Source organism: Marixanthomonas spongiae, from assembly GCF_003095375.1.
Classification (GTDB): domain Bacteria; phylum Bacteroidota; class Bacteroidia; order Flavobacteriales; family Flavobacteriaceae; genus Marixanthomonas; species Marixanthomonas spongiae.
In genome coordinates, this window is the sequence record NZ_QEHR01000001.1 from 461,374 (window position 1) to 519,044 (window position 57,671).

The 57,671-nt window shown below is 39.7% G+C and carries 54 protein-coding genes and 1 tRNA gene (2 of these 55 only partly in view); 24 read left to right on the forward strand and 31 right to left on the reverse strand.

The genetic code is table 11. The annotated features are described in order from the left end of the window. Position 1: a 1-nt sliver of a BlaI/MecI/CopY family transcriptional regulator gene (locus tag DDV96_RS02195; RefSeq protein WP_116693087.1), read on the reverse strand. Its footprint begins 365 nt before the window's first position; a 1-nt sliver of its 366-nt coding sequence is all that appears in the window; only part of the start codon is in view: it crosses the left edge, with 1 base visible at position 1; its stop codon lies beyond the left edge, outside the window. Positions 2-141: 140 nt separating this feature from the next. On the opposite strand from DDV96_RS02195, the gene DDV96_RS02200 reads away from it, so the two are divergent. Continuing rightward, the gene (locus tag DDV96_RS02200; protein ID WP_116693203.1) at positions 142-717 is read left to right on the forward strand and encodes a PhnA domain-containing protein; all 576 of its coding nucleotides are present in this window, start codon (positions 142-144) and stop codon (positions 715-717) included. 141 nt (positions 718-858) lie between these two features. Continuing rightward, positions 859-1,932, forward strand: a complete 1,074-nt coding sequence (locus DDV96_RS02205; RefSeq protein WP_116693088.1) for a DNA topoisomerase IB — start codon at positions 859-861, stop codon at positions 1,930-1,932. 105 nt (positions 1,933-2,037) lie between these two features. Here DDV96_RS02205 and DDV96_RS02210 read toward each other — a convergent pair whose 3' ends face one another. Then, complete coding sequence (locus DDV96_RS02210; RefSeq protein ID WP_116693089.1) at positions 2,038-3,426, reverse strand: dipeptidase; 1,389 nt, start codon at positions 3,424-3,426, stop codon at positions 2,038-2,040. 134 nt (positions 3,427-3,560) lie between these two features. Between DDV96_RS02210 and DDV96_RS02215 the strand changes: the two genes are divergently transcribed. Further along, positions 3,561-3,642, forward strand: a tRNA-Leu gene (locus tag DDV96_RS02215). 237 nt (positions 3,643-3,879) lie between these two features. Continuing rightward, positions 3,880-5,610, forward strand: a complete 1,731-nt coding sequence (locus DDV96_RS02220; protein WP_116693090.1) for an APC family permease — start codon at positions 3,880-3,882, stop codon at positions 5,608-5,610. Positions 5,611-5,632: 22 nt separating this feature from the next. Here DDV96_RS02220 and DDV96_RS02225 read toward each other — a convergent pair whose 3' ends face one another. Further along, positions 5,633-6,664, reverse strand: a complete 1,032-nt coding sequence (locus DDV96_RS02225; RefSeq protein ID WP_116693091.1) for an endonuclease/exonuclease/phosphatase family protein — start codon at positions 6,662-6,664, stop codon at positions 5,633-5,635. Between the two features lie 130 nt (positions 6,665-6,794). Between DDV96_RS02225 and DDV96_RS02230 the strand changes: the two genes are divergently transcribed. From DDV96_RS02230 to DDV96_RS02255, 6 genes are all read left to right on the forward strand, one after another. After that, entirely contained in the window at positions 6,795-8,270 is a 1,476-nt protein-coding gene (locus tag DDV96_RS02230; RefSeq protein WP_116693092.1) for a T9SS type A sorting domain-containing protein, read from the forward strand. Positions 8,271-8,403: 133 nt separating this feature from the next. Then, complete coding sequence (locus DDV96_RS02235; RefSeq protein WP_240607658.1) at positions 8,404-9,837, forward strand: pyridoxal phosphate-dependent decarboxylase family protein; 1,434 nt, start codon at positions 8,404-8,406, stop codon at positions 9,835-9,837. Beyond that, the gene (locus DDV96_RS02240) at positions 9,834-11,057 is read left to right on the forward strand and encodes a BaiN/RdsA family NAD(P)/FAD-dependent oxidoreductase (RefSeq protein WP_116693093.1); all 1,224 of its coding nucleotides are present in this window, start codon (positions 9,834-9,836) and stop codon (positions 11,055-11,057) included. Before DDV96_RS02235 ends, DDV96_RS02240 begins: the two co-directional genes overlap by 4 nt. A gap of 38 nt (positions 11,058-11,095) precedes the next feature. Beyond that, the gene (locus DDV96_RS02245) at positions 11,096-11,359 is read left to right on the forward strand and encodes a hypothetical protein (RefSeq protein ID WP_116693094.1); all 264 of its coding nucleotides are present in this window, start codon (positions 11,096-11,098) and stop codon (positions 11,357-11,359) included. After that, positions 11,331-11,600 (forward strand): hypothetical protein, encoded by a 270-nt coding sequence (locus DDV96_RS02250; protein WP_116693095.1) that lies wholly within the window; start codon positions 11,331-11,333, stop codon positions 11,598-11,600. Before DDV96_RS02245 ends, DDV96_RS02250 begins: the two co-directional genes overlap by 29 nt. A gap of 2 nt (positions 11,601-11,602) precedes the next feature. Next, positions 11,603-12,124: a DUF1697 domain-containing protein gene (locus tag DDV96_RS02255; RefSeq protein WP_116693096.1), complete on the forward strand. Its 522-nt coding sequence runs from the start codon at positions 11,603-11,605 to the stop codon at positions 12,122-12,124. Between the two features lie 15 nt (positions 12,125-12,139). On the opposite strand, the gene DDV96_RS02260 is transcribed toward DDV96_RS02255, so the two are convergent. The 11 genes from DDV96_RS02260 to DDV96_RS02310 form a co-directional block, all read right to left on the reverse strand. After that, a complete protein-coding gene (locus DDV96_RS02260; RefSeq protein WP_116693097.1) occupies positions 12,140-12,649 on the reverse strand; it encodes an O-acetyl-ADP-ribose deacetylase in 510 nt (169 codons plus the stop codon). Positions 12,650-12,656: 7 nt separating this feature from the next. Further along, positions 12,657-12,863 (reverse strand): hypervirulence associated TUDOR domain-containing protein, encoded by a 207-nt coding sequence (locus tag DDV96_RS02265; protein ID WP_116693098.1) that lies wholly within the window; start codon positions 12,861-12,863, stop codon positions 12,657-12,659. Between the two features lie 113 nt (positions 12,864-12,976). Then, positions 12,977-13,756 carry a heme ABC transporter ATP-binding protein gene (locus tag DDV96_RS02270; RefSeq protein ID WP_116693099.1) on the reverse strand — a complete coding sequence of 260 codons (780 nt, stop codon included), beginning with the start codon at positions 13,754-13,756 and terminating at the stop codon, positions 12,977-12,979. A gap of 2 nt (positions 13,757-13,758) precedes the next feature. Beyond that, positions 13,759-14,793, reverse strand: coding sequence for a FecCD family ABC transporter permease (locus tag DDV96_RS02275; RefSeq protein ID WP_116693100.1), 1,035 nt, complete (start codon positions 14,791-14,793; stop codon positions 13,759-13,761). Then, a complete protein-coding gene (locus DDV96_RS02280; RefSeq protein WP_116693101.1) occupies positions 14,777-15,655 on the reverse strand; it encodes a heme/hemin ABC transporter substrate-binding protein in 879 nt (292 codons plus the stop codon). The genes DDV96_RS02275 and DDV96_RS02280 overlap by 17 nt, the downstream gene beginning before the upstream one ends. Before the next feature lie 292 nt (positions 15,656-15,947). Then, a complete protein-coding gene (locus DDV96_RS02285) occupies positions 15,948-18,317 on the reverse strand; it encodes a TonB-dependent receptor (RefSeq protein ID WP_240607656.1) in 2,370 nt (789 codons plus the stop codon). Between the two features lie 204 nt (positions 18,318-18,521). Beyond that, positions 18,522-18,947, reverse strand: coding sequence for a hypothetical protein (locus DDV96_RS02290; protein ID WP_116693103.1), 426 nt, complete (start codon positions 18,945-18,947; stop codon positions 18,522-18,524). A 419-nt stretch (positions 18,948-19,366) separates the two neighbouring features. Further along, on the reverse strand, positions 19,367-22,579 hold the full coding sequence (locus DDV96_RS02295; RefSeq protein WP_116693104.1) for a CHAT domain-containing protein: 3,213 nt from the start codon (positions 22,577-22,579) through the stop codon (positions 19,367-19,369). Position 22,580: 1 nt separating this feature from the next. Next, on the reverse strand, positions 22,581-23,333 hold the full coding sequence (locus DDV96_RS02300; RefSeq protein ID WP_116693105.1) for a tetratricopeptide repeat protein: 753 nt from the start codon (positions 23,331-23,333) through the stop codon (positions 22,581-22,583). Then, the gene (locus DDV96_RS02305; RefSeq protein ID WP_116693106.1) at positions 23,330-23,905 is read right to left on the reverse strand and encodes an RNA polymerase sigma factor; all 576 of its coding nucleotides are present in this window, start codon (positions 23,903-23,905) and stop codon (positions 23,330-23,332) included. The genes DDV96_RS02300 and DDV96_RS02305 overlap by 4 nt, the downstream gene beginning before the upstream one ends. Before the next feature lie 38 nt (positions 23,906-23,943). After that, positions 23,944-25,086 carry a hypothetical protein gene (locus DDV96_RS02310; protein ID WP_133240799.1) on the reverse strand — a complete coding sequence of 381 codons (1,143 nt, stop codon included), beginning with the start codon at positions 25,084-25,086 and terminating at the stop codon, positions 23,944-23,946. Positions 25,087-25,346: 260 nt separating this feature from the next. On the opposite strand from DDV96_RS02310, the gene DDV96_RS02315 reads away from it, so the two are divergent. From DDV96_RS02315 to DDV96_RS02355, 9 genes are all read left to right on the forward strand, one after another. Beyond that, entirely contained in the window at positions 25,347-26,444 is a 1,098-nt protein-coding gene (locus DDV96_RS02315; RefSeq protein WP_116693108.1) for a diphosphomevalonate/mevalonate 3,5-bisphosphate decarboxylase family protein, read from the forward strand. A gap of 121 nt (positions 26,445-26,565) precedes the next feature. Beyond that, on the forward strand, positions 26,566-27,504 hold the full coding sequence (locus DDV96_RS02320) for a mevalonate kinase family protein (RefSeq protein ID WP_116693109.1): 939 nt from the start codon (positions 26,566-26,568) through the stop codon (positions 27,502-27,504). Positions 27,505-27,526: 22 nt separating this feature from the next. Next, positions 27,527-28,441, forward strand: a complete 915-nt coding sequence (locus DDV96_RS02325; RefSeq protein WP_116693110.1) for a geranylgeranylglycerol-phosphate geranylgeranyltransferase — start codon at positions 27,527-27,529, stop codon at positions 28,439-28,441. A 123-nt stretch (positions 28,442-28,564) separates the two neighbouring features. Next, positions 28,565-29,446 (forward strand): pseudouridine synthase, encoded by an 882-nt coding sequence (locus tag DDV96_RS02330; protein WP_116693205.1) that lies wholly within the window; start codon positions 28,565-28,567, stop codon positions 29,444-29,446. Between the two features lie 384 nt (positions 29,447-29,830). After that, entirely contained in the window at positions 29,831-31,231 is a 1,401-nt protein-coding gene (locus tag DDV96_RS02335) for an arginine decarboxylase (RefSeq protein WP_116693111.1), read from the forward strand. Then, on the forward strand, positions 31,221-32,156 hold the full coding sequence (gene speB / locus DDV96_RS02340; protein ID WP_116693112.1) for an agmatinase: 936 nt from the start codon (positions 31,221-31,223) through the stop codon (positions 32,154-32,156). The genes DDV96_RS02335 and speB overlap by 11 nt, the downstream gene beginning before the upstream one ends. Beyond that, complete coding sequence (locus DDV96_RS02345; protein WP_116693113.1) at positions 32,146-33,123, forward strand: deoxyhypusine synthase family protein; 978 nt, start codon at positions 32,146-32,148, stop codon at positions 33,121-33,123. Before speB ends, DDV96_RS02345 begins: the two co-directional genes overlap by 11 nt. A gap of 3 nt (positions 33,124-33,126) precedes the next feature. Beyond that, the gene (locus DDV96_RS02350; RefSeq protein WP_116693114.1) at positions 33,127-34,656 is read left to right on the forward strand and encodes a bifunctional GNAT family N-acetyltransferase/carbon-nitrogen hydrolase family protein; all 1,530 of its coding nucleotides are present in this window, start codon (positions 33,127-33,129) and stop codon (positions 34,654-34,656) included. A 300-nt stretch (positions 34,657-34,956) separates the two neighbouring features. Then, positions 34,957-36,519 (forward strand): YncE family protein, encoded by a 1,563-nt coding sequence (locus DDV96_RS02355; protein ID WP_116693115.1) that lies wholly within the window; start codon positions 34,957-34,959, stop codon positions 36,517-36,519. Between the two features lie 71 nt (positions 36,520-36,590). On the opposite strand, the gene DDV96_RS02360 is transcribed toward DDV96_RS02355, so the two are convergent. After that, entirely contained in the window at positions 36,591-37,979 is a 1,389-nt protein-coding gene (locus DDV96_RS02360) for a glycosyltransferase 87 family protein (protein WP_240607657.1), read from the reverse strand. 111 nt (positions 37,980-38,090) lie between these two features. Next, positions 38,091-39,215: a TolB family protein gene (locus tag DDV96_RS02365; RefSeq protein WP_116693117.1), complete on the reverse strand. Its 1,125-nt coding sequence runs from the start codon at positions 39,213-39,215 to the stop codon at positions 38,091-38,093. 32 nt (positions 39,216-39,247) lie between these two features. Between DDV96_RS02365 and DDV96_RS02370 the strand changes: the two genes are divergently transcribed. Further along, positions 39,248-40,486 (forward strand): M20/M25/M40 family metallo-hydrolase, encoded by a 1,239-nt coding sequence (locus tag DDV96_RS02370; RefSeq protein ID WP_116693118.1) that lies wholly within the window; start codon positions 39,248-39,250, stop codon positions 40,484-40,486. On the opposite strand, the gene DDV96_RS02375 is transcribed toward DDV96_RS02370, so the two are convergent. The 4 genes from DDV96_RS02375 to DDV96_RS02390 form a co-directional block, all read right to left on the reverse strand. Continuing rightward, positions 40,483-41,973, reverse strand: coding sequence for a cellulose synthase family protein (locus DDV96_RS02375; RefSeq protein WP_116693119.1), 1,491 nt, complete (start codon positions 41,971-41,973; stop codon positions 40,483-40,485). The two genes, DDV96_RS02370 and DDV96_RS02375, sit on opposite strands and share 4 nt — an antisense overlap. Beyond that, on the reverse strand, positions 41,970-42,665 hold the full coding sequence (locus tag DDV96_RS02380; protein ID WP_116693120.1) for a glycosyltransferase family 2 protein: 696 nt from the start codon (positions 42,663-42,665) through the stop codon (positions 41,970-41,972). Before DDV96_RS02380 ends, DDV96_RS02375 begins: the two co-directional genes overlap by 4 nt. 88 nt (positions 42,666-42,753) lie before the next feature. Then, on the reverse strand, positions 42,754-44,655 hold the full coding sequence (locus DDV96_RS02385; RefSeq protein WP_116693121.1) for a 4Fe-4S binding protein: 1,902 nt from the start codon (positions 44,653-44,655) through the stop codon (positions 42,754-42,756). A gap of 4 nt (positions 44,656-44,659) precedes the next feature. Continuing rightward, positions 44,660-45,967 (reverse strand): NAD(P)/FAD-dependent oxidoreductase, encoded by a 1,308-nt coding sequence (locus DDV96_RS02390; RefSeq protein WP_116693122.1) that lies wholly within the window; start codon positions 45,965-45,967, stop codon positions 44,660-44,662. Positions 45,968-46,112: 145 nt separating this feature from the next. Here DDV96_RS02390 and DDV96_RS02395 point away from each other — a divergent pair, with 145 nt between their 5' ends. After that, positions 46,113-47,114: a glycoside hydrolase family 113 gene (locus DDV96_RS02395; RefSeq protein WP_116693123.1), complete on the forward strand. Its 1,002-nt coding sequence runs from the start codon at positions 46,113-46,115 to the stop codon at positions 47,112-47,114. 1 nt (position 47,115) lies between these two features. Here DDV96_RS02395 and DDV96_RS02400 read toward each other — a convergent pair whose 3' ends face one another. From DDV96_RS02400 to DDV96_RS02415, 4 genes are all read right to left on the reverse strand, one after another. After that, positions 47,116-47,550 carry a hemerythrin domain-containing protein gene (locus DDV96_RS02400; RefSeq protein WP_116693124.1) on the reverse strand — a complete coding sequence of 145 codons (435 nt, stop codon included), beginning with the start codon at positions 47,548-47,550 and terminating at the stop codon, positions 47,116-47,118. A 123-nt stretch (positions 47,551-47,673) separates the two neighbouring features. Beyond that, a complete protein-coding gene (locus DDV96_RS02405; RefSeq protein ID WP_116693125.1) occupies positions 47,674-48,438 on the reverse strand; it encodes a TIGR04283 family arsenosugar biosynthesis glycosyltransferase in 765 nt (254 codons plus the stop codon). 62 nt (positions 48,439-48,500) lie between these two features. After that, positions 48,501-49,304, reverse strand: a complete 804-nt coding sequence (locus DDV96_RS02410; RefSeq protein ID WP_116693126.1) for a DUF547 domain-containing protein — start codon at positions 49,302-49,304, stop codon at positions 48,501-48,503. Beyond that, positions 49,301-50,224: a sterol desaturase family protein gene (locus DDV96_RS02415; protein ID WP_116693127.1), complete on the reverse strand. Its 924-nt coding sequence runs from the start codon at positions 50,222-50,224 to the stop codon at positions 49,301-49,303. Before DDV96_RS02415 ends, DDV96_RS02410 begins: the two co-directional genes overlap by 4 nt. A 192-nt stretch (positions 50,225-50,416) precedes the next feature. On the opposite strand from DDV96_RS02415, the gene DDV96_RS02420 reads away from it, so the two are divergent. The 3 genes from DDV96_RS02420 to DDV96_RS02430 all read left to right on the forward strand — a co-directional run bounded on the left by DDV96_RS02420 (position 50,417) and on the right by DDV96_RS02430 (position 52,152). Next, positions 50,417-50,980: a hypothetical protein gene (locus DDV96_RS02420; protein ID WP_133240800.1), complete on the forward strand. Its 564-nt coding sequence runs from the start codon at positions 50,417-50,419 to the stop codon at positions 50,978-50,980. 111 nt (positions 50,981-51,091) lie between these two features. Continuing rightward, positions 51,092-51,520 carry a YybH family protein gene (locus tag DDV96_RS02425; RefSeq protein ID WP_116693129.1) on the forward strand — a complete coding sequence of 143 codons (429 nt, stop codon included), beginning with the start codon at positions 51,092-51,094 and terminating at the stop codon, positions 51,518-51,520. 47 nt (positions 51,521-51,567) lie between these two features. Beyond that, entirely contained in the window at positions 51,568-52,152 is a 585-nt protein-coding gene (locus tag DDV96_RS02430) for an FEKKY domain-containing protein (protein WP_116693130.1), read from the forward strand. A gap of 28 nt (positions 52,153-52,180) precedes the next feature. Here the strand turns inward: DDV96_RS02430 and DDV96_RS02435 are convergent, their stop codons facing one another. The 7 genes from DDV96_RS02435 to DDV96_RS02465 all read right to left on the reverse strand — a co-directional run. After that, entirely contained in the window at positions 52,181-53,176 is a 996-nt protein-coding gene (locus tag DDV96_RS02435; RefSeq protein ID WP_116693131.1) for a metal-dependent hydrolase, read from the reverse strand. A 170-nt stretch (positions 53,177-53,346) separates the two neighbouring features. Beyond that, on the reverse strand, positions 53,347-55,119 hold the full coding sequence (locus DDV96_RS02440) for a MutS-related protein (protein WP_116693132.1): 1,773 nt from the start codon (positions 55,117-55,119) through the stop codon (positions 53,347-53,349). An 8-nt stretch (positions 55,120-55,127) separates the two neighbouring features. Then, on the reverse strand, positions 55,128-55,487 hold the full coding sequence (locus DDV96_RS02445; protein ID WP_116693133.1) for an MmcQ/YjbR family DNA-binding protein: 360 nt from the start codon (positions 55,485-55,487) through the stop codon (positions 55,128-55,130). Position 55,488: 1 nt separating this feature from the next. Continuing rightward, positions 55,489-56,418, reverse strand: coding sequence for a transglutaminase domain-containing protein (locus tag DDV96_RS02450; RefSeq protein ID WP_165805943.1), 930 nt, complete (start codon positions 56,416-56,418; stop codon positions 55,489-55,491). Positions 56,419-56,437: 19 nt separating this feature from the next. After that, positions 56,438-57,064 carry a DUF4230 domain-containing protein gene (locus DDV96_RS02455; protein ID WP_116693135.1) on the reverse strand — a complete coding sequence of 209 codons (627 nt, stop codon included), beginning with the start codon at positions 57,062-57,064 and terminating at the stop codon, positions 56,438-56,440. A gap of 1 nt (position 57,065) precedes the next feature. Further along, complete coding sequence (locus DDV96_RS02460) at positions 57,066-57,419, reverse strand: DUF4260 domain-containing protein (protein WP_116693136.1); 354 nt, start codon at positions 57,417-57,419, stop codon at positions 57,066-57,068. Continuing rightward, positions 57,420-57,671, reverse strand: partial view of a cyclase family protein gene (locus DDV96_RS02465; RefSeq protein WP_116693137.1) — the 3' portion only. The gene runs 495 nt beyond the window's last position; the window shows 252 of its 747 coding nt (coding positions 496-747); its start codon lies off the right edge, out of view — the gene reads right to left on this strand; it ends in the stop codon at positions 57,420-57,422.

The window sequence follows — 57,671 nt, forward strand, 5'->3', positions numbered from 1 at the left end:
TGTTTCTACAAAATTAGAATTAACTCTACAAATATAGAATAATATTTTGTATTCTACAAACATAGAATAGACTTTTTTTCAGAAAAAATTAAAATTTCAATGGAGATTGAATTAAAGTATCTTTACCGAAAATTAAAAATTATGAGCCTGGAACGCGACCTATACAAACGAGCTGAAAACAAATGTGAATTGTGTACTTCTACAGAAAATCTATCTGTTTTTGCAGTTCCTGATTCCCCTAAAGAAGGTGTGGAAGCCAGCATCTTACTTTGCTCAACGTGTAAAGAACAAATTGAAGATGAGTCCAAGCGCGACCCCAACCATTGGCGTTGCCTCAACGACAGTATGTGGAGCACCGTCCCAGCAGTGCAGGTTATGGCTTGGCGTATGTTGCAACGCTTGAAAAATGAGGGTTGGCCACAAGATTTGTTGGATATGATGTATATGGAAGACGACATCAAGGAATGGGCCAAGGCAGGGCTCGCAGAAAACAAGGAAAAAGCAATTGTGCATCGCGACAGCAACGGCAATGTTCTGGAAGCGGGCGATTCGGTAGTTCTAATCAAAGATTTAAAAGTAAAGGGAAGCAGCATGGTTGCTAAACAGGGTACAGCCGTTCGCCGTATTTCTTTGGATCACGACAACGAAAAGTATATTGAAGGCAAGGTTGACGGGCAACAAATTGTAATCATTACCGATTTTGTAAAGAAGATGTAACTTACCTAAACGCAAAGTGCACCAAGTTTGCAGCCTTTTTAAAATTTCAAACTAACTCTTTGAATAGGTTACCGGTTTTTTTTCTGAAATTTTTGTAAATCCGTTAAGATAAATTAATACTTTTTACCGCTATTTTTAAAGATGGCAAAAAAAATACCCGATCTTAAAAAAATACTGAAAAAACCTGAAAAGGCCGCCGCATTGGCAGATTTGGTGTATGTTACCGAAAAAAAACTCACCATACAAAGGCACCGCCACGGCCGTGGTTTCTATTACACCGAAGCAGGTAAAAAGATTAAAAGCAAATCGGCCATTAAGCGTTTTAAAAGTTTGGTCATCCCTCCCGCTTGGACCGATGTCTTTATCACCCCCTTAAAAAACGGTCATTTGCAAGTAGTAGGACGGGACGAAAAAAACCGCAAACAATACCGCTACCATCCACATTGGTCAAAAATACGCAACAGGACCAAGTTTTTTAAGATGGCTGCTTTTGGCAAAATACTCCCTAAGATAAGAAAGCAAATTGAAGAAGACCTGAAACGCCCAAAAATGGACCAGCGAAAATGTTTGGCGGTCGTCTTGCATTTAATGGAAGAAACCCACATCAGGATAGGGAATTCCTATTACGCCAAGAACAACAAATCGTACGGGCTTTCCACGTTGCGAACCAAGCACGTAGCGGTCATGGACAACAAATTGTTGTTTGAGTTTACAGGGAAAAAAGGCAAAAAACACCGCATCCCCTTAAAGGACAAACGCTTGCAGAAATTGGTGTTACAGTGCGAAGAAATTCCCGGTTGGGAACTGTTTCAGTACTACGACGAAGATGGCGATCACCACAGCATTGACAGTGGTATGGTAAACGAGTACATCAAGGATATTTCGGGAGATATTTTTTCGGCTAAGGATTTTAGAACGTGGGCAGCCAGCAAGATCGTTTTTGAGACCCTTTATCAATTAGGCATCGAAGAAAACAAGAAACAGAACAAAAAGAACATCCTCACGGCCATAGATGCCGCTGCCGAAGGTTTAGGCAACACCCGTTCCGTTTGTCGAAATTATTACGTGCACCCTGTTATAGTTGAAAAATACGAGGACAGTTCTATCCAGACCTATTTCGAAGAACTGGATACCATGAAAAATACGACTAAATTTTTATCGACTACTGAAACCGTACTTTTAAAATTGCTCCATGAATTTGAAGTTACTATTTAATAGTTGAAAAAAATGAATTTCTTCGCCATAAAAAGGTTGAAGGCTACAAGTCTATAGAAAAAGACCTGCACATTAGGCTAACTTGCAGGTCTTTTTTATGAACTGTTATTTACTCATCTCAGTAAAATAATGATAAAACTGCGGGATGGTTTCAATTCCTTTTAGATAATTCCATATCCCGAAATGTTCATTAGGGGAATGGATGGCATCGGTATCCAACCCAAAGCCCATTAAAATGGTCTTGCTTTTCAGTTCGTTTTCAAACAAGGCCACAATCGGGATGCTGCCACCGCTACGTTGCGGGATTGGAGTTTTCCCAAAGGTTTCTTCGTACGCTTTACTGGCGGCTTTATATCCCGTATTATCGATTGGCGTTACATACGCTTGGCCGCCGTGATGTGGCTTCACTTCTACGGTAACGGCTTTGGGTGCTATGCTTTCAAAATGATCTTTGAACAATTGGCTTATTTTCTTCCAGTCTTGGTTAGGCACCAATCGCATGCTTATTTTAGCGTAGGCCTTGCTGGGAATTACCGTTTTGGCCCCTTCGCCAGTGTAACCACCCCAAATACCGTTGACATCCAAGGTTGGGCGTATGGAATTGCGTTCATTAGTGGTATATCCCGCTTCGCCATACACATCACCAATACCGATTGCTTTTTTGTAGGCTTCTTTGTCAAAAGGAGCTTCGGCCATTTTAGCACGCTCCTCTTCTGAAAGATTCTCAACATCGTCATAAAACCCGGGAATGGTAATATGGTTGTTTTCATCTTGAAGCGAGGCGATCATTTTTGCCAAAATATTTATGGGGTTGGCCACTGCTCCACCGTACAAGCCACTGTGCAAATCGCGATTGGGACCGGTCACTTCAACCTCAACGTAACTAAGGCCACGCAAGCCGGTGGTGATAGATGGCGTGCCTTTAGCGATCATCCCAGTATCGCTGATTAAAATAACATCGTTGGCCAGTTTTTCCCTGTTGCGGGTAACAAACCATTCCAGACTGGCGCTGCCCACTTCCTCTTCACCCTCGATCATAAATTTTACGTTACAGGGCAGTTGGTTGGTTTCGGTCATATATTCCAAGGCCTTTACGTGCATGTACATCTGTCCTTTATCGTCGCAGCTGCCACGGGCAAAGATGGCTCCGTTGGGATGAATTTCGGTTTTTTCAATAACCGGATCAAATGGCGGACTGTTCCAAAGATCCATCGGGTCTGGTGGTTGCACATCGTAATGGCCATACACGAGAACCGTTGGCAAGTTTTTATCGATTGTTTTTTCGCCATAGACAATGGGATAGCCGGGCGTTTCGCAAATTTCAACGGTGTCGCAACCTGCTTTTTTAAGGCTGTCTTTTACGGCTTCGGCTGTGTTGAACACATCGTCTTTATATGCTGGGTCGGCACTAATGCTCGGAATTTTAAGCAGTTCGATCAACTCGTCAATAAATCGTTGTTTGTGTTCTTCAATATATGGTTTTGCACTTTTCATAGGAATGTATCGTATTTTTTTACTGAAAAGCTAAAGGTACCAAAAACAAAATTTTATCTAAAAAATTTGTTTGCCAATTATCAAGTTTATGTATATTTGCACTCCTTTTGAAACAAAAAGGAATGTATTGAAATGCGGGCGTGGTGGAATTGGTAGACACGCTAGACTTAGGATCTAGTGCCGCAAGGTGTGAGAGTTCGAGTCTCTCCGCCCGCACTTAATAAGAAAGCTAACTTTAACGAGTTGGCTTTTTTTGTTTTTAAACATAACGAAACTTTAATGGAGACGAGAAGTTTATCCTGAGCGAGGAACGAGCCGAAGGGAGTCTCTCCGCCCGCACATTATAAAGCTTCTCTTTTACAGAGGAGCTTTTTTTATTTAGCCCATTCTTTAACACAACCTTTAAATCTTTCCCCCCGATCTTTTTTACCTTTATGGTAAATAATCTCCAAGATGTCAAAAAAACTAAACCAATTGGAGGCTACTGCAATTTCGGGCAACGATATCAGCTCTTCTTGTTTATATGTTTCAGCCCTGGCCATATTCTACGCAGGGCAATACGCTTGGGTTTCCCTTTTAATAGTTGCCGTTGTTCTTTTTTTATTCCGAAAAATATATGGGGAAGTCGTTGGCGCCCTGCCATTGAACGGCGGAGCCTACAATGCATTGCTCAATACCACCAAAAAATCGACCGCCTCGCTCGCTGCAGCCTTGACGGTGTTATCGTATATGGCAACCGCCGTGCTTTCGGGTAGTGAGGCCGTAAAATACGCCGCCAGCATATGGGATGGCATCCCGGTGTTTCCGGTAACCATTGGGGTGCTTTTTGTTTTCATGTGTTTGGTTATTTTAGGTATCGGGGAATCTTCAAAAGTGGCCATTGCCATATTTTTGTTTCATTTAACTTCTTTGACCTTGCTTTGCGGTTTCTGTATCTACCATTTTTTTACCAGCGGGTTCGACATATTGACGGCAAATTTTAACACCCCTATTCAAGGAAGCATCGTAACGGCCTTGTTTTTCGGCTTTTCTGCGGCTATGCTTGGTATTAGCGGGTTTGAAAGCTCTGCCAATTTTGTAGAAGAACAGAAAAAAGGCGTCTTCCCCAAAACCTTGCGGAATATGTGGGTTATTGTGAGCATTTTCAATCCGCTTATCGCCTTTTTGGCTTTGGCCATCATCCCCATTGAAACTGTAAATGCGAATCAAGATGCTTTGTTATCGTTTTTAGGGAAGGCTTCTGGCGGAAATTGGCTTTCGTTTTTAATTGGGCTGGATGCCGCATTGGTGTTGAGCGGGGCGGTATTGACATCGTTCGTTGGGGTTGGCGGATTGATGGAACGCATGGCTTTAGACCGTATTTTGCCAAAATTTTTACTGAAAAAGAGCAAACGGAACACCTCTTACCCCATTTTTATCTTGTTTTTTGTGCTCTGTACCTCCATTTTATTTGTAACCGAAGGCGATCTCGCCAAACTTGCTGGGGTTTACACCATTGCTTTTTTATTGGTCATGGTGCTTTTTGGCATTGGCAATATTTTGCTGAAAGTAAACCGAAAAACCCTTCCCAGGCCCGAACGCGCCAGTTGGACTGGACTTTTAATAGCCATCACCGCCGTGGCCGCTGCCATTGTGGGCAATATTGTATTAAACCCACCCTACCTTGCTATTTTTATCGAGTATTTAATCCCTACGCTTATGGTCGTGTTTTTTATGTTGTACCGTACGTATATTATGAAAGCTGTTTTATCGATGGCAAAATATATTTTTCCCGAAAACCACAAGTTTTTACGGCTGTTGCACAGAAAAACCGTCAAAGAACTGGCGCAGATTAATAATCAGGAATTTGTGTTTTTCACCAACCATGAAAATGTTGAAATGCTCAACAAGGTCATGCTCTATGTAAAGAAAAATGAACCAACCCGAAAAATAAAAATAGTTGCCGTACTGGAAGAAGGCGCCACGGTTGAAGGCGAGCTCAAAAAAGACATTGAAGTGCTCAACAGGGCCTATCCAGATATCCAGATCGATTTTGTAGAAGAACCCGGAACATTCAACCCAGAAAAAATAAAAGAACTTTCCAAACGATGGAACATCCCTACCAATTTTATGTTCATTGGCGCCCCAGGAGAGCATTTTCCTTACCGGATACAAGAATTGGGCGAAGTGCGGCTTATTATTTAAAATTTCGGTTTCTAGTCAAACACTATTTTCCCTCCTCGATTTTCTCATTAACCTCTTCTTTCTCCTCGCCATTCAGGTTTCCTTTGGTTTTCGGTTTTTTGCCGTTTTTGTGATGTATCTCATAGTACATGGCAAAATGGTCGCTGCCAAAGTTTTTGGTTCTTACCATTTTTTTTACAAACAGATCCTTGGTATGGAACAAATGGTCCAAAGGAAAACGCATCAACCAGTATCCAGCATGATAGGTAGGAAAAAAACCACGGCCAATGCGCGGATCGATCATGGCGGTCATTTTTTTGAACAAACGCGTGGTGCGGCTCCAAACCACATCGTTCATATCGCCACAGACCACTACCGGCTTGTCGAGCTTCCTTATTTTTTTGCCCACTACCATCAATTCGGCATCGCGTTCTTTAGAGGTTTCGTTTTCGGTGGGACTTGGCGGCGCAGGATGTAAACAAGCGAAAAACACGGTTCGGTTTCCTGAGAGCGGATAATCAAAAAGTATGGAAGGCACCCCTTCTTCTACAAAGTAATGCGTTTCCACGTTTTTCAATTCGGTTTTGGAATACAACAACATTCCATAATAATTATCCAAAGGTATTTTGACGCTATAAGGATAGGTTGCTTCTATTTCAGAAAGGCCTGCCTCCCAAGATTTGTCGGTTTCCATGGCAAGGACAAGGTCTGGATCGTAATGTTTTATTTCAGCTTTAAACAAATGGTACTCCTTATTGTCCTGTAACACATTCCCCGCCAATATAGAAACACAGCCATCACTGGGGAAATCTGGCTTACGGCGCGGATAAAATTGACTGTACGGAAACACTTTAACCACTTGATATGCAATGGTCGCGATAAGCGCACCTAATAATACCCAACTAAAAATTGTAAACGGATCTTCAAAAATCAAGAAAAGAACAAGCAAAACCAACTGTATGGCAATAGACTGCAACCTGATGAAATCGGGTATCCTAAAAAACCAGTGCGGGTTTTCAGTAGCCGGGAAAAAAGGACTTATAATGAAGATAATGATAGCAACATATAAAACCATGCTATAAATGTAGTGTTTTTAATTGATTGTTTTCTTCAGAAAAAAAACAGAAAAATTTTAAAATTTTAAGGCACACCTTAAAACCGGCTGCTTATTTGTATTTTTGGGCATAGAAACAAAAAATACTATCATGAAAAAAATTACCCTATCGTGTTTACTTGTTGTATTCACTTTTTCAGCATTAATCGCCCAAACCTACACAACGCCCAATGATGGCGGCACTTACACTTTGGATGATATCGCCACGCTAAGCCCTACCACTGTTACAGTATCGGGAACCGATTACACACTATTGGAAAATCTTGTCATTGCCCAAACCGATACTTTTTTAATAGATACCGACCTTACGCTCTCAATCGATGCAGCTTTGTTGATTACCGTTGAAGGAACCTTTAATGTAACCGCTACTGCTGTTACCGTTACCGCAACCGATACGTCACAACCTTACGACGGCTTCCGTTTTGAGGAATCTTCAAGCATCGACATTCAAAACACAACCATAGAATATGGAGGCGGGTTAAAGGTTATAACTGCCGATTTCACCATTAACAACTGTACGCTGACCAATAATGTTTCGGGCGCTGCTACAGGCAGTGTTATTTCCTTGTCAAATGGAACACCGCAAATTACCAATAATACCATTACATTTAATGAGTTGCCGGCAATCAGCTCGGGTGCAAACAGTGAGGTATCCCCTTATATTTTCAACAATTTCTTAGAAGGCAATAACCAGTCCAACTCTAACCGTCCGCAAATTAATCTAGGCATTACAAAACCAGCCGATACCCTTAGGATAATGCAAAACACCATTATCGGCGACCGAAGTCTGGATCAAGTGGGTGGAATCGCCATAGCCAACTTTTTTGGGGGAAGCGGACAGATACTGGCTCGCATAGACGATAACACGATTGTTGATAACCGCTACGGAATGACTGTCGTGGGGTCCAACTCTTTCGCTTACGTAACCAACAATATAATTGAAGACAACGACACGCAAGGCAACCCAGCATTGGGCGGAAGCGGAATTTCGCTCAACAGCGCATCTGCGGGGATGGAGGTAATCGCTTCTGGCAATGAAATTAGACGAAACCTTTGGGGCATCACCGTGATTGACCAAGCTTCCATCAATCTGGGAGATGGCGCAGACAACATAGGCGAAAATGTCTTTTCTGAAAATGGAAACAATGGACAGACCTTTGCCTTGTACAACAACACCCCCAACACCCTGCAAGCCATTAACAATTGCTGGATAGAAGGACAGGAAAGCACCGAGCAACAGGTTGAGGATGTTATTTTTCACGTGGTGGATGATGCATCTTTGGGCGAAGTGATTTTTGATCCTTTTCTATGTGGTGTTTTAAGTATTGATGAAAACACCATTGAAAATTTCAGTTTTTATCCAAACCCTGCCACAAACCAAATTCAGTTTGACAATCGTTTTTCTTTTTCTGAAATAACTGTTTATGATGTTACAGGAAAATTGATTGTTGCCAAATCGCTTTCCGAAGGGAAAAACACGGTACCGTTGAACATTCCATCTGGGGTTTATTTTGCAACCTTCAGCAACGGGAAAGCTTCAACTACCGAAAAATTAGTGATTCAATAAAACATCACTTTAATATATTTTTAAAAGCACGTTGGTTTAATTATCAACGTGTTTTTTTATTTAATGCTCCCTATCTACTGTTAAAACCGTAATTTTGCACTTCTAAAAACCTCGTAACAAAAAAGAAGTGAAGCTGGATAAAAACGCAAAATTAGAGTTGGATAAAGCCGAAATGAAAAAATACGGCTACGAAGTAGTTGATGCCATAGTAGAACATTTTGACACCCAAAATGAAAAACACCCCGTAGCTCTGGCCTCCAGAAAAGAAATGGACAATCTTTTCTTGGAACAAGCCCCTGAAAACCCAGAAGACGCCCATAAAGTACTCGATTTTGTGTTGAAAAATGTGATGACCAAAAGTAACATCGTATCACACCCAAAATCGTATTCCTTTGTTCCAGGTCCCAGTAATTATATCAGTGCGATGGCTGATACCTTGGCAACTGGATTTAATATATTTTCCGGTGGTTGGGCGGCTTCACCTGCTGCGGCAGAACTTGAAATCGTAACCTTAAACTGGTTACTTAAGATTTTTGGCTTTCCATTGAAAAAAGGAGGCGGAATTTTCACTAGTGGTGGTTCTATGGCCAACTTAACAGCAATTGTAACAGCACGGCGCATTAAATGCGGTGATAACTTTTCAAAAGCCGTGATTTATCTATCAGACCAAGCGCATTCTTCAAATATAAAGGCAATTCGGATATTAGGGTTTAAAAAGGAACAAATACGTATTATCCCTACGGATATCGAATTTAAGTTATCACTCAACAAACTGCGAAACGCCATTGCCAAAGACCGTTTGGAAGGTCTGCAGCCTTTTTGTATGATCGCCACGGCGGGAACCACCAACACTGGAACGGTCGATCCGCTTTCCGAACTTTCAAAAATCTGTAAAAAAGAAGATATCTGGTTCCATATTGATGGTGCGTACGGTGGAGCCGCTATTTTGGCTAAAAACGGCAAAAAATTATTGAAAGGCATTGAAAAAGCAGATTCGCTCACCGTAGATCCACACAAATGGTTTTTCCAACCATACGAAATGGGATGCTTGTTGGTGCGTAACAGTAAATGGCTTAAAAACACTTTTACTGAAACGCCAGAATATTTACGCGATGTAGAAGGCAACGAAAGTGAAATCAACTTTTACGATCACGGTGTGCAATTGACCCGTCGTTTCCGAGCGTTAAAGTTTTACATGTCTATCAAAACATTTGGCTTAAAAGCGTTTAGAGATGCTATAACATACAACATTCAATTAGCTGAAAAAGTAGAAGATTTACTTCGGAAAAGTGCCAATTGGGAAATTATTTCGCCTGCAACATTGGCGGTTATCAACTTCCGGTACAACCCCATTGGCAACAAGCTCTCTGAAGATGAACTCGATGAATTGAACCAATACATTTCAGAAAAAATTGTGGGCTCTCGCAAAGCATTACTGGTTACCACCGTTTTAAACGGACAAACTGTTTTACGCATGTGCTTGATTAATCCCCGTACTACACTTGAAGATGTAAAAGAAACCATCCTGTTGTGCAATGATTTTGCCAAAGAGAAATATTCAAATTGATATATGCTGATGTCATAATAATTGGCGGCGGAGCAGCCGGTTTTTTTACAGCTATCAATGCTGCGGAAAGAAATCCGGAATTAAAAATAATCATTCTCGAACGCGGAAAAGAAGTACTTACCAAAGTAAAAGTTTCCGGTGGCGGACGTTGCAACGTGACGCACGCCGAGTTTTTGCCAAAAGAGCTCACCCAAAACTACCCAAGGGGCGAAAAAGAGCTGTTGGGCCCTTTCCACAGTTTTATGACGGGTGACACTATCGGGTGGTTTTCAAAAAGAGGTGTAGAACTAAAAATTGAAGAAGACGGCCGGATGTTTCCGGTAAGCGACAGCTCACAAACCATCATTGATTGTTTTGTTTCAGAAACCGAACGGTTGGGGATTGAAGTATTGAAGGGACAAGCGGTGAAGGTTATAAACAAACAAGATGAGTTTTGGAACATCGAAACGGCTTCCGAAACATTTTCAGCAGAAAAATTAGTGGTTGCAACCGGCAGTAACCCCAAAATATGGAAATTATTGGAAGGGTTAGACCATACTATAATTCCGCCAGTTCCCTCTTTATTTACTTTTAATATTGATGATGAGCGGATAAAAAACTTACCAGGTATTAGCACGGAAGCTTCCGTTAAAGTGTTAAATAAAAATGCAAAAACAATCCTCGAAAGTGAAGGCCCTTTGCTTATCACGCACTGGGGCGTGAGCGGGCCGGCCATTTTAAAGCTTTCGGCGTGGGGCGCCCGATTGTTAGAGCCAACGAATTATCACTTTTCGATTCAAGTTAATTGGCTGCTGGATGCTTTAAAAGAAGACACTTCAGAAATGCTTAAAGACCTTAAAGTGCAACTTGCTAAAAAAACCGTTTTAAAAAACGCCCAATTCGACCTTCCCAAACGGTTATGGCAAAGTTTGGTAACTGCTTCAGGCATTTCAGAAACCCTCACTTGGGCCGATATTTCAAAAGAACAAATTGTTGCGTTAGCGTCACAACTTACCGAAAGCCGTTTTAACGTTCACGGAAAAAGCACCTTTAAAGAAGAGTTTGTGACCGCGGGTGGGATTGAACTGAAAGAAGTGGACTTTAAAACCTTTGCAAGCAAAAAACACAAAAACCTCTATTTTGCAGGCGAAGTATTGAATATCGATGCTATTACTGGCGGTTTTAACTTCCAAAATGCGTGGACAGGCGGTTTTATAGCTGCCCAAAGTGTTGCAGATTAGATATATAAAGTATATATTTACTATATAAAAAATATATCATGGCGAAAAAGAAAAAATTGATCGAACTGGACGAAAAGACCTTGGAAATACTTGAAAAAGAGGCGAAAGCTAACAATAGGTCTTTGAAAAATTATATTGAAAATCATTTTGAAAACTTAGCACGTCAATTAGCAGAACCATCTGTGGAATATAAAGCGATGATGGACGATCTCTTGGAACGTCAAGAAAAAGGCACTTTAAAAACTATTCCAATAGACGAAATAAGAAAGAAGTATGGCATTTCTCGTAATATTGTCGATTGATGCAGAACGAGAGTTGAAAAAGGCAGAATGCTTTTACGATGCTATGGACAAGAAAATGGAGTTTTTCTTTGATTTTGATGAGCATATTCAGTTTTTAGAGCAAAATCCTTATCTTTTTCAAATTAGATATAGGAATGTACGCATTGTTCATTTCAAAATATTTCCATATTCACTTCACTATAATGTTATTGGCAACAAAGTTACCATCTTGAACATTTTGGGTCAATACCAAGACTTTTAATCATGCAAGCCCACATCGCATTTTTACGGGGCATCAATGTAGCTGGGAAGAAAAAATTTCCAAAAGCCGAGCAGGTTGCTACGCTAAATAAGTTAGGTTTTAAAAAACCTAAAGTGTACCTCCACACAGGGAATTGGATTTTTGACACTTCGGAAAAAGATGTGGCTTCAAAAATTTCTGAGGCTATTACCAAAAAATACGGCTGGGACGTACCGGTATTGGTCAAAACCGCTTCAGAAATTGAAACCATTGTACAAAATTGTCCTTTTTCCGAAGAAAAGAAAATCAAAAGCTATTTTACATTATTACACCAACCACCCCAACAAGAGCTCATAAAAGCAATTGATCCTAAAGCCTATCCCAATGAAGAATTCCACATCACTCCATATTGTGTGTATTTTTACAGTGAAACCGGATACGGTAGGACCAAATGCAACAACAATTTTTTTGAAACCAAACTAAAAGTCTCCGCCACCACACGGAATTATAAAACCATGATGAAAGTGCTTGAATTGACCACCTGATTTTTTAATCTGATTTTAGAGTTCGTTTTTTGTCAGGTTGAAGTTTTCTTCATCAAAACACACAAAAACAACTTTTTCGATTGTATTGTTTCTTTCTGAAAACATTTTCATGGTCTTAACGGCAATTTCAGCTGCTTTATCTTTTGGAAAATCGTATACTCCCGTACTTATATTGGGAAAAGCAATGGTTTTGCAGTTGTTTTCCACCGCAAGAGCTAAGGAGTTTTTATAACAATTGGCAAGTTTTTGCACTTCATCCTTGTTGCCTCCTTTCCATACCGGGCCTACAGTGTGAATTACATAGTTTGATGGCAGTTTTCCTGCTGTGGTTACAACGGCTTCACCCGTTTTGCATTTACCTTGTTTGGCAACGATTTTTTTACATTCTTCTAAAATTTCCGGTCCGCCCGCTCTATGAATAGCTCCGTCCACACCGCCGCCACCCATAAGTGAGGCGTTAGCAACGTTAACTATGGCATCTGCTTCAATGGTCGTAATATCACCTTTTATTGCTTTCAAATCCATATACCCTTTATGCTTTTGAAAGTGCAAAGCCCTTGTGCGCAGCGATATGATCGGTTTTGTCACTTTTTATCTCGTATTGAGGATCATCCTTGCTGCCATGATGGGTATGGCCTTTGTAATCAAAATCGGAATGATGCACCTTGATTATTTTGCCGCTTACTTCCCCTGCTTCGGAATTCCATTTTACGTGATCGCCTTTTTTGAAATTTTTCATAACATTAGATTTTAAAAATCAATTTCTCTATTCTAAAGTTAGTGAAAGCTTCAGAAAGAATGTTATAACGCTATGTTAAACAGCTAAAGATGAGTTGTTTTTAATTTTTATGTTCATTCAAAAAACAAATACATGCTTTCTTTTTCACTGTGAATAATGGGTTCTAACCGATACGCAGTTTTAATATTTTCCTTGGTCAACACCTCTTCTTTAGAGCCAGCGGCCAACAACTTTCCGTGATCTAGCAATACAATGTGGTCTGCAAATTTAGCTGCCAAATTAAGGTCGTGCACCACACCAACTACCACAATGTCCTTTTGGTTTAACAATTCGAGCAGTTTGTGCATAAAGTGAAACTGATAATGCACATCCAAAAAAGTAAGGGGTTCGTCCAACACCAAATAGCGTCCCATATTATTTTCAGGCGGATACCATATTTGCGCCACCACCCGGGCAAAATGGACACGTTGTTTTTCGCCTCCGCTCAGCGTCATATAATCCCGGTTGGCCATCTCCCAAACATCAAAAAAGCGCATGGCTTCTTCGCATGCGGTTTTGTCTTTTTCCGTGGGTTTAACCGAAAAGTGCGGGTACCGTCCCATCATCACCACTTCAGAAACTTGCAATGGGAAGGCCAATTCAATGTTCTGGGACAATACCGCACGTATTTTTGCCAATTGGGAAACCGTCATGTCAGCTAAATTTTCACTTCCATACTGCACCCATCCTTCTTTAGCTTTAATTTGATTGCAGATCACTTTTACCAATGTGGATTTTCCGGCACCGTTGGGGCCAATAATCAAGTTGAGGTTTCCAGGGTTGAACGTGACCGAAATATCGTCAAGGATTATTTTGTCCCCAATTGTATAGGTTATGTTTTGTGTTTGAATCATCTTTAGAAGAAATAATTTTTCTTTCGTAACAGGATTATAAAAATAGGCACGCCCACTACCGAAGTTACAATCCCAATAGGAAGTTCGGCTGGGCGCAAGAGCATTCGGGACAATAAATCGGCCAGGCACAGTAACACACCGCCCAAAACGGCGCTATTCAGAATAAGAAAACGGTTGTCCGATCCTTTTAATATCCGCAACAAGTGTGGCACAATAAGCCCCACAAAACTGATAACCCCTACAAAAGCCGTTGCTACCGCTACCATAATGACATTGATAAGCAAGATTTTCCATTTTAGGCTTTTGAGGTTGACACCAATAAACTGGGCTTCCTCCTCGCCTATCATCAAAGCGTTCAAATGTTTCGCATACCGCAATGAAATCACCAAGCAAGTGATGGTAGAAATTCCCACGATTATGACGGCTGGCCAATTGGCACCGGAAAGGGTACCCAAGTTCCAAAAAATGATGGACCGTGCTTGTGGATCACGCGCAATGTAGGATAAAAAACCAACGCCGCTCAAAAACAAGGCGTTGATGGCAATACCGACCAACAATAAGGTTACGACAGAGCTTTTACCGGTTTGTTTGGATTGCGACAGGAAGAACACCAACGCTGTGGAACAGATCGCGCCCAAACAAGCGGCTAATGGGAGCGTATATTCCCCAACATTAAAATTGAACGTGGCTCCCAATGCAAAATACAATGCAGCACCAAAAGCCGCCCCGCACGACGTACCTACCAAACCAGGTTCGACAATTGGATTTCGAAACAAGGCTTGCAACAAAGCCCCACCAACCGCAAGACTGGCCCCAACAAAAATACAGAGGATGGCCCGTGGCAAACGGATTTCCATAAAAATACGTTCGGTGAGGTTTAAGCCTTGTTCTCCTGAGAGATGTTTTTGAAATGCCGAAACCATATCCTCCAACGTGATCGAAACCGCTCCATACCGGATTGAAAGCAATACAATAATCAGCAGTACCACGCTCAATACTGGAAAAATACCTTTATAGCGACTACTGGCTTTTTCCATCTTGATGTATCAGGTTTTGAAGTTTTAATACCACTTCGCCGGTTCGCGGCCCAAAATAGACCATATCGTGTTCTTCCACCCGATAGACCCGTTTGTTTTTAAAAGCCCTGGTACTGGAAACACCGGGAAGATCGGCTATTCCTTCCATAGAGCCCAAACGGTCGTATCCATAATCGGTGAGCAAAATAACGTCTGGATCTGATTTTGCAATTACCTCTGGTGAAAATTGCTTCATGCCACGTTCGCCCTCCACGGCCATTTCGCCTCCGGCCCATTCCATCAGTTTTCCGGCTGTGCTGTTTTTGGTCATGACCAAGTAAATATTGGAAGCCCTTCCGAAGTGAATCATCAATACTTTTGGTTTTTCTTTATAGCTATCGGTGTTTTCCAATGCTATTTTCATATCACTGTCCAGTTTTTTGCAGAGCTCTTCGGCTTTAGATTCTTTTTCAAAATACCGTCCCATTTCGTGCATTAACGAATCGGTGCCGGCAATGGTATGCTCGTATTTCCCAAATTGTTTCATCGGAATTTTTAGCTTTTTTAACTGGGTGATCACGTGTTCGGGACCTATATTATTGTCTTCCAATATTAAGGTTGGTTTCATGGCCAATATGGCTTCGGCACTCAATGCGCGGTGATAGCCTACGTTTGGCAGTTCTTTTATTTCTGGTGGATAGGTGCTCGAAACATCGACTGCAACCACGTTTTCTTCCGCGCCAAGCGCATAAATAATTTCGTTGTATTGTTTTGAAATAACAACAAGGCGTTCTTTATGGTCTTTCTTTTTATCCTCATTTCCAAAACGACCGCAAGCTGAAACCGAAAGTACCAATACCGTATATATAATTATTTTTTTCATTCATTTAATTTTTTAAAAAAGAAGGTTGAAAAGAGCTTTCATTTAATAAAGCCCTATTAAGAAACGATTCAACTAAAAAAGTGTTGGCCCTAAAAACATGCAAAGCGCCTTTTCAATACCTTCTTCTTGTTCTATGTTTATATGTTATACCTATTTCCAAAGCAAATTATTCTTATCTGTCGCCTCGAGCGCAGTCAAGATGTTTAACCCTTCGACTGCGCTCAGGGAAACAGAATCATTAAAACCTAATTTAACTTTAAACTGCTTTAATTGCATTTAATCATATTATTTCTTAGAAATTATATTTCAGGTTTACACCCCCAAAATAATTGGTGTCCAATGGTGCTGGAATGTAGGCATCGTCCAATTGGTTCAAGAAGAGCATATAGTAATATTGCGTGCCCGTAATGTTGTTGGCACCAAAAAATGCATCTAAGTCAAACTGCCCAAAGCTGGTTCTATAGCCTATTTTTCCATTAAGCAAGCTGTACGAATCGGCTACATTCAGTCCGTCCGAAGTAAAAGGGACAGCATCACGGTACATATACGTAATATTTCCGTAGAACCCAAGGTTTGTATTTACATCTACCCCTGCATTAATCACCCAAGGTGCAACCCCGGCAACGTCATTACCGCTGTAATCTTGTGAAATGAGTTCGCCATCCCTGCTTACGGCTTCATATTGGAAATCCTCATATTTAAAATCGGAATACGTTACATTTAGATACGGATTCACGCTTCGGAAAAAACCTGTTGCAGATTCATAAGCGTTGTATTTCAGCAGGGCTTCAACACCTTTGTGATCCTGTTTTCCTCCATTGGCTAAATAGGAATACAATGTTGTGCCATCGCCAGCGGGAACTGCCACTGAGGTAAATTTATTTTTGAACGTTGCCTGAAACAACGCCAGTTGATAATATAATTTGTTTTGCAGCAAATTACCTTTAGAACCTATTTCAAATTGATTGCCTTCTTCAGGTACCAAACCGGTATTTAAACCGCCCGTGGCAGAGATGATGATGTTTCCGCTCACCGGTGCTTTATACCCGCTGCTATAAGAGGCATAAACCGAAATGTTATCGTTGAACACCTTATTCAAGGCGAAATGCGGCGAAACCAAATCGTCATAATTTGCCGAAACCACCCTCGGTTTACCCCTAGCAGGATCGTATAATCGATCTTCAAGATCTATAAAAAGCGAGCTCTTGCCCACTCCAGCCGTCAATGAAAAATCATACGGCATTTTCAGTACCCATTCGGTAAACAACAAATGGATTTTTGATGTGGCAAACTGATTGCTCCTCGTTGCTCCAATAATATTGTAGCCGTCTGGATCGCTGGGGTTTTCAACCATTTTATAGCTCAATGCCTGTGAGCGTTTCTCTTGAAATTCGAGTCCGGCCTGTCCTGAAAGGCTAAAATCACCACCAAGGTCAAAATCAAGGTCAAAAACCGAGCGTGTACCGTAATTGAGCGGTGCCTCCTCACTCCATCCCGCCGCAGAGCTGCTATTGGAGCTTGTTCCGGTGCCGAAGACGGTTGTGGTATTGCTCAACCAATTAGTGAACGAATACGTATGGCTCAATCCCGCACGAAAGCTAATTATTTCGCTATGGGCATTGTTTTTAATATATCGCTGACTCCCGCTGTAATCTTCATTTTCATACTGTTCAATGGTCAGTTCGCCGCCACGCTCGTCATAGCTGTTACTAAAGCCAAAGTACGTGCTGATTTGTTGTTTTTCACTTGGTCGGAAATCAAAAACCAAATTCATAAAATCTTTAGTGGAATTGTTATGGTCCATAAATCCATCGGAAATCTGGTGGCCGTAATTCAACAATAACGACGTTTTTTCTCGCCCCATTTGAAATTGAGTAGTAAAACGTGCCAAACCATAATTGCCCACGGTCACTTTTTGTGAAAGGGACGTTTCCCCATTTTTGGGGCGGATGGTCCTTAAATTTACCGCCCCTGCAATGGCAAAACCATATTTACTGGCTGCGGGGCCTTTTATAACGTCAACACTCCCAATGGACGCAAAGTCAATATCATCCAATAGGGTTACGTTTTCAGCAGCGGTAATCGGGATGTTATTAAGGTACACCTTATAGCCTTGCCCGTCAAAGTTATTGCTGATGCCTTTAAAACCAACACCATTCCCATAGCCGCGGATGTTAAATTGTTGCCCAGAAGAAACCCCACGCCGTGTCATGATAACCCCAGGCACGTTGGCATTAATGGCATCGTCCAAAAACAGGCCGGTACCGCGGTTTAACTCGACAGGGTTCAGTTTTACTTCAGAAACCGGTTTTTTTAGCGATTCTTGCCTGTAACTATTTGCTGAAAGTTGCACCTCATCCAAGCTGCTGGTCGATGGGACCATCAAAATTTGAAGGTTCTTGCTGCAATCGGTTACTTCGGCTGTATAAGGTTTGTAGCCAATATAGGTTACTGTCAAAGCCATTCCATTATTATTGCATGGTAATGAAAATGCCCCATTGGCATCTGTGGTGGTTGTTTCGATTCCATTTTTTTTAATGGTGGCTCCCGAAAGAGGGTTGTTATTGGTGGCATCCAAGACTTTCCCGTTCAATTGGGATTGTGCAAAGACAGATGCGCACATAAGTATCCCACAAAGGGATAAAAGTAATTTTTTCATCATTTTGAAAGTTTAATCCTCCTTCGCGTTTCGCTACGGCGGACGAGAAAAATGTATAATTTCCCGATGCGCTGCGACGCAAAATTGGTTCCAGGGTTCTATCCTTGGGTTATTAGTTTAATAGTTGTATAAATACGAATGGGCAGGCATAGTGGCTATGTTGCCTAATTTAAAGCGAAAGCAAGAGGTGCTTTCTATAATAAACCATCAAACTTTTTTGGGTGGAGGACTTGAAATATCAAGTTTGGGCGGGTTGTAATAATTTACATAGTGGAAATTAACCTCTGGGGTAGGTTCAAAAATTGCTATCCCTTGTTTTTGAAATTGAGGGGGAATTTTATTTAAAACCTTGAAGAATGTTTTTACTGGATTCTTCCTATTGTTTTTCGTTTTTTTGTTCTTTTTAATAAGATCTTGAAGTTCTGCGAGCAAATTGGTTTCTTGCGTGTCGGTAAGGCAATGATAAACGGTGGTTTTGTGGTCAACTTTTTCGGTGTGCACCACATCGTACATGATCCCTTTGTAACGGAATTCTTCCCCATCTTCCCAAATAAGTTGATCTTCGTTTTCTGGAGTGATTCTTATTTGGGTCAAATCTGCATCAGCAACACCTGCTTTAATCTGCTGGATCATTTCCCTTTTTACCTGATGTTGTTGAAATTTCAGAATAATATAACACCCTCCAAAGTTAAAGAGGAACGTTATTAGCAAAAATGTGGCAACCGCACTTTTCAAAATAGTGTAATAAACAAGATTTTCACGAAAGTAAAAAAAAAATGTGGAGCCATGGGGTTATTGGTTCTTATTTAACTAATAGAATTAATCGTGTCCGACTAAGATTTAAGACCGCTTCGCTTTTAGACATATGACGTAAGACGAAATCAATAATAGATTGTATTCGCGTCTTTTTATAAATTAAAACAAATCAAATTATTCCTTTGAAAGGAACCTTTAAAAAAGGATAAAATCAGCCTTAAATCAGTAAAATTAGTCATTTCAGTGTATTTCGAATTATTTACAGGCCGCTCAAAGAGCGGAATAAAAAACCCAGACTACAACCATTTCAACAGAAAGAAAAACAGACAAAAAGCCAGTACGGCAATACCGGCATATATGTACCACGAAAATCCGTTTTGCGGAAGTTCTATAGTCGCCGTATTACCCATAATTGCCAATCCGCCCCAATAAAGCGGCGCCAACGTGCGCCCTTCTGCTTTTGAAAGATAGGCTAATTTTGCTTCTTTTAAAGCCTGGTCTTTAGCAAGGCCATTTTGCAAATTGTCGTAAAATGCCGCGATAATTTCTGCACTTGATTGCTCGTCTATTTTCCAAAGGCTGGTCAAAATGCTCTCGCTCCCGGCATAGGCAAAGGCGTGTGCCAGAGAAATCATCCCTTCGCCGGCTTGATAGGAAGGTTTTCCCGTTTCGCAAGCGGTAAGAATGGCAAGGTCTGAAGACAAGTCGCAATTGTAAATTTGATAGGTGTATAAAAAATTTTCATCCTTTTTTTCTTCTGAAGTGGTTTTGGCAAAAATCAGCCGGGACAGCTCGGGACTTATATTGTTGGACTCTGCGTGCGTGCCAATATGAATGATTTTATGGTTTTTGGCATAGTTTACAAATGCATCTTTTGAAGCGTTTTCGTTAACATACGCCATCCCGTCCAGCTTTTTAGCATATTTATCGACCAAATCAATACTGAACGGTTGCGGCAACAGGGTTAAGTATCCTTGATCCATTAACAGGGAATCTGTTACGGTACTTGCATAATTGGTTTTCATTTCTGAAGAAAATTGGGGTGCGAAAGCAATAAAGTTTTCAGAAAAATCAGTTTGTTTTTTTTGATTTTCCAGAATCAGAAAACTGAAATTGTACGAAATGGTATGCTTTGCCAACAAACTGTTTGTTGCTAATTCTTTGAACGAAGCAATCCGTTTTGGCGTCAAGGTTTCAAAACTGACATTGTACAATTCGCCGTCTGGAATGATAATGACTTTTTCCGTTTCTATTTCATTTTCAAAAGGTTTCCATAAAGCATCATATAGGTTCTTTAGTTTTGGCGCTATTTCAGCAACGTTAAAAGGGTTTTCATTTATCTGGGCAATGTCCTGCTGCACGTTTTTAAAAGGTAATTTACGGAGACTTTTTTCAGTATTCGTAAGGACCAGAGCGTACAGGTTTTCTTCAATAAAAACATACCGCACAACCGTTGTGCTGGCAGGAATAAATTGTTTTAGATTTTTTAATGTAGGGGCTATTTTAGCATAGCGCATTTGGTAATATTTGGGATAGTTTGCTTTTAATGAATCTTTAAATGCCTGCCATTGATCTGAAATTTCAAAATAATTGCTCAGCCCTTCTTTTGAAAGTGCTGTCGAAAGTTTTTCCTTCAACCTTTTTTCCCGAATTAAAACAGTTTTTGGCACATTGGGGACATTGATTTGCTCCCTTAAATTCAACCGGGAACGTATTCGGTTATAAAGTGATGTTTCGTGCAAGGAAAGCACGTTTGTTAGATAGGTTTTATTTTGGGTTTTTTCATACAATGCTATATTCAGTTTCTTTGCAAAGTCGTATAGTTGGTTGTTTTCTTCAATAAGCGCTTTTATATTCTCGGGGGCGGCAACAAATTGTTTGCGCCGTTTTAATATCGAAGTAGCTTCCTGCAAATTGCCAAGAAGACCTTTTAAAAAAACCGAATCCCTTCCTTTCTTCAATTCATATTTGGCTTGGGATTGCACCAAAATCGCAGCTGGCTTGTTAAATTCCACTTGAATGGAATCCAACGTGTTTTTACGTTGAAAGGCTTGGTCTTCAAAAGTTCTTAACGCATTGGTGCTATACTCCAACGCCTTTTCTGTTTCGCCTATTTCAAGATAAACAGCGGCTAAATTCACGGTTTGCAAAAAGGCTGGAAGGGTGTTTTTCCCTTGATGCTTTGTAACATATTCATAAGCGTTTTCAGCCAATTGCAACGCTTTTCCCTTTTGGTTGTTTTTGGCGTAAAACTGTGAGGCATCTTCAAAAAATGTAAGCACAATGGGGTCGTAATAGTCTTGTGAAGAGCGGCTGAAATCTGTCGCGGCTTTTTTATAAAATTGTTTTGCCTTTTCCGTCTGTCTATTTTCGGCATAAATTTTTGCCAACCCATAATGGGCACTTGCGCTCCAATCATAAAACGTACTGGGAAGTTTTTCTATGGCCGCAATGCCTTCGCTAAAGTGTTTTTCGGCTTCTTTAAAATTCAAAAGGTTTAATTGCGCATTGCCCAACAAAATTTTCGATTTGAACAACTCTGGATGCCCGGCTTCAAAAGCTTGCTGTTTTCCACGGCTGGAATACATCAGTAAATCCAGTTGTTTGTTATAATCGCCCAGTTTTTCGTAAATCCCCGCCAAGTTATCTATGTATTGAAAATGTGCTTTTTGCGCATCGGTCTTTTTATAGGCTTCGGCGTCAGATTTCAGAAACTTTTCATTGTAAGCAATGCTTTTTTTCATCGCTTCAAGGCTTTGTGCGGTGTTACCTTGAAAACTATATAAACCCGCAATATTGTTGAGCAACAGAGCTGGGCGATAATACGAATTCATTGGTGAGTCTTCCAGTTGCGCTACATTATCCACCGCTTTTTCATAAAAATAAATGGCGCTGTCTATTTTTGAGGCATAATACATAGACGTGCCCATGCCTGAATAGCTGAAATAATAATCCAGAAAATTGGTTCCTGGGTCGCTTTTATAATATCGCAATGCCTTCTTGTAATTGTCGATCGCTTGGCTTACGTTACCTTCGCGCAATTCTCCTGTCGCCAAATTGTAATAGCCTTTGCCAATTTTTTTTCCGGGCTTTCCGGGAATTTTCAATGCATATTCCAGTGCGGTTTTATGACTTTTGGTTTCCTCTTCATGAAGCCCTATGGATTGATAAAAGGAACCTATTTCGGCATATAGGTCTTGAAGAAATATCGGATTGGCGGTTCGTTCTTTAAAATCGGCCACGAACGTGTTTATTTCTTGAATCGCTTGCTGCCGATCGCTATTTTCCAATGTTATTTTACCCACATAATAAGGATAGCCGGAAAGCGTACTGTAATCGTTGCTTTTTTTTAATTGGTCTATTTGTGCATAAAGTTCGGCTTGGGCCTTTTCGTATTTTTTTTCTGAAAGCAAGCTGTCCAGAAGCGAAGTGCCCTTTTTTTGTTGCGCCAAACCGAATTGTGATATAAAAACCACAAAAAAAACGAATGATACAACAATAGGCTTCATCTTATTTTTTCAGTTCTTTTAAGAGTGTTTGGCTTTCTTTAGTATTGCTTTTTTCAAAATTTGTCTTGGCTTTTTCAATTTCGCCGTTTTTCAAAAAGGCCAACCCTAAATAATAATAGCTTTCCTGAAGGAACATACTCGATTGGATTTTTGAAACTTCGCGAAGGTATTCAATGGCTTCCTTTTCATTTTTTTCAGCAAGGTAGGCTACGCCCAAAAAATAATTGAGCGTGTCATTTTCTGGTTTTTCGCTCAATAACGGTTTCCATTTTTCGATGGCTGTTTTATAGTTTTGCTGTTTGTAATCTACCATGCCATCAAAAAAAGTATAGTTATTTGTTGTGCTCATGGTGGTGGGCAAACCGGGATCTGGCGTAAAATGCTGGGCAAACAGTTTTTCGTTTGGATCGGACGAATTGTAAAACCACAAAATACCAAAAATAACCACCAACACAGCTGCGATGGCATATAAGGGCATTTTGGACCGTTTTGGTTTTTGGATCAGTTCCCCTTTATTAACTACCTTGGAATGTGTTTGTGGCAACTCTTTATGAAAATCGTCCAGTTTATCTTTTAAAGCCGAAGCTTCCACGCCATCGATAAGCGTGCGCACTTCGTTTACTTTTTGCTGTAAGGATGGGTCGTTGGAGAGGCTATCGACAAATTGTTTTTGCTCTTCAGCAGACATTTTATTTGTGATGTAGCGTTCTATTTTTTCAAATTCTGCTTGTGTTATGTTTAGTTTTTCTGTCATGATTTTGTTGGGGATAAAGTAAGTTCTCTCAATTTATTGATGCAACGGTATTTTTTGTTGCGGGCCGAGGCTTCTTCAATTTCAAATTGTGAAGCAATCTCGCGCATGGATTTTTTGTTGTAATAAAAATCGGTTAATAGTTTTTTACATTCCGTGCCTAACTTTTCAAAAGCAAGCATGGTCTGTTTGCGTTTTGTTTCAGTTTCCGTATCAATGGTTTCTGAAATTGCCATATCCTTGTTGTTTTCCAAAGGTTCAAAAGGCGTAGTTTTTTTATAGCGCGACGACCGAAGAAAATCGAGCCATTTATATTTCGCTATTTGATACAGGTACCCTTGTACGGCCGTTTCATTTTCAGGAACAAATTTCCCGTCTTTGATGTTTCGCCAAACCGTAATAAAAGCTTCTTGGTATGTGTCTTTTGCTTGGGGCATGGTGCCGTTGTTTTTTAAAATATACTGTTCGGTCTTGTAAAAATTTTCGATATATAATTTTTGCAAAGCCCTTTCGTTATTGGCTTTTATGGCGCTTATCAGTTCAAATTGCTGTTCTATGTGTTTGATTTCCCCCATCTTGTAGATATAGGAAAGTTACACATTTTTTTGCTTTCTTAATTTTCTTTTTCAAATTTTACCCATTCGGTTCCGTTGATTTTATTGTCAATACGCGGATCGAACAGCGAATTGTCCGTCCCAAAATATTCGCCATTGTTGTTTACCCAATAGTATTTGCTTCCGGCCTGTACGTTGTAATGTTCTCCCGTATTATGATTGCCTATAACCGTACGCTCTCCGATTGTATTGATAGTTTTTGAATGTCCGTTGCTATTAATGTTACTTCGTTTAAGGAATCCTGCGTGACTGATGTCGGATATTTCACTATAGGTTTTAGCAATTGATTGAGAGGCATTGCCCCGTGCTTTGATTGCTGCCATACGTTGTTGATGGGCTGTGTTTCTAATATTGGCGCGGTTTATCTCATTTTGATTATGGACAGCTATATATTTTGGATTGTATTCCATATTTTCCAATCCATATAAAAAAGCTTTTTTGGCTCGTTGGAAATCTTGAGAAGGGGCTTGCAAAAATTTTCCATAAAATCCCCAATTACTGCCTAATTGAGATTGATCATTAAACACATTCAATACTGTTATATACTTCATCCCTTTCGTATCTTGCCACTCCATGGCATAGGCCTTTGTGGATTGTTGGGAAGGGGCATATTGCCACAATCGGGTGCGAAATCCGTGTGTGGTTTGGGCAACCTTCGGCACCTCATAGGTGGTAAGCAAGCTGCGGTTTGTTTGTTGTGCAACAGGCATAAAAAACTCGTCTATAATTTGTTGCAATTCCATTGGGTTGCGTGTATTGCCGCTATATTGCCCATAAGGGGTCCCGTACATAAAATGTTTGCCAAACTCACCGCTAACCTTAATATCATTAGAGCCTTTGAAAGTCCATTCGCGATCGTTATAGATTTGTTGCCAATCACTTGGAAACGGGATGGTGGCCGAAACCATTCCGGTTTTGGGGTCACGTATCTCAAAGAGGCGAATGTCTTGTTGAATACTTTTCGGGTCACTTGGGTTTTCAGCTTTCTTAGAAGCCGTGCCTTTTCTCCTGTTCAATTTTGTTTGTTTGGGCTCATGCTGTTTCTCTAAGGCGACCTCGTTTACCGGTTCATCGGTTTTTGAAGTATCCAACAGGCAAGATGAAAGAAAAAAGGCGACAACGAGTACAAGTAGTGTTTTCATATCAAGCTTATTTGTTTCTAATGAATCATCGTAAACAAATTGATTTGTCATCACAAAATGAGCGGCAGTTTTTTACGATATACTAAAAAACGCCCCTAATAGCAGGGCGTTTTCGAACCACTCCAATTCTCCTCACAACAGGAAATGGCTTTTTAAGTATTGTTGAAACATCGTTTTGTTTACAATATGTCATCACATATTTTTTATTCTTTTATCACATAGTGCATTTACCTATATTTGTTTTCTGAAAAATCATTTTGATGACCGAAGCCGATTTCATCCCAAAACCTTACACCAAAACCCTTGAAAAAGGCAGTGTATCCTACCAAAGCCCAAGCAATATTGCTTTGGTAAAATACTGGGGAAAATATGGCGAACAGTTGCCTAAAAATGCTTCCATCAGTTTTACATTGAGTAATTGCTATACGAAAACAACACTTTCCTATCAAAAACGCTCTTTGGCTGAAACTTCGGAGCATAAGGATTTTGATTTTGAAGTTTTTTTAGACGGAAAAAGGGAAGAAAGCTTTGAACCAAAAATTGAAAAGTTTTTTGAACGGATTGAAAAATACGTCCCATTTCTGAAGGATTACAAATTTAAAATCGAAACCACCAACAGTTTTCCGCACAGTAGCGGAATTGCCTCTTCGGCCAGCGGGATGAGTACATTGGCGTTGTGTTTGCTTTCCATTGAAAAACAACTGGTTTCAGAAAAAATACCGCAACAACTTTTCAACAAAAAAGCTTCCTTTTTGGCTCGTTTGGGTTCCGGCAGTGCGTGCAGGAGCATTGCAGGCCCGCTAATGGTTTGGGGGGAACACCCAGACATTGACGGAAGCACTAATTTATTCGGAACAAATTATCCTTTTGAAGTTCACGATACTTTCAAAAATTATCAGGATACCATCTTGTTGGTCGATAAAGGTGAAAAGCAAGTGAGCAGTACTGTTGGGCATAATTTAATGCACGACCATCCGTTTGCCGAACAACGTTTTAAGCAAGCCAATGACAATCTTTCAAAACTCATCCCGATTTTAAAAGAAGGTACTATTTCAGAATTTATTAAAATCGTAGAAAGTGAAGCCTTGTCCTTGCACGCAATGATGATGACGTCGATGCCTTATTTTATTTTAATGAAACCCAATACGCTCGAAATTATAAACCGTATTTGGAATTTCAGAAAAGAAACAGAAAGCAACGTTTGTTTTACGCTGGATGCAGGCGCCAATGTTCACGTTTTATATCCTGAACCCGAAAAAGAAGCTGTTTCAACGTTTATTGAAACGGACTTAAAACAATTTTGTAAAAACGGGGAATACATTCATGATCACACTGGCGAAGGAGCAATTGCGCTGTAAAAACCACTGTAATTGTTTGATAAAGCATATTTTATAAAAAAATTCAGAAAATATTAACGCTCCCTTTATATATTTGCATGACCGAATTGAAATCGGTACATTTAACCATTAACGAAACCTTATGCACGGTCCCCTGTTTTATTCAAAAATCCTATTGTTCGGTGAGTATGGAATTATAAAAGATTCTAAAGGCTTGTCCATCCCGTATAACTTTTACAATGGCGCCCTTAAAATCGATGAACACAAAACCATCCACACCAAAAAGAGCAACGATGGTTTATTGCGGTTTGCCAAATATCTGGAAACGCTTCAAAACGAGAATCCAGAGCTGGTAACCTTCGATATTGAAAAATTAAAAGCCGATGTGGCAAATGGACTGTATTTTGACAGCAGTATTCCGCAAGGTTACGGCGTAGGCAGCAGTGGTGCTTTGGTTGCGGCCATCTACGATAAGTACGCAAACAATAAAATTACCGTTCTTGAAAACTTAACCCGCGACAAACTGTTGCAGTTAAAAGCCATTTTTGCCGAAATGGAGTCGTTTTTCCACGGAAAATCGTCTGGGCTGGACCCTTTGAACAGTTATTTAAGCCTACCTATTTTGATTAACAGCAAAGACAATATCGAGCCGGCGGGCATCCCTTCGCAAACCGAAGACGGTAAAGGAGCTGTTTTTCTGTTGGATAGTGGCAGTACGGGAGAAACCGCACCCATGGTTCAGATTTTTATGGAAAACATGAAGCAAGAGGGTTTTAGGAGTATGGTAAAAGACCAGTTTGTAAAACATACCGATGCTTGCGTACACGACTTTTTAAAAGGCGACGTAAAATCCCTCTTCGGAAATGTAAAACAGCTTTCAAAAGTGGTGCTGGACAACTTTAAGCCGATGATCCCAAAACAATTTCACACCTTGTGGAAAAAAGGGATCGACACCAACGCTTACTACCTAAAACTTTGTGGCTCTGGCGGTGGCGGTTATATGTTAGGTTTTACCCAAGACATCGATAAGGCGCGCCAAGCCTTGAAAGACTATAGATTGGAAGTGGTGTATAACTTCTAAATATATTCAACCCACATACCTTATGTTAAGTCGAAAACAAAAACATTTTCTACTAAAGGTTTTCAGTTTGTTTTCGGTGGTTCGTGGTTATAACATTCTTATAATCATAATTGCACAATACTTAACTTCCATCTACATTTTGGCGCCCAATTTACCGGTAAAACAGGTTTTACTGGATGTTAATTTGTTGATGCTGGTATTGGCTTCGGCGGCCGCAATTGCGTCTGGCTACATCATCAACAGTTTTTACGATAGCGAAAAAGACTTAATAAACCGGCCACGAAAAACCATGCTCGATCGGTTGGTGAGCCAACGCACCAAACTTTCGGTGTATTTTATATTGAATTTTTTTTCGGTCATTTTTGCCAGTTACGTTTCGTTTAGGGCCGTACTATTTTTCTCCATGTATATTTTTGTGCTTTGGCTGTATTCGCACAAGCTGAAAAAGTATCCCTTTATCGGCAACATTACGGCAGCGATCTTGGCGGTTATCCCTTTCTTTGCCGTATTTATTTACTATCGAAATTTCGATTTGGTGATTTTTGTGCACGCCACCTTCTTGTTCCTGCTCATTTCCATGCGCGAACTGGTAAAAGACCTCGAAAACATTAAAGGTGACTTGGCACAGAATTATCATACCATCCCTGTAGTGTATGGTGAAACCATATCGAAACGAATGTTGACCCTCATGTGTCTTATTGCTTTTATCCCCGCGCTGTTGCTTATTTTTAAATTTCCAATTGGGTACATGAATTATTTTTTCTTCGGAAGCATTCTGGCACTGTTGTTTTTTTTGTTCATCCTTTGGAAATCGAAACGAAAACTACACTACATCGTGCTGCACAATATTCTTAAATTCATTATTGTAATCGGTGTGTTCAGCATTGTGTTGATCGATGTCGATTTATTGCTCAACCGCTTCCTTTTGAAAATTTAACACCACGGATTTTTGGCTATTGTTATTTGAAAACCAAAGCCTTTGCCTACCTTTGCAAAAAATTTGAGAACCTCGCCTTTATCACAGGCATTAAAAAATTCTAGATTAAATCTGGAAATGAATATGAGCAGAAAAGACAATAGCGGAAAAGGAAAAACTACCAATAAAACAGGCAAACCTTCTGGACGCGGTGCCGGAAACACCCGAAAACGAAGCAGTGCACGAGGAAACGCCCCTTTAAGTAGAAAAAAGCCTACCGTTAAAAAAGAAAGTAAAGATGGTAAAACCAACCATCAGAAAAACCCCGATGGCATCCGTTTAAACAAATACATTGCCAACAGCGGCATTTGTTCGCGAAGGGAAGCAGACACCTACATTAAAACCGGCTTGGTATCGGTGAACGGAAAAATCATCAACCAGATGGGCCATAAAGTTCAGTTAAACGATGATGTTCGTTTCGATGGTCGCCGCATCAACCCAGAACCAGACACGTATATTTTATTGAACAAACCTAAATCGGTCGCTACAACAACCAGCCAAAGCAAAGGCCTGACCGTAATGGATTTAATCTCAAACGCTACTACAGCTAGCGTAAAACCAATTGGTCGCTTGGGCAGAAATGCAACCGGCCTATTGCTGTTTACCAACGACGATAAACTGGTTAAAAAACTGCACAGCAAAGGAATGCCACGACTATTTCACATAGAATTGGACAAAAATCTTAAAGCTTTTGATCTTCAAAAAATAGAAGAAGGCTTAACCATTAACGGCAAAACCGTCGAAGTAGAAGAAATTAGCTATGTTGAAAATTCGCCCAAAAAGGAAGTAGGTTTAAAAATTAAAAATATGGGCAACAGCATTATCCGTGATATTTTTGATCACTTAGGATACGATGTAGTGAAGGTAGATTGTGTAACTATTGCACACCTAACTAAAAAAGACCTACCGAGAGGCCGCTGGAAAATATTGACCAAAAAAGAGGTTGAGCTTTTTAGCATGATGTAGTAAATTACTGATAATTAAAATATAGCACCTCTTTTTACAGAGGTGTTTTTTATGTTAAATTTTTACTGAAATAATTTCACATATTAAAAAATAAATTACATTTGCCGCGCATTTAGCTGAACAAATTGAACCGTGTTTCTGTGTTCGGGTTTTTGAAAATTAGGAAGTCATATTCAAAAACAGGTTGCCAGGCAACCAACCGAAATTTAAAGCTAGCTTCCGCTCTACCTTTAAAACCTATAACAGGTTTCTCACAACGTTTGGCCTACTGGCTCAACCCCATCCGTATTTGAAAATTCCGTTAATTTTTTGTTATAACGCTCATTTTTAGAGCATTTCAACTAATTGATTTATAATTTTCATGTCTAAACGTTACAAACTAAGATGAATACCAAATACATCGATCTTATCGATCAGACCTATTATTTCCCACAGGAAGAGTTCGCTTTAAACGATAACAAAACGCTTAATTTTCATGATATTGACTTAATGAAGTTGGTTTCAGAATACGGCGCGCCTTTAAAGTTCACCTATCTTCCTAAAATTTCAGAAAACATACAACGCGCCAAAAAATGGTTTGGCGAAGCTATTGAAAAACACAACTATCAAGGCAATTACAACTATTGTTATTGCACAAAAAGTTCGCATTTTAAGCATGTTTTGCACGAAGCGTTGAAAAACGACATCCATATAGAAACTTCATCGGCTTTCGACATCGATATTGTTGAAAATTTAAAAGCCGAAGGGAAAATCAATGACAACACTTATGTAATCTGCAACGGTTTTAAGCGGGAACAATATATCCTCAACATCGCACGATTGATCAATGAAGGGCATAAAAACTGTATTCCCGTAATCGATAATTATGAGGAAATTGGGTTGCTATCAGAGCAAATCGATGGCAAATACAAAGTGGGCATTCGCATCGCTTCGGAAGAAGAACCCAAGTTCGAATTTTACACCTCTCGTTTGGGCATAGGCTATAAAAACATTGTCCCCTTTTACGAAAAACAGATTAAAGACAACAAAAATGTTGAGCTTAAAATGCTTCATTTTTTCATCAACACCGGAATTCGCGACAACGCTTATTATTGGAACGAATTGCTTAAATGCTTGACCGTTTATACCAAGCTGAAAAAAATCTGTCCAACCTTGGACAGCTTAAACATTGGCGGCGGATTTCCTATAAAAAACTCCTTGGCTTTTGAGTACGACTATCAATATATGATTGATGAAATAATCAACCAAATAAATAAAACTTGCGCTGAAGCCGATGTGCCCGTTCCTAATATATTTACAGAGTTTGGCAGCTTTACAGTAGGTGAAAGTGGCGGCGCTATTTATGAAGTGTTGTATCAAAAACAACAGAACGATCGTGAAAAGTGGAACATGATTAACTCCTCTTTCATTACCACCTTGCCCGATACTTGGGCCATTAGCAAACGTTTTATCATGCTGGCCATTAACCGTTGGAACGACGAATACGAACGCGTGTTATTGGGTGGATTAACTTGCGACAGCGACGACTATTACAACAGCGAACAACATATGAATGCTATTTATTTACCAAAATTCAAAAAAGAAAAACCATTGTATATCGGTTTTTTTAACACCGGAGCTTACCAAGAAACCATTGGCGGGTTTGGAGGCCTGCAACACTGTTTGATCCCTTCGCCAAAACATATTTTAATTGACAAAGATGAAGATGGAAACATCACGTCTAAATTATTTTCACAACAACAAACAAGCGAACAATTGCTAAACATTTTAGGTTATGAGCACTAAAACGTATGCCGGGATCCCACAAAAATATGCGGCCCTGGAAACTTCAAAAATCGTATTAATTCCTGTTCCTTACGATGGGACCAGTACGTGGCAAAAAGGAGCCGATAAAGGCCCTGAAGCATTTTTACATGCTTCGGAAAATATGGAATTGTATGATATTGAAACCGAAACTGAAGTCTATAAACAAGGAATCTATTTAAGCGAACCCATTACAGAAAACGCTTCCCCTGAAGCCGTAGTGAAGGCAGTTCACAAAAAAACGAAAGATTATATCCTTCGGAATAAATTTGTAACGGTTTTCGGTGGTGAACATAGCATCTCGATCGGCACCATCCGTGCGTTTAACGAATGTTTTGACGATTTGACCGTGCTTCATATCGATGCACACGCCGACCTTCGAAAAGAATATGAAGGTTCAAGCTGCAACCACGCTTGTGCGGTGTACGAAGCCAGCCAGACTACCAATTTGGTGCAAGTAGGCATTCGCAGTATGGATGTTGCCGAAACAACGGTAATGGACCGCGAGAAAACGTGGTTTGCCCATGAAATGGCCACAGACGAATATTGGATGGACAACGTAATGGAAGCATTGGGCGAAAACGTATTTATTACCTTCGATTTGGATGCGTTTGATCCTTCCATCCTACCTTCAACCGGGACACCGGAACCAGGCGGACTGTTCTTCTATGAAACGCTGGAGTTTTTAAAGCAAGTATTTGCAGAGCGCAATGTAGTTGGGTTTGATATTGTAGAGTTATGCCCAAATCCAGAAGAGAAATCTTCCGACTTTTTAGCGGCTAAATTATATTACAAAATGCTTAGCTATAAATTTGAAGGAACAGAACAAGAAGACGAATTTGAAAGTAATTTCACCGACTCAAAAAAAGGAATTTCAAAATTTAACAACACCGAAGATGAGTACTAATAAAGGAGCGATTTCAGAATTTATTCAAAAATATTATTTGCATTTCAACGCTGCAGCTTTGGTAGATGCCGCCAAAGGCTACGAAGATCAATTGAACAACGGTGCTAAAATGTTGGTATCGCTGGCCGGGGCGATGAGCACAGCCGAATTGGGCAAAATATTTGCTGAAATGATCCGCCAGGATAAAGTGCATATCATTTCTTGCACCGGTGCAAACTTAGAAGAAGATATTATGAATTTAGTGGCGCACAGTCACTACAAACGCGTACCGAATTACCGTGATTTAACCCCAAAAGATGAGTGGGATTTACTGGAAAAAGGACTTAACCGAGTAACCGACACATGTATTCCTGAAGAAGAAGCTTTTCGAAGAATTCAAGAACACATAGTGAAGATTTGGAAAGAAGCCGAAGCCAATGGCGAACGCTATTTACCGCACGAATATATGTACAAATTACTTTTAAGTGGCGTGTTAGAAGAACATTACGAAATCGATTTAAAAGATTCTTGGATGTATGCTGCTGCAGAAAAAAACCTGCCTATTGTTTGCCCAGGTTGGGAAGACAGCACCATGGGGAATATTTTTGCCAGTTACGTTTTAAAAGGTGAGCTGAAAGCTTCCACAATGAAAAGTGGTATTGAGTATATGACCTTTTTGGCAGATTGGTACACCGATAATTCAGAAAAAGGGATTGGTTTCTTCCAAATAGGCGGTGGTATTGCCGGTGATTTCCCTATTTGTGTCGTACCGATGTTGTATCAAGATATGGAACGCACCAACACGCCATTTTGGAGTTATTTTTGTCAAATTTCAGATTCTACAACCAGCTACGGAAGCTACTCAGGAGCGGTCCCAAACGAAAAAATCACATGGGGAAAACTGGATATTGACACACCAAAATTCATTATAGAAAGTGACGCTACTATTGTCGCCCCTTTAATTTTCGCATACCTGTTGGATATGTAATCTATGGAAAACAAAATTGAAAATATAGAATTAAAATTCTTAACGCTTAAAGATTATGAAGCGTTAAAAAAGGCAACACTCCAGTCGTATGGCGGGTTGCCAAATTCCTATTGGAAAATTGAAGAAATTGGCAACTTAATTTCCCTTTTCCCCGAAGGCCAAGTGGTCATTATGGCCGATGGTGAAATTGCAGGTTGTGCCCTCTCGATTATTGTAGATTATGATACCATTGAAGACAATCACACCTACGATGACATCACCAAAGACCCCACATTTAAAATTCATGACCCCAACGGCGATGTGCTTTACGGAATCGACGTATTTATCCATCCCGATTACCGCGGACTTCGCTTAGGCCGCAGATTGTACGATTACCGAAAAGAACTGTGCGAAAACTTAAACCTGAAAAGCATTGTATTTGGTGGCCGAATGCCCAATTATCACAAACACGCCGACACTATTTCGCCTAAAAAATATTTGGAAAAAGTACGGAGCAAAGAAATTGAAGATCCAGTACTTAACTTTCAATTGTCGAACGATTTCCATCCGCTTCGGGTATTAAAAGGCTATTTGGAAGGCGACGCTGCATCGGGCGAATATGCGGTCTTAATGAAATGGGACAACATCTATTACACCAAACCCGAAAAAAAGCCCACCACAACCAAAAGCGTGGTGCGTTTAGGGCTTATACAGTGGCAAATGCGCTCGTATAACGGTATGGAAGACCTTATGCACCAAGTAGAATATTTCATTGACAGTGTAGCTGGCTACCGAAGCGATTTTGCCGTGTTCCCCGAGTTTTTCAACGCTCCGCTTATGGCAGAATACAACCATTTGAGCGAACCGGAAGCCATACGGGAACTGGCCACCCACACTGCTGAAATCACCGAACGGTTATCAAAACTTTCCATTTCGTACAACATTAATATCATTTCCGGAAGTATGCCAGAAGTGGTAAACGACAAACTGTATAACGCAGGCTATTTATGCCGTCGCGACGGAAGCGTGGAACGCTATGAAAAACTGCACGTGACCCCTGATGAAGCAAAAGTTTGGGGCATGCAACAAGGCAGCACGCTTAAAACATTCGATACCGATTGCGGAAAAGTTGGAATACTGATCTGTTACGATTCTGAATTTCCTGAACTTTCACGGCTTTTGGCCGATGAAGGCATGGACATCTTATTTGTCCCTTTTTTAACCGATACCCAAAATGGTTATTCCAGAGTACGATTGTGTGCTCAAGCGCGTGCTATTGAAAACGAATGCTACGTGGCCATTGCCGGTAGTGTGGGTAACTTACCGAAAGTACACAATATGGACATTCAATATGCGCAATCGGCTGTGTTTACGCCTTGTGATTTTGCTTTTCCCAATAACGGTGTTAAAGCCGAAACCACCCCAAATACCGAAATGATCTTGGTTGCTGATGTAAATCTGGATTTATTACGGGAACTGCACACTTTTGGAGCTGTAAGAAATTTAAAGGATAGACGGAAGGATTTTTACATTCTAGATCGGGTAACCAAGTAAACCCTAAAAGACTAAAATATTAAACTTCTATACATCCACTACAAAAAACCACAAAATTATTCCTTGGATAAATCGAGAATAAAATCCTTCGATGTTAGGCAATATCCTATGAGAACCAAGAGAACGCAATAAAAGCAGATGGCTATAACGCCTATTAGCCCAGCGGAAATTATCGAGTAATTATATGGGTAAATATAGTAGTCTACTAAACTTTTTAAGCTGGCCCGTGCTCAACTAAAAACTTATCTTTAATTTGTGCACCACAAGCCAAACACAAAACCGTAACCCATAAAAGACCTTATGAGCCAAAAAATATCGCTTTTAATAGCAGTTCTCCTCTTGTTTTCGTGCCAAAAAAATGATGATGACGCAGATCAAACCATAGCTTTAGATGATATTGAAGTTCAGATCCAGAACCCTTTAAATTTTGAAAATGTTTTTCCGGGAGAAGAAGTGTATTTCAGAGGGGTTGTAAGTACAGATAAATCTTCAGACCTTACAAATTTAAAAGCCAGTTGGACCAGTGATAAAGACGGGTTGATTTTTGAAGATAATATAACTGAAGATGGTGAAACTTCATTTACTACTTCGACATTAAGCAAAAACATCCATCATATTAAATTAAATATATTCAATGAGGTTGACTCCAGTATAAGTGATTCCATTGAAATTTACAACGCAATTAAGCTGTTCCCTATTGAAAAAACAGATCATTCTTCTACCTTAACGTGGTCTTCCCTGAAAGACCCTCAATTTCAATCTTTCAAATTGTACAGGTCCAGGTATAAAAGCAACATATTACAAGGTGAGCCTATTTTTGTGACCACCAATATCGAGGATACTACATTTGTAGATACCACCGCTTTGTTAGGCGAAAAACACTTTTATAAAGTAGTCTTAAATAGAGCATCTCAAGCACCCGATAAATTTGAAAGCAATATAGAGTCCATCCAAACCGGAAAGTTTATAAAAAAAGATTATCCTATTCTTAAAATCGTAACAGATACAACTAGGAATTATGCTTATGGAATTGTAAACCTTCAAAGTATATATGACACCAATGGAACAGGATATGGGTTGATTTTTATTAACCTAAAAAACTTTTCTGTTGAAAACAGAATACTTCAAAATATTAGATTCAGTGATTTAGATATAGCGTCATCGGGAAATTATTTATATCTGGCAGCCAGAAGCAATACTGTATATAAAGTGAATTTAAACACTAAAAATTTAGAATCCACAATCACGTTGGCTAGAAGCGCCCATAAAATTGAAGTTGGTAACAACGGTAAATTGTATTATCACGTTACACCACCTACAAGCGGTGCTACTGTGTTTAGAATTTATGATCTCGATAATAACATAAACCTGCCTTACCGTACCACTATTCCTGACGCTGACGCAAGTTTTAGTCATGGTGATTTTGAAATAGATGAAAACAACATCCTCTACCACGGTGAAAGCAACTCTTCTAGTTCAAAATTGTCAAAAATTGGCACAACAGACAATACTTTCTCCCTTATTAATCAATGGGACAGCAATGATTATCAATCTGCCAAGATTGTTCTAAATAACAATAAATTGTACTGGAATCAATATTTGCTGGATTTAGATTTAAATATTCAAGGGACTTTTCAAAATAATTCCGGTGATATAAACATACAAGATGTTTCTCCAAATGGAGACACTGTGTTGGGGTGGCGAAATTTATTTAATAGTAGCGACCAATCAATCATCAAAGAAATTCCAGCCATTTTTAACAGTGGTGTATTTATTAACAACTCGCAATTATTGCTTTATAAAATCGACGACCCTCTTTATCAGCAGTATGAGAGCACTATTTATCTGTACAGCTTTGATTAATTGAATAGATTCCTAAAACGAGACATTTTATTTAGATTCAGTTACAAAATAACACCTTGAACAAGAACCATCTACAACTTCAGCTTATTGGCATTAAATTTATTTTCCTCAACTTTAAAAAACAATATTTCCCAAACCGCATACCCAATTACCACGATATATTCCGTAGCTACCAACCAGAGGTTTTCTTTAAACCCATCGGGGCCGTATGCGCTATAACTCAGTATCACGGCTGCACTCCAAACCACAGGGAATCGGTATTTGGTAAATAGACATAAGATTAAAGGTGTCGCAACATACCAAGGATGCACCGTCGTGGAAAGCAAGAAGTAAAATGAAACACCAAAGAGCATCGTCGTCATTAATTTGGGTAATGTTTCATTTCTTCGGAAAAAGGCAAGAACCAATAAAAAAGCCATCACGATTAGTGGCATTATTTTACCTACCGTACCAATAATATTCCATCCCACGGTTTGAAAACCAACCCAGCGGATGATGTAATACACACTGGCGTTAAACTCAAAATTTTGAAACCATAAGGCGATGGTTGCTGAAAAGTTCTGAAGAAATTCTGAAGAAAGGAATGGTAAGAAGGTCACCAATACTGTTAGCAAACAAACAGCATAAAATAAAATCAAATTTGTCATTCCGAATGGAATGAAACGTAATGAAAAATCTTTTTTGTTTTTTAGAAAGTAATTAAAAAATAGTGGTAAAAACAACAGCGGCAACAATTTAACTGAAACAGAAACACCTAACAATACAGCAGCCCAAAACCATTTTCCCTTGAATAACAAATACAATGCCCAGACCAAAAAGAACAGCATCACACCTTCAAAGTGCAGGTTTCCGGTGAGTTCAATAATGATAAACGGGTTCAGGAAATACCAGAAAATAGTATGTGGATTCAGATTCAGATTCTTTAACAGTTTTCTTCCGAAGTAAAAGACTCCTACATCTGCCAAAATCATAATAATCCGTAATACTACGACCGAACCGAGAATACTGTTTTTACCAAAAAGAGCTGCGATTGCAAAGAACAATTGATTAACCGGCGGGTAATTACTGAAATGACTGGCGTTTAGAGCGCCCATTCCGGCAATTAACTCACTGGCTTCGACTCCGTTCAACCATCTTGGTAAGCTCAGCAAGCCAGAGATACCTTCGGTGTACATTTCAGGAGTAAATAAATACGGATTTATCCCTTGCAACAACAGTCGCCCATCCCAGATAAAACGGTAAAAATCCTGTGACAGATTGGGGATTGCTATTAAAAACACCAATCGAAACGCAATTCCGAATCCGAACAGCACCCAAAAATTGCCTCTTGTGATTTGAATGAGTTTGTATGCTAATAAGAATAAGGCTCCATACAGAGGAAGTAGCTTTGCAAAATTACTCCGGTGCAAATCGTACCCAAAACTGGCGTATAAAGCCACGCTTATGACAGCGAAAAGCAAGGGTATTTTATATAGTTTTAGAAAACTCGACACCTATTTTATGATTGGTTTGAGAGCAAGGTACAAAACCTCAAAGGTTTTTAAAGCCTTTGAGGTTTATTGAATGTTGCCTTAATCTTGCCACTCTGCAATAAACAGATTGGTATCCCGAGTGCCACCGTTATTTCTATTGGATGAAAAAATCAAGTGTTTCCCATCGTTTGAGAAAACCGGAAAGGCATCAAAAGTTTTACCATGCGTAACCCTTTCGAGGTTCTTTCCATCGATATCGATTAAATATAAATTGAACGGAAAGCCACGTTCTGCTTCAAAATTACTGCTGAAAAGTATTTTCTCGCCGCTGGGATGAAAAAACGGTGCCCAATTGGCATTTCCAAGATTGGTCAATTGGCGCAGGTCGCTACCATCTGCATTGCAAATGTACAGTTCCATCTCGGTGGGTTGTACCAAGCCTTTTGCCAATAAGTCTTTGTATTCTTTTATTTCAGCATCTGTTTTGGGGCGCGATGAACGAAAAATTAATTTACTACCATCGGGTGAGAAAAATGCTCCTCCGTCATAACCTAATTCGTCTGTAATTTGCTTTACCCCGCTTCCGTCCAGGTTCATGGTATATAGTTCCAGATCGCCGCTTCGGTCGCTGGTGAATACTATTTTATCGCCTTTTGGTGAAACGGTTGCTTCGGCATCATAACCGGGTTCGTCGGTTAATTGAGCCGTGATGTTTCCTTCAAGATCGGCCACAAAAATATCGAAACTGTCATAGACCGGCCACACGTATTTTCCGTTGTTGCGCAGCGGAACTTCAGGACATTCTTCATCTTTTAAATGCGTGGACGCATATACAAAATGTTTGTTATCCGGCAAGAAATAAGCACAGGTCGTCCGTCCTTTTCCCGTACTAATCATAGGTGGTTGTTTGTCCTTAAACGTTTCATTGGCATTCATCAAGAACATTTGGTCGCATTGAACACCCCAACCTTTAAAATTGGATTGAAAAATTAGTTGTTTGTCATCAAAACTCCAGTAGGCTTCGGCATTGTCACCGCCAAACGTTACCTGTCTGAGCGACTTAAAGTGTTTTTCTTCAGGGTAAATAAGACTGTCGTTTTGCTTTGAAATATCATTTTCAGAAGTTTCAGTTATAGCGTTGTCAGCATTGGGTTTTTTTTCTTCTGAAGTATTTTTACATGAAATTAATAAGACGATAGTCATTAAAAGGGCAATAATTCTCATAATTCAGTTACTTTTGTTGCAAAAATAAGGATATGCGCGCATTATTTATACTATTTGTAACTACAATCGCCTTTTTTTCGTGCAAAGAAGAAAAGCGGAAACCGGTTTCCATGAAAGAAGACGTCACCATTCTGGCAGATGACACCTTCAATGGCCGCCGCACGGGCACCGAAGGCGAACGAAAAGCAGCCGATTACATTATAAAACGGTTTAAAGACATCGGTTTGCAACCAAAAGGCTACAAAGGCCATTTCACTCAGACGTTTAGTTTTCGTGCGAGCAACGACCCGCATAAGGAAGCAGAGTTTACCTCGAAATCTGACAGCACCACAACCGGAACCAACGTTATTGGCTACATAGATAACCAAGCAGAAACTACCGTAATTATAGGGGCACATTACGACCACTTGGGAATGGGCGGCGAAGGTTCGTTGTACCGAGAAGGCAAAGCCATCCACAACGGCGCTGATGACAATGCCAGCGGTGTTGCCGTGATGTTGAAACTTGCTGATTCGTTGATCACTTCAGCTCCAGCCAACAACCAAAACAATTATCTTTTTATCGCATTTTCAGGCGAAGAAGAAGGGTTGTTGGGTTCTAATTATTTTGTAAAAAACCCAACTATTGACACTAAAAAAGTAAGCTATATGATCAACATGGACATGGTGGGCCGGTTGAATGAAAAAAATACCTTGGCAGTTCACGGCGTGGGAACTTCGCCGGTTTTCAAACAGGTGCTTTTTGCCAATAATGACGAAAACCTCAACATTGTGGAACACGAAAGCGGCGTGGGGCCTAGCGACCATACGTCGTTTTACTTGGCTGATATCCCGGTGCTGCACTTTTTTACGGGACAGCATGAGGATTATCACAAGCCCGGTGATGATGCCGAAAAATTGAATTACGAAGGAATGCGGAAAATTTTGAATTATATTTTTGCTATCATTTCAGACTTAAACGATAACGGACAATTGACTTTCACCAAAACCAAAAATGAAAGCGAAGTAGTGCCCGACTTTAAAGTAACCTTGGGCGTAGTGCCCGATTATTTATTTGATGGCGAAGGGATGCGCATTGACGGCGTGAGTGAAGACCGCCCCGCACAAAAAGCAGGGTTGCAGAAAGGCGATATCGTAAAAAGAATGGGCGAACACGACATAAGCGATATGATGAGCTATATGAAATCGCTTTCAAAATTTGAAAAAGGGGAAACCGCTATCGTTACTGTTGAAAGAGATGGTAAATTAATTGAAGCTAATGTTACTTTTTAAGCCCTACTCAACAAACTCTTAAAAAACACAAAGCCAAAGCCTACAAAAAGCATCAAGTGGAATGGAAAGAGCCCAAAGTCGCCGTCTTCTTTTCCCACTACAAAAGCACTGTACATCCCAAAGGCGAAATAGAGCATTAAAATCCCTTCAATAATCGTGTTTGCCGAAAAATTCTTGGTCAGGTATTTATTGCCTTTCCAGCTTTGTTTCAACGTGGAAATATTGAATTTAGGCGTTCTTATAAAGTCACTCTTTTTACCAAAATGTCCTTCTAACACCGCAACAGAATTATGCACTGAAAAACCCATTGCCACCGAGAAAAAGGTAAAGAACATCCCAATGTATTTCAAGAAGTTTTTAAATCCGCCGCCATGAATTTTTGAATACGTAAGCCAATAGCACATAAAAAAGATAACGGTACTAAAAGCAAAACCGGCCAACACATAAAAAACCACAGCCCATTCAGGATGCGCCGCCTTGATATAGAGCATCGGCACGCTTAGAACGGCCACGGTCAGGATCAACAAAAACATACTGCTGTTCAACAAATGGAAAAAGCTGTGGAATTTTGTTTTCCATGAAACCGTTGGGTCTTTTAACAACCTCCAATATAACTTCTGAAAATTCTCGGCAGCCCCTTTGTTCCACCTAAATTGTTGTGATTTTGCGGCACTGATCACCACGGGAAGTTCGGCCGGGGTTTCCACATCTTCCAGGTATTTGAATTTCCATTTTTTTAATTGCGCGCGGTAACTTAAATCTAAGTCTTCGGTGAGCGTGTCGCCTTCCCAATTTCCAGCATCGATAATGCACGTTTTCCGCCATACGCCAGCGGTACCGTTAAAATTGATAAAATGGTTTCCGAAATTCCTACCTACCTGTTCCAGTACAAAATGAAAGTCCAATGCAAACGCCTGTATCTTTGTGAGCAACGAATAGTTTCGGTTAATGTGACCCCAACGGGTTTGTACCACGCCAATTTTTTCATCTTTAAAATAAGGAACGGTCTTCTGCAACCAGTCTTTCTTCGGAAGGAAATCGGCATCAAAAATGGCAATAAACTCGCCTTTTGCTGTTTTCAACCCTTCTTCTAATGCTCCTGCCTTAAAGCCAGAACGCACTTCCCTGCTCAAATGTTTAATATCCAAACCAGATTGTTGCAGTTTTTTTATGTGGGCCGCGGTGGTTTCAAACGATTCATCGGTGGAGTCGTCTAATACTTGAATTTCCAACTTATCTTTTGGATATTCTAATTCTGCAATGTTATTCAACAGACGTTCCATTACATACAACTCGTTATAAACGGGCAATTGTATGGTTACAAAAGGAATTTCTTCAGGGTTTGAAAAATCGAAAACCGGTTCGGCTTTTTTGTGTTTTTTTGCTCTTAAGTAATTGACAAACAAATTAAGCTGCGCCAATGCATACAAAAAGATAAGCAACAAGGCTAAGGAATAAATTACGACGATGCTTATTTCGATTATCATTTTTTAAAGCTGTATTTAAAGATCCAACTTAGGATTTTCACGCCGGCAAATATAGCACCTTTTACCGTTCCTGAAACTTTTGAAACGCCAATTCTGTTGCGATAATGCACCGGAACTTCTTGGTAGGAGTACTTTCGTTTTAAGGCCTTTAACTGCATCTCCACGGTCCAGCCGTAGGTTTTGTCTTCCATTTCAAGTGCCATTAATTTGTCATATTTTATGGCTCTAAACGGTCCCAGATCGGTGAATGTTGAATTAAAAAACAACTGCATTAACGAAGTTGCCAGCCAGTTGCCAAACTTCTGGGGAAAGGTCATAGAACCGTCTTCCCGTAATCGTTTTACCCGTGCCCCGATTACAAAATCGATGTTATCTTCAACAATTGGCGCAACAATTTTTGAAAGCTCCTCTGGGTAATCGCTGTAATCGCCATCCAAAAACACGATGATATCGGGCTGGCTGGTTTGTCGGGCAATGTAGTCCATTCCTTTCAAACATGCGTGCCCATAGCCTCTTTTTTCTTCGGAAAGAACCGTGGCGCCGGCTTTCTTGGCTACCATTTCGGTTTCATCGGTAGAATTATTACTGACAACTATAATTTCTGAAACTTCTTTTGGAACATCACCAATCACCTTGGCAATGGAACCGGCTTCGTTATAAGCGGGAATTATGACTTTTATACTAGTGGGCATGCTGTTTATTAAAGTTGCGAAGATGATAAAAATTTAGCTATTCCTTAAACCTCACAAATTTTAGATACTTGTGAGGATACTGATAAACTTATTTTCCATTAACATATTCCATTAAATCCACATCGTTCCCTAACAATACTTCATTACCTTCGATACGTCCTTTTCGGGGGCCATCTTCCAGTTTTAAAACGCCGCGCGGGCAGACGGCGGAGCAAATTCCGCAACCCACACACGAGCTTCGCACGATGTTTTCTCCTTTTTGAGCATAGGCTTTTACATCGATTCCCATTTCGCAATAGGTGGAACAGTTACCGCACGAGATACATTGCCCGCCATTGGTGGTAATCCTGAAACGTGAAAACAACCGTTGTTGAAAGCCAAGAATAGCGGCCATAGGGCATCCAAAACGGCACCAGACCCGATTTCCGAAGATAGGGTAAAACCCAACCCCAATCACCCCACTGAATATGGCGCCTATTAAAAACCCATAGGTTTGCCGCAATTGATAGGCATCGAAAAAGAACAGTTTCCCTGGCGAACTGAAATAGGTGAACAATAAAATAGAAATTACCACTACAAAATATCCAACAGCGCCATATTTGGCATCTTTAGCCAATTGTTCTCTTCGGAACAACATAACACCACCAAAAACTACTGTGAGCAAACCGATAACAAACCAAACGAAAAATTCTTTCGAGATCCACAGGTTATCAAAAAACGACGTTTCAGTTGTATCGGCAATTGTTATGTATTCTTTAGCTGCAGAATCTACTATTAAGGAAGCGCTGAGTCCGTTTTTTAATCTGTTAAGGGCACTTTCATTTTCAGTTTCAGAAACAACATGAAATGGAATGTTTACCCCTTCGGTATTTTCTAAAACAGGGGCTTTCGCAGCATCTTCTTTATTTATGAAAATAACCTGACTCGCTTTTGCTTTTTGAGCTGCCAAAATACGTTCATAAATGGGTTTCCCGGCGGGATCGCTCATAAAAACAGCTTTGTTTTCCAAGTTGCTCCACTCACTAATGGATTGCGATTCGTTGCCTTGCAAGTAGCTGAACACAACGGCTGTGGTCATCACCGTTACAAAAACCACCACGCTATGTACAACCCAACGCTCTATTTTCCAAGCGACCATGCGTTTATCGGAAAGGTGTCGGAAAGGATCGCCAGCGGTTTCGGCCAAGCCACCGCATCCACAGACCCAAGAACAATACCAGCGTTTTCCGTACTTATAGGTTAAAATAGGTGTAATAACAAAAATTGAAATCACTCCGAAGATGAGCATAATCAACCCCACATCGCCGGCACTTAAAAATTCACCAATTTTATAGCCTGCAAACAGATCGTAATTAAGGGGCCAAACGTTTTTAAAATCGTAATACGGTTGGTTTAGGCGCACTAATATTTCAGGAATGACAAAAGCGAAACTTAACTGAAAGAACATCACTGAAAATGTTCGAATTACTTCGTAGCGGTTATGGCGGTATTTCCAGATAAATTTTACTCCAAAAGCTAAAATGGCCAACGTATATAAAGTCCCGTACAAAAACCATTGACTGGCCGGATTGCCGCTCAAGAATTTGCTCAACGGGTCGAAAAGTGAAATCACCCCTGTGTTATCGCCCTCTTTTACCAACCCTAAATACTGCGGAAACCAATACAATACCACATAAAAAAGTGTCAAGGTAATGCCCAAAACCCAAGCCCAAAACCCACGAGAGGTTAGCGATTTAAAATACACGCCATCGTTTTTTATCCCTTCGTGTTTAGATAAGTATTCTGCTTTGGCAAACCAAATAGTACCCGCTGCGATAGCGAGTAACGAAATTGTCAACCACAACGTTTTATTAGGAAAATTAACGTTAAATAAAGCTAAAAACAAAACCAAAAGCCCTGCCAAGCCAATAAAACTGGCTATTTTTTGTTGAGTATTGATTGTTTTTGGTGGTTGGCCTGTTAGGCTCATATTTCTTTGAAAAGTGCTCATAAAATTATGTGGTTACAGGTTGTTGGTCTTTATATGCTGAATAGATTTCGTTTTCATATCGCTTATAAAATTCAGGATCAAAATTGGCTTGTTTTAAATGCTGCATCACATAATCGACATCCCGGTTTTCATTGAGCCAGCGGTCAAAAACTTCGTGGCGCATCCGGATTCCGAAGGTATTTATGCCCAAAAATTCATTTGTTTCTTTGTGATAAGAAACGGTAACGGCCCGTAAATCGCTTTTACATTTCCAGTGGAATTGCGCTTCAAAATCCTTCCGTCGTTCTTTGGGCTGCACCCAACCGTAAGTTTGGTATTCAATATCGAAAAATTTGGCACTGTTAAACCAGTTTCCAGGGTTGTATTCCCACGGATTGCCGCAAATGGTTTGCGCCACCGTTTCGCCCATAATGCGGCCAGTGTACCAAACGGCTTCAACAGGAGGGCGGTTGCCAATGGGTTCGCGTTGTTGGGCACAATCGCCACTGGCATAGACGTCTCTTACGTTTGTTTCCAGTTTACGGTTGACCAAAATACCTTTATCGGTTTCAATCCCGGAATCTTTTAAAAATTTAATATTCGGTTTTACACCCGTAGTAATCCCTACTACTTTACACGGAATTTCCTCTCCTGTTTCTTTAACAATGACAGAGCGTACATTCCCATCCTCGTCACCTATTATTTTATCTAGATTGGTTTCATGACGGATGTCAACGCCGTGTGATTGAATATGCCGTGATAACATTTCAGCTTCACCGTGGGGCAAGGCATTGGTCCAAAAAGCTTCTTCACGAACCAACATGGTTACTTCTATTCCTCGGGTGCGGAGCATTTCGGCCATTTCCACGCCAATCAATCCGCCGCCTACAATAACGGCATGAGGGCACTCTTCTTTATTAGGGGCGTTTTTTTCCAGTTCTTCTAAATCTTGTTTGGTCACCAAACCCTGCACGCCGTTTAAATCGAGCCCTTCCCAACCATAGGTATTGGTGGTAGAGCCGGAAGCGATAATTAATTTATCGTATTGCGTGGTGCCCCCTTCAGCAAAATGAAGCGTTTTGGCATCGGTATCGACCTTCTCTACGTAGGCATTTTTAAGGTTTAAGTCGTTTTTCTCCCAAAAATAGCTTTCGTATGGTTCAATATCCCACCAGCGCATATGGCCCATATACACATACATAAGAGCCGTTCGGGAAAAAAAATAATCTGCTTCAGCAGAAATAAGGGTTACTTTTTTATCGGAATTTTTTCGAATATGTCGGGCTGCCGTTACGCCAGCAATGCCGTTGCCAATAATGACGATGTGTTCCATAGAATGAAAAGTGTTGCGTTTAGGTCGTATTTAAATGTACGGAATTACAAACAAACGAGATTTGAAATTAGGCCATAAGAACAATATCTTTTTCCTTATCAATAATTACCGTACTTTTCCGTGGCATTTATAGTAGCTTGTTTTAATGAAAAAATCACTTTTTATTTTTTATATATTGCTGAACTTTTGTGCAATTGCTCAACAAACAACAATTAAAGGCATCAGTTTTGTAGCCTCACGCGATTCCATTTCAGAAAAACACGTAACCCCTCTTGTACAGTTAAACGCCAATTATGCGGCCGTTATACCTTTTGGGTTTATAGAGCGGTTGGACCATCCAGAAATTTTATACAACACGGACCGGCAATGGTATGGCGAAACGATAGAAGGCACCAAACAGTATATTTTCAAGCTACAACAAAACAATATCAACGTGATGCTGAAACCTCAAATTTGGGTTTGGAATGGTGAATTTACCGGACATCTTTCCATGACTACGGAAGAAGATTGGAAACTATTGGAAGCCTCCTACCGCAACTTTATCCTCGATTTTGCGCGTCTTGCCAAAGAGACCAATGTCCCACTCCTATGTATTGGCACCGAATTAGAGCTATTCATTAAACATAGGCCCGCATACTGGACGCAATTAATTTCAGAAATTAAACAAGTTTATTCTGGTAAGTTAACGTATGCTGCCAACTGGGATGAGTACGCGCGTGTTCCTTTCTGGAACCAGTTGGATTTCATTGGCGTGGATGCGTATTTTCCTATTTCAGAAAAAGAAACACCAACATTGCAAGAAGCTAAATACGGATGGTCAACCTGGAAAAATGAACTGAAAACCGTTTCCAGAAAACACAACAAAAAAATACTGTTTACTGAATATGGCTACAGAAACACCGACTTTGCCGGGAAAGAACCTTGGCACAGTGGCAGAGAGCGAAAAACCGTAAACCACGACAACCAAGGTACTTTATTGGTCGCCCTTTTTGAAGAAGTTTGGCAAGAACCGTGGATGGCCGGCGGGTTTTTATGGAAATGGTTTATAGACCACGACAACTCTGGCGGTGGTCTTAATAATCAGTTTACAGTACAAAATAAACCATCACAATTGGTGGTGCAGTATTATTACGCGATTGATGAGTAGTTTATCGTTTTTCTTTCATCACCCGTAAGTATTCTTCACCAATGGAAACTTTCTGTTCTTCGGTAAAAACTTTTCCTGCTAATTGGAAAAATGTATGTTCTTCATCTTCTAAGTGGTGTTCTACTTTTTCGCAAAGCTGCTTGGCGTGAACCAACCAAGCGGGAGAATCTAAATCGGTTTCATCAATTTTTTCGATTAACTCGTCCATTTCATGATGTTCTGCAATTCCGTGACGGGCATGGTCTTGCATCATATCATTCTGAATAAGCGGACTGTAAAAGGTGCGTTCTTCGGCATCTGCGTGAACTTGCAATTCGTGTTTTAATTTTTCCCACATTTCTTTTCGGCCTTTGCTGTCGCCCGAAGTAGAGGTGACTAGCTTACACAATTCACGTTGTTTGTCGTGGTCTTTTCTTATTGCTTCAAAAATGTTCATAGTCGGTTTTTTTTTTGGTTTTGTACCCTCAAAATACAACCAACTAAGTTGTTCCAGTGTTTAGAAAATCATAAAATTTCAAGGAAGGAATCTTGAAGACGGTAATACAAGTAAATCATAAATTTATTTATCCGCAACAACCTTTCTTGGAGTTTCTACGGAAATGGTCTTTTCCTGCTTGTTATTACGTAAGTGCTTGCAATAATAGTCGAACAACTCGTCTGCATCGGCACCCAACCATTTTTTCACATAAATGGCCCAAAAGTGATATTGTACGTACCAAACTCCTTTTTCGCGGTACAATCGGGCGGAAGATGTCAATTTTTTATTAATGACCACAAAGTTGTTGCGTGCATAGAGTTCGTTAATGAGGATGTTATCTTCGTAAATTATATAGTTTTCATCGTAACCGCCTATTTCATCAAATAATTTACGCGTGATGAACTGACTTTGATCGCCGCCACGGCATGCGCGCCAACTAAACTTGGTCAACCAACTTGCCAACTGCAGCCACCAATGGTTACTGTCAAACTGCATCCTGAAACATCCTGCGGGGTTTCCACTTTCTACTTCGGAAATAATTAGTTTATCAAAATCTTTCGGGGGAAACGAATCGGCGTGAAGGAAATAAAGAATATTTCCTGTTGCGTGTTTGGCCCCCGTGTTCATTTGTTTGGCCCTTCCTTTTTCAGAAGAAAAAAACCTCACAGGATTTGAAAACCCGTGAGGTTTATAGTTTTTTGTTTTTTCTTGCGTACCATCGATACTCCCGCCGTCAGCAATGATGATTTCGGCTATATTTTCTTCAGAAGAAACCGTAGTTAGATGATCCAGTAAAGAAACTATGGTTGCTGCTTCATTTAAAACGGGAATAACAATACTGATCATAGGCTAAACTTACGAAATAAATAGCCCGGGAGTTTTATCCGGGCCAAATAACTTCAGAAAAATTATTTCTGTTCGTTCAACTCCCAATTATAATCTTTGTACTGTAACGCTACCCTCGGGTTGATTTCGGTGTCACTATACTTGTTTATAAAACCGATAACGTCTTTCCTTCCGTTTACGGTATAATCTTTAGCATACCATTTAAATATAGCTGAAACTTTAGGGTTATTGGCAGTAATGTCGTTTTTATCGCTATTGATAAACTCGCGGGTTACCTCATCTAACTGTTCATTGATTTTTGAAGCGGTATAGGCTTCGTCCAACAATTTTGGGCACGAAATGGAAGCACAGTTAATAGCAAAGTGAATACGGGGTTCGTTCATTTTACGAAGAATTCCGTTTTCAATACCTCCCAGGGACAATTCACGATCGCCTACGGGAATAAACCCTTTGGTAAAGGCGCCATCAATATCTTTTATACTTTTTACGGGGTAATTGTTCAATATAAGATCGACTGTGTAAGCATTGTATAAGTTTATGTAAAACGCCAATAATTCTTGAACGCTCCACTTATTGGTTGGTTCGGTTGCAGATAGTTTTTGAAGGTATTTGTTAAGGGCTTCACGGTCATTTTTAAAACCTTTATAATCGACCATTCCTTCTGAATCTACATGCTTTTTCAACAAGTTGTCCCAAGCTGAATGGTCAAAATTTACAGCAGAATTCGCTGTGGTGGAAGTTAATTCGCCTTTAACCTCTTTGGTTGGCTGTCCTTGGCTGGTCAATCCTGCTGCCGAAGTTAAGTTGCAACTTACCATTGAAACCAAAACAATTAATACTGCTGTTACTTTAATAAAATAGTTCATGATTTTTCTTTTTGTACCCTTATATACGGATACTTTCGTTTTTTGGTTTTTATGGGATAGATACTTTGGTGAATAAAGTGTTGCGGAAACTGTTCGTCCCCGTCAAAGCCGAGTTCTATATCCCTTCCGTTGTGCGGAATATGGTTTGTTCCAAAAAGATAATCCCAAATACTTAAACTAATGCCGTAATTAACACCGTATTTGGTGTGTTTTGGCAAAACTTTAGCGTGATGCCAAATGTGCATCTTCGGGTTATTGAAAATATATTTTAAAATTCCGTAGTCCCACCCCAAGTTCGCATGGTTAAGGTGGCCAATGGTTAAAGCAGTGAAATGGACAATCGCTACATCGGTTACATCAAACCCACCGATAATTGCCAATGGAATGTATAAAATGGATTTATAGACCACCGGTTCCATCCAGTGATAGCGCAAATGAGCCGCAAAGCCCATTTCCTTAACGGAATGGTGCACTTGATGGAATTTCCAAAGTATGGGCACGCTATGCAACAACCTATGGGTGTTCCATTGTACAAAATCTGAAACCAGAAAGAAGACCAAGAGTCCCAATCCATACGGTAAAGCATCGACATTTAGTAATTCAAAATCTGAAACGTGCAATCCAACCAACCCGAGAAAATCGTTAAACACAGCTGCCGTAGCATTAGATAAGAATATAAGTACAATCAAGTTCAGCAAAAAGAAGTTGAAGAACATATAAAAAGTATCCAACCAAAAGTCTTTACGGAACACTTTTTGGTTTTTCCGCCACGGGAACAGCAGTTCCAACAACCAAACCACTACCGACACGACAATAAGTCCGTAGAAATAATTTTCCCAATGGAAACGGGTGATCTCATCCAACAAATAGTTGAAATACCCTACATAAGAATCTTTAAATATCTGAAAATACTTTTCCATAGCAAACTATTGTACTTGTCGGATTTGTGGGTGCAAAATTACAGATTGTAAAAGTAAATTGGGGATTGTGTATCTTTATATTTCTATTTTAGGAAATTTAAAAGGCAATACATCCTAAACAGTAAACTAATTGAGTGTTGAGAAGTACCTTTTCAATAAATAAGACATTTTATGCTAAAAAACACTTCTAATTTGAAAAGAATAATCTGCATCTTAATTTTTTCATTTCTATTTTCATCTTGTTCCTCTAAATTAACTTACATCAAAGCGGAAGAAATTATAAATAAATATTACACAGCTCTTTCAGAAAAAGATATAAATTATCAAATTGAACAAGCGCCCGTTAGAACTATTAAGACAACATATGGAAGTAAGAATAAAGCCAGAAAGCATTTTGAAGATAAATTCCCGAAAGATAATAATGATACCACTATTCAGTATACTGATATATCAAATCTGTTAGTTTCAAATCTGAAAAAATGTTTTGGAAGAAAAATACACATCGTGACTTATTCTACTCATTCAGCTCAATTCGCCCCATATTTTAATGAAGACGCCAAGCAGTTTGTTGAAAAACAATATGGTAAAGAAAACTACTACTTTCATAAAAAGACGAAAATTTTAGAGATAACAAAAAGTGACAAAAAGGTAATTATATATGATAAAGACAGAAAGTGGAAAATCACAAGTTATGATTTTAAAAGTATTGAAAATGGTTATGGAGAGAAAGTCGCAAATTGCATAATTAATCAGTAAGATAAAAAAAACTTACCTTAACCAAGTACAATCGCAAATTCGGCAAATTCGACTAGTTTTGAGCAATTTTCAATCCTAAATATAGCATACATCACAATTAAAACCTATACAATGAAAAAACTACTATTCTTAATCACTTTTTTCACCCTAACCACAGCCTTTGCCCAAACCGAAGCCGAAGACAAAGCCGCGATTTTAACCGTCATGAAAATGCAAGAAAAAGCATGGTCCAATAACGATCTAGAAGGTTTTATGCAAGGCTATTGGAAAAGTGATTCCTTAAAATTTTATGGCAGTAACGGCCTCACCAAAGGCTGGCAACAAACGTTGGACAACTATAAAAAAGGATATCCAACGAAAGAACATTCTGGTATGTTAAACTTTACCATCAAGGACATTTCAAAAATTAGTGATGATAGTTATTGGGTCATGGGCGAATATCATTTAAAACGAAACCTAGGCGATGCCAATGGGGTGTTTATGATTATTTTCAAAAAAATTAATGGCGAGTGGAAAATTGTGGCGGATACGAGTTGTTAAGTTATAAGTAGGTATTTGGTATTAATTTTTTAATAAGAATAAAAAAAATGAAGAAGCTTACTTTAATAGTTTTATTAATAAACATTCCTTTATTGGGACAAACAAGTTTGAGTGAATTTTCAGTTAGTGGAAATCTCAAAGTATATTTTGGAAGTGAATCAATCTCGCCAAAATTTGCCTCAATAGTTTTACTTCCTAACAATCACATTACGGAAATTGATAGTTTAGGAAATTACAAATTTGACAACCTAAAAAGTGGAACATACAAAATAATGGTTATTGACTATAATCCGAATCCTAAAAAATTTAGATTTGAAATCGACTCATCTTCAATTTCAGATTTTAATTTAATTGTAGATGCAAATTGTGAAGTTAGTAAAGAGATCGCCGAACAAGATATTCAAAATGACAAACCAAGGTTGCTTTTAATTAGCGGTATAGCACCTTATGTATCTTTTGAAGACAATAAGTTCGCTAAAAAATATGGAATTATTTTCCAAGATTTTGGTGATACGCCACCAGCAGAAAACTGTGTAAAACAATATAATAGTACAGTTTTTGACTTTTTAGATAAAAAGTTTGGAAAAAAGTGGAGAGAAGAGGTAAGGGATGATGTTATCGGACTAAAATAAGTTGCCTCTGCTTACTGAATACTGAAATTTAGTTTCCCTTTACCCGTTCCCAAAGATCAGCCAACAATTTTTTGGCATCATCCCTGTTTTTGGGTTCTTCAACAACGTTTACACCTTTTGAAGTTGGCTCTAACCGGTAGCTAAACGCATATTTTTCGGTTTGTGGGTCCACGCTCAGTAACCCAAAACGTAAATCGTTAAAATAAATTTGGTTTTCCTTTTCAGAAATGGCGTACCAACCATTGGAAATCGCAATAAGACGCTGTACTTTATTTTCTTTCTTTAAATCGCCTAAGGCTGCATGATTCTTGGGATGCCTATAAAACTGAATGGGTTTGCTATCAAAAAAAGAGTAATCGCCAATTAAAAAAGCATCGTCCACCTCAACATTGGCGGTCCAAAGAATGGTGTTAAACGGACTCGGTTTGGTTTCAACAGCTTTGTAGGCAATGTTTTGTTGGTTCAATGCGTTGGTAAATTTATGATATGTAATTCCTTTTAAGATCAAGGTGATCGCCATATAACCACTACTTATTATCAGGCCAGCATTGTTTATTTTACGGCGTTTTTCAGTTCCCCGTTTCAAGAAAGCCGCCCAGATCACACATATTAAAAACGGCAATGTATATAATGGATCGATCACAAATATATTTTTGTACGCCAAGCGAAGGTCAAAAGGCCAAAACAGTTGCGTGCCCCAAGTGGTATGCGCATCGAGCAACGGATGCGTGATAAAACACATAAACCACAACCAGTACCATTGTTTAAACGTAGCACGTTTTTCGTATAAGGAAGTAAGCCAAGCAAAAAAACCGCCAAAAACCACCGAAAACACAATGGAATGCGTAAACCCACGGTGCATTTCCAAAGCGGTGACCGTATCAACAAAATTGCTGGACAACACATCCAAGTCTGGAATGGTGCCGGCGATGGCTCCGTACAACATGGCTTTGTTGCCCATGGTTTTTCCAAGGGTGGCTTCCCCTACCGCGGCGCCTAATACAATTTGGGTCAATGAATCCATTCAATAATTAATTTATACTTACTAAGAAATTTCAAAAAGAGGTTTCGACTGCGCTCAACCAGACAAAGATAATCCACTTATTTTTTTACCTCTTTCTTTATAAACGTTTATAAAAATTTTCTGCTTTTGTAATTTGTTTTTTGAATATTGGAATTTTCCCCGTAAGGGGTCTAATCAACAATTTCCATTTTCTTCAGCAGAAAAGAGGCATTCATATTTTGGCAAATTCCGGGTTTGAAGGTGTAATCAAAAAACAGCTCGTCATCTTCAATCCGGGCATCGAAAAAGTAGTTTTTTACCTGCGGGATGCTTTCAGAAACTTCACACAAACTTAAATCGTGCGTGGCAATGATTCCTGTGGCGTTTCCAGCGACTAATTTCTCCACAAACTTTTTAGAACCAATCGCTTTATCGGTGCTATTGGTGCCTTTTAATATTTCGTCCAGAATAATAAAGTATTTATCGGTTTTAATTTTTTCAACAATAAATTTTAACCGTTTCAGCTCACTGAAAAAGTACGACTCGTCGTCCGTTAAACTATCGGTCGTCCGCATACTGGTAATGAGTTTAATGGGTTGATACGTCGATTTTGTGGCACAAACCGGAAGCCCCACATTTGCCATGACAATTTGCAAAGCGACCGTACGTAAAAAGGTGCTTTTCCCCGCCATGTTAGCACCGGTGACAATAAAAAATTCTTCCGAAGCTATTTTAAAATCATTTCGCACCAACTTGTTAGGGTCTAACAACGGGTGTCCGGCGCCATCTGCTTGCAATTGTGTATTCGAAGTTGCAATTGATGGAAAAACGTGATGCGGATGGTTAAAAACGTAATTGGCCAAGGTGTTGTAGGCATCAAAGAAAACAATGCTATCTATCCATTTCTCAACGTGTTCGCTATGTTCTGAAATCCATTTTTCGATATTGTACGATTGCCTAAGGTCGCGCAACATAAAACCATTGGCAACAACGCCCACCAAAAGGTTGCTACGTTGGTCCAATGCATCCAAGTGCTTGGCAAATTGTTTTAAGATGGTAGAGGCTTTTTCGGTTTCGCTTACAACGGTTTTCTTTTTTTCGGAAAGTAAACTACTGCTGAAATCTTCTGTTTCAATTTCCAATAACAACTTATGAAACTGTTCAAACGTACTTTGTATTTTAGCCGTATGCTGTGATAAATCGTTTACTTTTTTCAAATAGCGTCCGCTAATAACAAGGCCGAGCAAAAACCAGCCGAACACAATATATCCCGAAATAAAACCTGAAAAATAGGCGACTAAAAGACCCAATGAAATAATAGAAAAAACGGTAGAACCCACTTTTATCCAATTCGGGACAAAGCTTTTATAACTGTTCAACCAATTTAAAACAGTGTTTGCTGAAACTTCCGTTTTTACCAACGAAGCCACCGCCGAAAAATGCTGTCGCCACGTTGCCTTTTTAGCTAATTCTTGAATGGCTTCTTGTTTCTTGGTGATGTTATCAATATCGTTTTCAGTAAGCAGATGCGCCAAGTGGTCTGAACCACTTTCCAAAGCCGTTCTATTGATATATTGGTAAAAAGAACCTCTTCCGAACAAATCAATATCCTGACTAAATTCATGCTCCGGATTTTTATAGCTGTCTCCATCCGGCAAATGATGGAAGGCTCTGTTAAGCACTTCCAGTTCAACGTTATTGGTTTCAAGCAAGGCTTTGGTAACATCACGTTTGTACTGTAAATTACTATGACGTGACACCAAAAACACAAACAGCGCAATGCCTCCCAAGATGATGGCGATTACAAGTTTTGTGTTTCCGAAGGTAAAATAAACCCCTGCGCACAACGCCAAAAAAACCAACAATCGAAACGTTCCGGAAAAGGCTAGTTGCTTTTTAAGGGTTTTAAGGGTTTCGGTATGTTTGGTTATCTGTTCTTTATAAAACGATTCGGGTTTCTTCATTTTTCTTTTTATAGCTTTTCTAATTCCGCTTGTACTTTTTTTGTCAATCCTTGCACTACCAAATTATACGAATGGTCAATTAATTCTAGTAGCAAATCAGCAGGAATGTTGCGTTCCAATTCGACGGTGTTCCAATGTTTTTTGCTCATATGATAACCGGCTGTGATAAGTCCATCGTATTCCTCTCTCAATTCTATGGCGCGTTCTGGGTCACATTTTAAGTTGGCGGTAGCGGGCATTTTTTCCAAAGCACATAACGCAAACATCTTATCCATTACTTTAAACACCAACACATCTGGACCAAACGGCAAGGATTCGGTCACGCCTTTTTTTGACAGACAATACTCTCGGAATGCTTCAATATGCATACTAATCAATTTTATAGCCTAACGCTGGTTGGTCGTCAAAATAGATTAAAAGTGTGGAAACACCTAATTGCAAAGGAACTTTAAAGTTGATGACATTCGCTTCTTTTTTAATTTCTGAAATAACAATCGGCTCCTTTCCGAAGGAATACGAAATACTTGAAGGATTACTATTTCGAATTTGAAAATCAATAATCCCATCATCATCTTCCGAAGAAATAACGCCAGTTAACGGTTTTTCCACGTCTTCCCTTCGTAGCGTTTCCGGAATGATAATCGGCATATTGGCAAATACTTCCTTTGAGATTACCGCATCGATCAACGCATCTTCATATAGCGCCGGATAATGCGTTTTAAAAAACAGTTTAGGGGGTGTTTTATAATAAAAATAGGTTGGCTCTTTTATAAATTTTCCATTGTATTTTCCAGCGCCCCACGTGGGATCGAACAGATATTGCTTTCCATCAATGGTGGCGATGTTCCACATGTGGTTTTTTTTAAACGGACGGCCAATATCATTAAAACTGGCTTTGATATCGCCACGCACCAAGTAGTTTTTAATTCCCTGAAGTTCACATAAACGTTCAAAAAGCATCGCATAGCCTTCACAAACGGCGATTCCTTTTTGTAAAGTACGTTCGATTATTTTTTTGCGGGTGGCTTCTTCCTTTTGGTTGCGCTCCCTAAAATTTTTAAAGTTATAATTGAATTTTTTGTATTCCGAAGGTTCATACGCCACATTGTTTACAATCCACGTATAAATGGCGCGGACCTTATCTTCTTCGGAAGTAAAATCGCGGGAGATAAATTTTGAAAGCTGTTCTGGGTTGTCAAACTTTTTAGGATATAACTGAATGGTGGCGGCTACCTGTTCGTAGTTTTGGGCTTTTGCAGAAAATAAAACGCTCCAAAAAAGCAAGCAGAAAACTATCAAATTTAAATATGAATACCGCTTACTTTTCACTTCTTTCTGAAATTTTTTCCTGAGCGTTGCGATCTGTTTCCAAAGCCGAATAATCCAGTTTCCAATTGATGGTTTCCACTAGTTTTTCCATCAGTTTTATGGTTTCCATCGCTTGATTGGATGCTTCGAGCAACAAACCACTGCTTGGCACTTTATCTATAATATGTTGTTTGGCTTCGCGGTTTATGTCGGTTAAATCGGATGACGTAAAGGGGTTTGCCCAACCTTCGCGCTTATCGTAATATTTAAAGTCGGTTTCGATGGTCATCAGTTCGGGTTGGGGGAAGTTGGTGAGGGTGATGGTTTTATTTTTGGTGTCGGCATTCATATTGATTTTCGTAAGATCGAAACCAACATGTGCTTTCGCTTCAATTAAAATAAGCGCTTTTTTCTTTCCCAAAATCACGTTTAGCCACTTGTCTTTTACGCTTTCGTAGTGATAGATTTCAGAAAAATCGCCTTCCACCGTAATAAACTTACAGACACTGCGAATGCGCTCCATCAATACCACCGACTGCGAATGCACTTTCTCTTTTTTCCGTGAACCTACAAACCAAGAGAAAATGAAGTACGCCACTACGGCTCCGGCGGCCAAGCCTATAAAAAGTAATTCCATATTAGTTGTTTCCTATGCTTCCTAAATGTGTGTTTTTAAAACTATCTGGATATTTTAAGCCATACCCAAAAATCCGATCCATTGCTGAATGGGAAAACAAAATAACCCCTATTAAGGTACAAATTTCGCCAAAATAAAGTATTCCCACTACAATTAACAGGATTGCGATTGCTTTGTGATGAAATAAATTATACGTAACCGCTCCCATTCTCGGGTTTATGGTATACCCTAACATACCAATATCGGGCACTAACAATAAGGCTGGAAAAACCCACCACGAGAAATCCAATTGCGAGAACAAGAAGATTCCGAATATAAATTGAGCAAGCTCTTCAATTTTAAGGATTGTTTTCATCTAAATATATTTATACAAAACCGGTTTACTGGGCGACGCATCGTTATGAAACGACGCTATTTGCAGGTTGAGCAAATAGCTTCCGTCTTTCACCTGGTTGGGCACGTAAATAAATTCGGTTATGGTAGTTTTGTGCCTTGGCTTTTCAGGATAATTCCAAAAAGCTTTGTGCGCCAACAGTTTTCCCTCGTCTTTTTCTTTATCTACTGAAGGTAAATCGATCAAGAGATGTTGTACGCCTTTTTCACGTAA

Excerpts from the sequence above, each read along its gene's own strand:
- DDV96_RS02200 (WP_116693203.1), top strand. The coding sequence starts at position 142 with ATGAGCCTGGAACGCGACCTATACAAACGAGCTGAAAACAAATGTGAA.
- DDV96_RS02205 (WP_116693088.1), top strand. The coding sequence starts at position 859 with ATGGCAAAAAAAATACCCGATCTTAAAAAAATACTGAAAAAACCTGAA.
- DDV96_RS02210 (WP_116693089.1), bottom strand. The coding sequence starts at position 3,426 with ATGAAAAGTGCAAAACCATATATTGAAGAACACAAACAACGATTTATT.
- DDV96_RS02220 (WP_116693090.1), top strand. The coding sequence starts at position 3,880 with ATGTCAAAAAAACTAAACCAATTGGAGGCTACTGCAATTTCGGGCAAC.
- DDV96_RS02225 (WP_116693091.1), bottom strand. The coding sequence starts at position 6,664 with ATGGTTTTATATGTTGCTATCATTATCTTCATTATAAGTCCTTTTTTC.
- DDV96_RS02230 (WP_116693092.1), top strand. The coding sequence starts at position 6,795 with ATGAAAAAAATTACCCTATCGTGTTTACTTGTTGTATTCACTTTTTCA.
- DDV96_RS02245 (WP_116693094.1), top strand. The coding sequence starts at position 11,096 with ATGGCGAAAAAGAAAAAATTGATCGAACTGGACGAAAAGACCTTGGAA.
- DDV96_RS02250 (WP_116693095.1), top strand. The coding sequence starts at position 11,331 with ATGGCATTTCTCGTAATATTGTCGATTGATGCAGAACGAGAGTTGAAA.
- DDV96_RS02255 (WP_116693096.1), top strand. The coding sequence starts at position 11,603 with ATGCAAGCCCACATCGCATTTTTACGGGGCATCAATGTAGCTGGGAAG.
- DDV96_RS02260 (WP_116693097.1), bottom strand. The coding sequence starts at position 12,649 with ATGGATTTGAAAGCAATAAAAGGTGATATTACGACCATTGAAGCAGAT.
- DDV96_RS02265 (WP_116693098.1), bottom strand. The coding sequence starts at position 12,863 with ATGAAAAATTTCAAAAAAGGCGATCACGTAAAATGGAATTCCGAAGCA.
- DDV96_RS02270 (WP_116693099.1), bottom strand. The coding sequence starts at position 13,756 with ATGATTCAAACACAAAACATAACCTATACAATTGGGGACAAAATAATC.
- DDV96_RS02275 (WP_116693100.1), bottom strand. The coding sequence starts at position 14,793 with ATGGAAAAAGCCAGTAGTCGCTATAAAGGTATTTTTCCAGTATTGAGC.
- DDV96_RS02280 (WP_116693101.1), bottom strand. The coding sequence starts at position 15,655 with ATGAAAAAAATAATTATATATACGGTATTGGTACTTTCGGTTTCAGCT.
- DDV96_RS02285 (WP_240607656.1), bottom strand. The coding sequence starts at position 18,317 with ATGATGAAAAAATTACTTTTATCCCTTTGTGGGATACTTATGTGCGCA.
- DDV96_RS02290 (WP_116693103.1), bottom strand. The coding sequence starts at position 18,947 with ATGATCCAGCAGATTAAAGCAGGTGTTGCTGATGCAGATTTGACCCAA.
- DDV96_RS02295 (WP_116693104.1), bottom strand. The coding sequence starts at position 22,579 with ATGAAGCCTATTGTTGTATCATTCGTTTTTTTTGTGGTTTTTATATCA.
- DDV96_RS02300 (WP_116693105.1), bottom strand. The coding sequence starts at position 23,333 with ATGACAGAAAAACTAAACATAACACAAGCAGAATTTGAAAAAATAGAA.
- DDV96_RS02305 (WP_116693106.1), bottom strand. The coding sequence starts at position 23,905 with ATGGGGGAAATCAAACACATAGAACAGCAATTTGAACTGATAAGCGCC.
- DDV96_RS02310 (WP_133240799.1), bottom strand. The coding sequence starts at position 25,086 with ATGAAAACACTACTTGTACTCGTTGTCGCCTTTTTTCTTTCATCTTGC.
- DDV96_RS02315 (WP_116693108.1), top strand. The coding sequence starts at position 25,347 with ATGACCGAAGCCGATTTCATCCCAAAACCTTACACCAAAACCCTTGAA.
- DDV96_RS02320 (WP_116693109.1), top strand. The coding sequence starts at position 26,566 with ATGCACGGTCCCCTGTTTTATTCAAAAATCCTATTGTTCGGTGAGTAT.
- DDV96_RS02325 (WP_116693110.1), top strand. The coding sequence starts at position 27,527 with ATGTTAAGTCGAAAACAAAAACATTTTCTACTAAAGGTTTTCAGTTTG.
- DDV96_RS02330 (WP_116693205.1), top strand. The coding sequence starts at position 28,565 with ATGAGCAGAAAAGACAATAGCGGAAAAGGAAAAACTACCAATAAAACA.
- DDV96_RS02335 (WP_116693111.1), top strand. The coding sequence starts at position 29,831 with ATGAATACCAAATACATCGATCTTATCGATCAGACCTATTATTTCCCA.
- speB (WP_116693112.1), top strand. The coding sequence starts at position 31,221 with ATGAGCACTAAAACGTATGCCGGGATCCCACAAAAATATGCGGCCCTG.
- DDV96_RS02345 (WP_116693113.1), top strand. The coding sequence starts at position 32,146 with ATGAGTACTAATAAAGGAGCGATTTCAGAATTTATTCAAAAATATTAT.
- DDV96_RS02350 (WP_116693114.1), top strand. The coding sequence starts at position 33,127 with ATGGAAAACAAAATTGAAAATATAGAATTAAAATTCTTAACGCTTAAA.
- DDV96_RS02355 (WP_116693115.1), top strand. The coding sequence starts at position 34,957 with ATGAGCCAAAAAATATCGCTTTTAATAGCAGTTCTCCTCTTGTTTTCG.
- DDV96_RS02365 (WP_116693117.1), bottom strand. The coding sequence starts at position 39,215 with ATGAGAATTATTGCCCTTTTAATGACTATCGTCTTATTAATTTCATGT.
- DDV96_RS02370 (WP_116693118.1), top strand. The coding sequence starts at position 39,248 with ATGCGCGCATTATTTATACTATTTGTAACTACAATCGCCTTTTTTTCG.
- DDV96_RS02375 (WP_116693119.1), bottom strand. The coding sequence starts at position 41,973 with ATGATAATCGAAATAAGCATCGTCGTAATTTATTCCTTAGCCTTGTTG.
- DDV96_RS02380 (WP_116693120.1), bottom strand. The coding sequence starts at position 42,665 with ATGCCCACTAGTATAAAAGTCATAATTCCCGCTTATAACGAAGCCGGT.
- DDV96_RS02385 (WP_116693121.1), bottom strand. The coding sequence starts at position 44,655 with ATGAGCACTTTTCAAAGAAATATGAGCCTAACAGGCCAACCACCAAAA.
- DDV96_RS02390 (WP_116693122.1), bottom strand. The coding sequence starts at position 45,967 with ATGGAACACATCGTCATTATTGGCAACGGCATTGCTGGCGTAACGGCA.
- DDV96_RS02395 (WP_116693123.1), top strand. The coding sequence starts at position 46,113 with ATGAAAAAATCACTTTTTATTTTTTATATATTGCTGAACTTTTGTGCA.
- DDV96_RS02400 (WP_116693124.1), bottom strand. The coding sequence starts at position 47,550 with ATGAACATTTTTGAAGCAATAAGAAAAGACCACGACAAACAACGTGAA.
- DDV96_RS02405 (WP_116693125.1), bottom strand. The coding sequence starts at position 48,438 with ATGATCAGTATTGTTATTCCCGTTTTAAATGAAGCAGCAACCATAGTT.
- DDV96_RS02410 (WP_116693126.1), bottom strand. The coding sequence starts at position 49,304 with ATGAACTATTTTATTAAAGTAACAGCAGTATTAATTGTTTTGGTTTCA.
- DDV96_RS02415 (WP_116693127.1), bottom strand. The coding sequence starts at position 50,224 with ATGGAAAAGTATTTTCAGATATTTAAAGATTCTTATGTAGGGTATTTC.
- DDV96_RS02425 (WP_116693129.1), top strand. The coding sequence starts at position 51,092 with ATGAAAAAACTACTATTCTTAATCACTTTTTTCACCCTAACCACAGCC.
- DDV96_RS02430 (WP_116693130.1), top strand. The coding sequence starts at position 51,568 with ATGAAGAAGCTTACTTTAATAGTTTTATTAATAAACATTCCTTTATTG.
- DDV96_RS02435 (WP_116693131.1), bottom strand. The coding sequence starts at position 53,176 with ATGGATTCATTGACCCAAATTGTATTAGGCGCCGCGGTAGGGGAAGCC.
- DDV96_RS02440 (WP_116693132.1), bottom strand. The coding sequence starts at position 55,119 with ATGAAGAAACCCGAATCGTTTTATAAAGAACAGATAACCAAACATACC.
- DDV96_RS02445 (WP_116693133.1), bottom strand. The coding sequence starts at position 55,487 with ATGCATATTGAAGCATTCCGAGAGTATTGTCTGTCAAAAAAAGGCGTG.
- DDV96_RS02455 (WP_116693135.1), bottom strand. The coding sequence starts at position 57,064 with ATGGAATTACTTTTTATAGGCTTGGCCGCCGGAGCCGTAGTGGCGTAC.
- DDV96_RS02460 (WP_116693136.1), bottom strand. The coding sequence starts at position 57,419 with ATGAAAACAATCCTTAAAATTGAAGAGCTTGCTCAATTTATATTCGGA.